Source organism: Paenibacillus sp. SAFN-054 (assembly GCF_051966755.1).
In the GTDB taxonomy this organism is placed as follows: Bacteria; Bacillota; Bacilli; order Paenibacillales; family Paenibacillaceae; genus Paenibacillus_AQ.
Window position 1 is genome coordinate 503,003 of record NZ_JBQCKS010000003.1, and the last position, 57,671, is coordinate 560,673.

The following is a 57,671-nucleotide window of genomic DNA, read 5'->3' on the forward strand; positions in this document are numbered from 1 at the left end:
TTTTTTATGTCAACAATGAATACAACGGTATAAAATAGACTAAAGCTCTTATGTTACTTCTGAGCTCCTGGTTGTTACGCAGGAGAAACGGCTTTCATCTATCTTTGGTTCTATTTTATGCATGGATGCCTGGTAAACCTCTAGGCGCGACACGGCTGCTGCGGGGCTTGCAAGGCAGATTCGGTGTGTGCAAAAATCCCTCTGTTTTCATTTATGGATCCGGTTTTGCTTGTGCATAGGCCATAAGCCCCAGGATCAGCCGTGTTTTGGGCTCATTCGCCAAAAAACGCTTGTATCCATGAAAAGATCGGTGTTATGATGGAAGTTAGGGAATTAGCTATGTAATTTCTTATGACTACAGATATTTGTGGAAAAAAATGGACGCGGAGGGAATCATGATGAGCAAATTTATCGTCCGCGGTGGCAATAAACTGACCGGAAGCGTGAAAGTCAGCGGAGCAAAAAATTCAGTTCTTCCGATCATCGCTGCCTCTCTTCTTGGGGAAGAAGGAGTAAGTGTCATTTACGACGCACCTCCTCTTGACGATGTAATTACAATCAGCAAAGTATTGGAATCGATAGGTGCAGGCATTACATATGAAAATGATGTAATGAGGGTTGATGCCCAAGCTATTTCCTCTTGCGAAGCGCCTTACGAATGGGTGCGTAAAATGCGTGCGTCTTTTTTGGTAATGGGTCCGCTGCTCGCAAGAATGGGGCATACACGGATTTCACTGCCTGGAGGTTGCGCCATTGGAACAAGGCCGATTGATCAGCACTTGAAAGGCTTTGAGGCTTTGGGTGCCGAGATCAGTCTTGGACAAGGTTATATTGAGGCGAAAATGAATGGCAGATTGCGCGGGGCTAAAATCTATCTGGATGTGGCCAGCGTAGGTGCTACTGAAAATATTATGATGGCTGCCACTCTTGCAGAAGGCGTGACCGTAATCGAAAATGCGGCGAAAGAGCCGGAAATTGTCGATTTGGCCAACTACCTGAACGGAATGGGCGCAAAAGTTCGCGGTGCGGGCACAGGCGTGATCCGGATCGAGGGCGTGGAGAAAATGCACGGCACAGAACATACGGTCATTCCTGACCGGATTGAAGCAGGTACTTACATGGTGGCTGCAGCGATTACGGGCGGCGATGTGTATGTCGAAGGCGCGATTGTCGATCATTTGGGTCCGGTCATTTCCAAGCTGGAAGAGATGGGCGTTACCATCAAACCGGATGAGAACGGCGTGCGCGTTACGGCAAATCATCCCCTGAAGGCTGTGGACATCAAGACACTTCCTTACCCGGGCTTCCCGACGGATATGCAGTCGCAAATGATGGCGCTGCTTCTCAAATCCGAAGGTACGAGCGTGGTTACCGAGACTGTATTTGAAAACCGCTTTATGCATGTGGATGAATTCCAGCTCATGAATGCGGAGATCAAAGTGGAAGGGCGTACAGCCATCGTGACGGGCGGAGCCAACCTGAAAGGCGCGAAGGTGTGCGCAACTGATTTGCGTGCAGGTGCGGCGCTGATTCTGGCGGGACTGATTTCCGAAGGAACGACGGAAGTAAGCGGAACACATCACATTGACCGCGGTTATGTGAACTTGGCCGAGAAGTTGACAGGTCTTGGCGCCAACATTTGGCGCTTGGAAGAGCCTGTGCTGGATCAGCCGGCTCCGGCGAAGAAAAAGGTGGAGCTGGAAGAAGAGGTTCCTTTGTTCAATGTCCAGCCAACTTGGGTATAAGCGATTCTGTTTCTCATGTAAAAGAACGCGAATAACATTGTACTGGAAATAGGCAAGAACCTGGACTGTAAATGAAAATGTGAATTGATAAGGACCGTATCCCTGGTGGGATGCGGTCCTTTTTGTTGATGTCGGAAAGCAGAATATTCGCAGCCGGGCCAGTCTGAATTGCAAGAACACATCTAAATACGGGCTGTAATAACTGAAAATACGTCGATGGACGTTTTTTCTTTTATAGAACTTATATACCGGGGGTCCTCGCAATGTACCTGACTGGACTTCGGAGCAAAGCCTCACTTTGCTGGGTTGTGATCATATGAATCTTTCGATTCTCTTAAAAAGGGTTCTATCAGTCCTGCGCAGTTCATAACTATACATATCGGGATTAAGAGAGGCGCGAAAGATTGAGATAATGACAGGACAAACCTTTGTCTCATATCGCTGCTTCATGGGAGAGATCAGCAGACCATTATCGACAAAATGGAGGTAGGAACCTATGAAGGACCCACGGACACAAATCAAGGTAGCGGTTGGAGGGCGAGGCGAAGCTTCCGGGCCGGACATGCTTATAGATCAGCCGCGCGCGCAGGCTGGATCCGGGAGCGGCCGGGAGCCACGCCCGGCCGCCGGAGAGGCAGCGCCGGGCACGGGGCACCAGCCCGGCGCAGGCAGGCCCAGGCAGCACCTGCGGGTGCTGCCTGACGCCCTCGCGCAGCCGCCGCAGGCCGCTGCGCCAGAGCTGCCGGAGCCGCGCGAAGCGCTCCGGCCGGGGGAGCCGGGCGCGCCCGCAGGCGCCCGGCAGGACCCTGGGCGGCGGCCATGGGCCACGCCGCCTGCCGCGCGCGGCCGCGGCCCAGCCTGGCGGCCGCACCGCCCGGGCAGCGCCCGCAGGCTGCCTCCCGCACTGTGGGCGGCGGGAGGGCTGCTCGCGCTGGCGCTGCTGATCCCGGCGCTTGTGGTGGCGACGCACCACAAGCCGGATCCTGCACCGGCGCCCATGCCCGCGCCGGTGGCACCTGCGGCTGCTCCGCAGGCGCAAGCGCCACAGCCGCAGGTGTCCGTCTATCTGACGAAGACGGACAAGGTCGAGACGCTGCCGCTCGAGGATTACGTCGTAGGCGTGATCGCCGCCGAGATGCCCGCCGAGTTCGATCTCGATGCGCTGAAGGCACAGGCTGTCGCGGCGCGCACCTTTATCACGCGCAGGCTGGCAGACGGCGATAAGAGCGGCGTGCCGGGGGGCAAGGCCCAAGTGACCGATACGGTCCTGCACCAGGCGTATATATCGAAGGAACAGCTGGAGACACAGTGGAATGGTAAGCCGGAGCAGCTGGCCAAGCTGAAGCGGGCGGTGGAAGAATCCAGGAATACGATCATGACTTTTAACGGCAAACCGATCACGGCCTCTTTCTTCTCCAGCGGCAACGGCTATACGGAGAATTCGGAAGAGTATTGGAGCCAGAGTATCCCTTATTTGCGCAGCGTCGCCAGTCCCTGGGACAAGCAGGCTCCGGGGTACGAGGAGACGGTGAAGATGAGCCGGGAGGATTTTCTGACGAAGCTCGGTCTTACAGGCAAGACCGTTCCGGCCTTAGCCATGGAGGAGGGGCAGCCTTTTATTCACATTCTCTCATCGACCACCGGGCACCGGATCAAGGAAATATCCATTGGAGGCGTCACGTTCACCGGCCGTGAAGTCCGCGAGAAGCTGGGGCTGCGCTCCAGCCAGTTCAGCTGGAAGACCTCCGGAAGCGACGTGCTGATCACGACGTACGGGTACGGGCACGGTGTCGGCATGAGCCAATGGGGAGCGGAAGGAATGGCCAAGGAGGGCTATTCCGCGACCGATATTCTGAAACACTACTATACCGGCGTACAGTTCGCGAAAGCGTCGGATTATATAAAGGTAAGCGACAAGAAGGATTAAGAGAGACGGCTGATTTTACAGGGATGCTATAAAGTGAGGAGAATAACAGAATTCCCCGCCGGAGAATGTACTTATAGAGAAGAAGGGAGGCGGATAAACGAAGCTTCACCCCAAGGCTTCTCCGGGGGGAGCTTGCATCGAAGGCATACGCGGTCCTTGGATTTCAACGATGTCTATCTTCTATATAATGGAGTAAGAGGAACAGCACATCTCCTGCACTCGAGTGGAATGAAGGAGAAAACAGGATGATGCGGTATATAAGTTGAATGAAGAGAAGGTAAAGGCACCTCGCCTGTGTATAAGATGAAATCAAGGAAACGAAGGGTCAGACTCTATTTTGATTCATAGTTGGTTCATACAAGGATAAGAGATCCGGCACAGCTGAGATCGTAAGCATCATCCGGATTCGAAATAGATGATAGGCTCGATGCCCCGCTCATCTTATACACCTTTACGAGCTTCTGAGCTTTTAGAGCTTTTAGAGCTTCTAGAGCTTATGGAGCTTGTATAGCTTGGATAAGGCCTCTATCCTTTTTTAAAAAAATAATATAAGAGATACGTATAAAAGGTTTGGCCCCGGTAACAATGATTACTGAGGTGATAACCATATGAATGAACAAAACAAAAGTAACCAAAACCATGGAGAAACTCCTAAAAAAGCACAGGGAGAGCTGGTAAGCCAGCCGTCTGCATGGAAAAAGCTGTTGTCCAAACGGTGGGTATACCCGGCAGCTTACGTGGCCGCAGCAGCAATTATACTAACCTTAGTTTGGGTCTACCAGGATGCCAGCCAGAACAAACTCGCACAAGACCCTGCTAAAGTTTCAGAGACTGCTGCTACATCGAACACGAAAGAAGCCGGCAAGGAAGCCGGTAAGGACGAAAAAGCCGTTGAAGTCACTGCTGCTGTCGTAGACATGGCATGGCCTGTAGCCGATGCCAAGGAAGTCAAAGTCGTGAAGCCTTTCTTTGAAAAAGATGGAACCGCCGAGAATAACCAGGCGGCCATGGTGCAGTACAACGATACGTTCAGCCCGAATGTCGGCATCGACCTGGGACGCGAAGATGACAAGACGTTTGAAGTTACTGCAGCCCTGGACGGCAAAGTAACCCGCGTTGAAGTGAATCCGCCGCTGACCGGTACGGTAATCGAGATTATGCATGAGAATGACGTGAAGACGGTATACCAAGCCCTTTCCGACGCCAAAGTTAAAGTGGGCGATACCGTGAAGCAGGGCGATAAGATCGGTACGGCTGGCCGCAGCGAAATCGAAAAGGATCTCGGAAACCACGTGCATTTCGAAGTGCATGAAAAAGGCACGCCGGTGAATCCGGAAGATCTGCTTCCAAAACAATAATCAAGCAGCAGGCAAAAGGCAGGGGAGAGCTCCCCTGTCTTTTCTCTTTTTGGTTGCTTGGCAAGAAATCCCTCTAAGCATAGAGCGCGCTTGGATAAGCCGCAAAAAACAGGCCCTGCTTGGCAGGGTTATTTTGCGCGTTTTGAAAATAAATGGGCCTTGCGTAGCTTGTCAGGTCCTGAAAGCGCGAATATATAGGCACGCCCCTCATATAATGTACCAAACTATCCACAGTAGGGAGGCGGGAGCGTGCACGATTACATCAAGGAACGGACGATTAAAATTGGACGTTGTATCGTGGAGACGAAGCACACGGTCCGGACAATAGCCAAAGAATTTGGCGTATCAAAAAGCACAGTGCATAAGGACTTGACCGAACGTTTGCCGGAGATCAATCCTGATTTGGCAGACCAGGTTAAGCACATTCTCGAATATCACAAATCGATCCGTCATCTCCGCGGAGGGGAAGCCACCAAAATCAAGTACAAAAAGACGAAAAAACGCGAAGCCGTGGCCTCCGCCAAATCATAATTTTTGCGCATGGCAAGCCGCTTTAAACATTGAATCCGTCCCCTGAAGTATGATATGTTAAAAGATGGTATAAGGTCGAAAATTGTGATCCCGGCTTCCCTATGTACATACATCTTGCCGCATCTTGTCGAAAAGGGACTTTCAAAAGGCTCAGGGACTCTTTTACCATAAAATATGACTTTGGGGGCTCTTTTCATGATGTTTAGCAAGGATATTGGGATTGATCTGGGCACGGCAAACGTGCTCATACATGTCAAAGGGAAGGGGGTTGTTCTTGACGAACCTTCTGTCGTGACGATCGAAAGCGACACCAAGAGAGTCCTTGCCGTCGGGGAAGATGCCCGCCGCATGGTCGGGCGTACGCCGGGAAATATCGTGGCTATTCGTCCGCTGCGGGATGGCGTCATTGCCGATTTTGCCATTACGGAAGCGATGCTTAAATATTTTATTGACCGCGTGGGAGGCCGGAGCTGGAGCAGCCGTCCGCGCATTCTCATTTGCGCGCCGACCAACATCACGTCGGTCGAGCAGAAGGCCATTCGCGAAGCGGCCGAGCGCAGTGGGGCCAAAGACGTATTTTTGGAAGAGGAACCGAAGGCGGCGGCCATTGGCGCGGGCATGGACATTTTCCAGCCGAGCGGCAACATGGTCGTCGATATCGGCGGCGGAACCACGGATGTAGCAGTGCTTTCCATGGGCGACATCGTGACCGCCTCTTCTATTAAAATGGCGGGGGACAAGTTCGACGAGTCCATCGTCAAATATATCAAGAACAAATATAAACTGCTGATCGGCGAGCGTACCTCCGAGGATATCAAGATCAAAATCGGAACGGTACGTCCTGGAGGACGCCAGGATGAGATGGATATCCGCGGACGCGACATGGTGTCCGGACTTCCGCTTACGGTCACCATTTCTTCGAGCGAGATTCAGGAAGCATTGTGGGAACCTGTCTACTCTATCGTAACAGCTGCCAAGTCGGTGCTGGAGCGGACGCCGCCGGAGCTGTCGGCGGATATTATCGACCGCGGTGTGATTCTGACGGGCGGAGGGGCGATGCTGAACGGACTGGACGAGCTCCTCGCCGAGGAGCTGCGCGTACCGGTGCTGATCGCCGAGGATCCGATGCACTGCGTCGTGAAGGGCACGGGCATTATGCTGGATAATTTGGATAAAGTGGTTAAGAAATCGTTCTGAACCGCCGATATATTAAATATCAATGACGGGCTGACGGCCCATTCATCATAGCATTGGAGTACGAATTTATATTGAAATAGATTGCAGGACCATGAAAGGGGTGCCCCCACTCACATGATCAGAGGATTTTATACGGCAGCTGCCGGCATGCTGACACAGGAGAACCGCCACGATACGGCGGTACAGAATTTAGCCAATATCAATACGCCCGGATATAAGCAGGTGAACAGCGTAGCCCGCTCCTTTCCGGAAATGCTCATTACGATGATGGGCGGGACAAGCGATGCTCCGGTGTCGACCATCGGCAAGCTGAACACGGGCGTGTTTGCCGAGGAAGCCTTGTCCATGTACCAGCAGGGCCTGATCAAAGCGAGCAGCAAGCCGACAGATTTTGCGCTTGTGTCCGATATGGAAGTGACGGATCCGGCAACCAATCAGAATATTGCCTTTGACGGATCGGGCAAATTCATCAGCGATAACGGCGATGTCATTTATAAGCCGGAGGCCTTCTTTACGGTAGCGGATCAGAACGGAGATCCCCGGTATACCAAAGACGGCAATTTCAAGGTCGGAAACGACGGCAGATTGCTGACTTCGGCCGGTTACCAGGTATTGGATGCCAATAATCAACCGATCGTATTGACAGGCCCGGTGGACAGCTTTAAAGTGGACGAGCAGGGGTATGTACTCGATCCCGCTACCGGTGCGCGCGGACAACGAATCGGCGTGTCCGTGGTTGGGCAGCCTTATCAGATGGTCCGTGAAGGCGAGGGCGTGTACCGCCTCGATGACCCGCAGGGTGCTGAAGTTCGGGCCCTTGGTCCAAATGATCGCGTAGAAGTGCGTCAGAACTACATTGAGGCATCGAACGTGAACGCGTCCGAAGTCGTGGTGGACATGAATACGGCGCTCCGCGCTTATGAAGCCAATCAGAAGGTCATTCAAATTTACGATAAAAGCTTGGATAAGGCCGTGAACGAAGTAGGAAGAGTATAGGCCGGCCGGACTTTTCATAACAATAGTATTTATACGTATACATGCCGGGGTTCTGCCAAGCTCCTGAACTGACCCCGGAGCAAAGCCCCACGATGTGGGGCTATTTAAGGGAGGTTTATGATGAATAACTCCATGATCACCGCGCTTGTGTCGATGAACGGCATTCAGCGCAAGCTGGATACCATCGCCGACAACATCGCGAACCTGGATACCGTGGGATACAAGCAGAAGGATCTCTCCTTTGAGGATACGCTGACGTCCGTGATGCAGCAGCCGAAGGATTTCCGGCAGCAGGGACGATTCTCCCCGCTCGGTTATACGACCGGCTATGGCGTCCGGACGGGCGACGTGACCCGCGATATGACAGGGGGGCCGCTCGAACAGACGAATAATCCGCTCGATCTCGCCATTGAAGGCAGCGGGATGTTCGCCGTCGAGGTCGGGGGCAAGCGCGCCTATACCCGTGAAGGGGGCTTTCATTTTGCACCGGACCCGAGTGATCCGGACTCGATGGTCCTGCTGAACAACCAGGGGTATTACGTATTAAATGAGAAGAATCAGCATATCAAAGCCCCGGATGATGCCAAGGTTGCGATTGATCCTCATGGCAAGGTGCTGGTGGATCAGGCAGGTGTCATTACCGAAGCAGGCAAGCTGAAAGTGCTGAAGCCGCTCCGCGAGGATGCGCTCCAGCAGATGGACGGCAACCTGTTCGTCGTGCCGGGCAGCATGACCGAAGCGCAGGTGTTTGAAGTGCCGGCGAATGGTGGACTTCCAGAAGATACCTCGATCCGCTCCGGTTATCTCGAGAAATCCAACGTGGATTACATGGGCCAAATTACGGAAATGATGCAAATGCAGCGTGCCTACCAGCTGGCTGCGAGAGCGATCGCCTCCAGCGACACCTTGATGAACCTGGCCAACAATATGCGGGGTTAAGGTGATTGCAGCGATGAGTGAACCTAATAAGCCTGCCGATAAGCTGACGAGAGTCCAGAACCAGAACCGCCAAGCATCGCCGGATAAGCCGGGGTCAGATCCGGAGAACGGGCAGCCGGCCAGAAGAAAGACGGCGCGCTGGAGAATCGTCATCCGCTGGATGATTCCGCTGTTTCTGGTGCTCGCTTTGATCGGAGGCATGACCGTCGGATATGTCGTATTTGGCAAGCAAAGCCTGTCGGACGTGTTTGAGTGGAAGACATGGCAGCATGTCATTGACCTGGTCTTTGCCCCATGATGGGATGCGCCCATCTTAGATTGACACAAACTCCTCCGCTTCCCGGCGGAGTTTTCTTTTTTTGCTCGGAAAATGTATAATGATGGGGGACTTAAGGGACAACAAAAGGACCCTGTCGGTGCCGCTATCACTGAAGACCGCGGCTGGCCGGCAGAGCCCCTTATCTGAACCTTCACGTCTGCAGTCGGTGAAGGATAACTATAGTTTTTCCGTAAATACGAGTTTTTATGCAAAATAGCAGTAAAATAAGGATCATAATGCGAATGTCGGAAGGAGATTTGAAGATGGTGCTAAATGTCAAAGAAATTCAGGAAATCATCCCGCATCGTCCCCCGTTCTTGCTGGTGGACCGGATCTTGGAGATGGAGGTAGGCAAGCGTGCGGTCGGCATTAAGAACGTGACGATCAACGAGCCGTTTTTCATCGGCCATTTTCCCGAATATCCGGTGATGCCGGGGGTGTTAATCACTGAAGCTCTGGCTCAAGTGGGAGCTGCCGCAATTTTACAGGAAGAGAGCAACAAGGGCAAAATCGGCTTCCTGGCAGGGCTTGACGGCTTCCGGTTCAGAGGACAGGTGGTGCCGGGCGACACGCTTCGTTTGGAAGTGGAGATAACTCGGTTAAAAGGTAGTATAGGCAAGGGACATGCGATTGCCAAGGTCGAGGATAAGATCGTCGCTGAAGGCGAGATTATGTTCGCCCTGTCCGATCCGACCAAAGCCTAAATACGAATACCTAACCGTAAGCGGTGAAAGGGGAAGCTAGGAATGACTCAGTTAAGCAAATTGGCAGAAGAGAATGTACAGCGGTGGCTGTCGGATCCTTCGATCGACGAAGAGACCAAACAGGAGCTTCAGGGACTGCAGGCACAAACGCAGGAGCTGGAGGACCGTTTCTATAAAGATCTGGAATTCGGAACAGGCGGTCTGCGCGGCGTCATCGGCGCCGGAAGCAACCGGATGAACCGTTATACCGTCGGTAAAGCGACGCAGGGCTTTGCACGCTACATATTGGAGCAGCACGGCCAGGCGGAAGGCAAGCCTTCGGTGGTGATTGCTCATGATTCCCGCCATTATTCCCCGGAATTTGCGCTTGAGGCTGCGCTGGTGCTTGCAGGCAACGGCATTACAGCCAAGCTTTTTCCATCCCTTCGCTCCACGCCGCAGCTTTCGTTCAGCGTACGCCATCTCGGCGCGACGGGAGGCATCGTGGTTACGGCCAGCCATAACCCGCCGGAATACAACGGATATAAGGTTTACAACGCCGAAGGCGGCCAGCTCGTGCCGGATCAGGCGGAGAAGGTCATCAGCTATATCCAGGAGATTGATTCTTTTGCGTCGGTGAAGCGTCTTGAACAGGCTGAAGCGGAAGAACAGGGACTTCTGGTATGGCTCGGAGAGGCGGATGACGAGGCTTTTGTAGATACGGTTGCCGGACTCAGCGTCAATCGGAAGCTGATCGCCGAGAAGCTTGGCAAGGACTTCAACATCGTGTATACGCCGCTGCACGGCACAGGCAACGTTCCAGTCCGCCGCGCGCTTGAGAAGGTCGGCTTCACGAATGTTCACGTGGTCGCCGAGCAGGAGCAGCCGGATGCTGAATTCTCCACCGTGAAATCCCCGAATCCCGAAGAACGCGAAGCGTTCACGCTGGCCATGAAGCTGGGCAAAGAGGTGGGGGCGGACATTCTGGTCGGTACCGATCCGGACTGCGACCGTATGGGCGCGGTCGTGCTGAATGATGCAGGCGAGTATGAAGTCCTTTCCGGCAACCAGTCCGGCGCCATCATGATTCATTATTTGCTGAGCCAGCTGAAGGAGCAGGGCAAGCTCCCGTCAAACGGAGCGGTCATCAAGACGATCGTGACGAGCGAAATGGGCGCAGCCATCGCCAGCCATTACGGAGCGGAGGTCTTCAACACGCTGACCGGCTTCAAGTATATCGGCGAGAAAATGACCGAGTTCGAACAAACCGGCAGCCATACGTATCTGTTCGGATACGAAGAGAGCTATGGATATCTCGCAGGCACCTATGCCCGGGATAAGGATGCCGTCCTCGCATCGCTGCTCATCTGTGAAGCGGGTGCTTACTATAAAGCACAAGGCAAGACGCTTTACGACGTGCTGCAGGAACTGTACGAGCAGTTCGGATTTTTCCGCGAGAAATTGGAATCCCGCACGCTGAAGGGCAAAGACGGCCTGGCCCAAATCCAGGCGAAAATGGCCGACTGGCGCGAGCATGCGCCGAAGACGGTTGCCGGAGCATCCGTAACGGAGGTTCTGGATTACTCCAAAGGCCTGAACGGCCTGCCGAAAGAAAACGTGCTGAAATATATGCTGGACGACGGTTCCTGGTTCTGCCTGCGCCCGTCCGGTACGGAACCGAAGATCAAAGTCTACTTCGCTGTGCGCGGGTCTTCGCTGAAGGATGCGGAAGAGCGGATCCAGAAGCTGGCGGATGAAGTCATGGCGCGGGTAGACGCCTAACCAATCAAGATATGGATAGTCCGTGAGGGCCGCTGCCTATGGCCGCGGCTTTGCGGAGTTATAACGAGGAGGTACTTTTGGTGCATCAAAAATGGCAGCATTGGAACACGGCATCGCGCAAATGGCTGTGGATCCTGGTCGTTCTGGGCATACTTGCCGCTCTGCCGGTCGCGTATGACCGGTATCAGACAGAATCATCATCGAACAAGGTGGAGCTGGTATTCAATTACCGAGGGCTGGCCGAGGTAGCTTCCTACCAGGCACATCCCGAGCAGTTCATCTCGGAGCAGCTCGACAAGCTGAAAGCCGCTGGTATCACCAGCATGGCGATGTTTGAGAGCACGCTGGATGATTTCAAGAAAACCCGGCGGCTGATGGTATATAACGCCCAGGATGTTGCGCAAATGACGCAAAGCGTCGTTCCCACGGATGAGAATTTCACGTACATTCTGTTTACCAATGAAGAGAATGCGGGCCGGTTATCGCCTCTCATTGAAGATACCTTCACAAGTCTCGGCATTAACGTGAAGCCATGGGAGTTTCATAACCAGAAGGGCCTGATTGTGGAAACCTCGCCGGAGGATGCTGGACTGAAGCCAATGCAGCCAGACCCGATTGCATTCGAACTCCTGCGCAGCAAGGGCTTCCATATCGTTCCGCGCATGTCGGACAGCCTTCCTTACGATCAGGATGCCATGGAGAAGCTGCTCGCGTATTATGAAGCGAATGATGTGAACCGTATTCTGTTCGAAGGCGATTCGGTCAAAGGCTTTAACGACAATCAGGACAAGCACAGCCTGCAGAGCTTTGCCAGCCTGCTGAACCAGCATGGCATCGGCATTGCCGCGATCGAGAACACGAAGAAGCCGCAGGCAGGCATGGCGAAACTGTCGTATGACATCCATTATAATGTCGTCCGTCTGTATTCCTTGAGTGACAAGGATGCCCAGGCACTGGAAGAGAAGACGATTGCGGACCGGTTTGCCCTGGCTACGAAAGACCGGAATATCCGCATGCTGTATATCAACACCGCACCAAGCAAGAGCGTGACCAAAGCAGCGGTGACGGATTCGATCGACAACATCATCAAGAGTCTGAATGAGCCGGGCGGAGCCATCAAAGCGATGGAAAACAACGGCTTCACCATGGGCCGCGCCGAAGCGTTCCATGTGACGGACTCCTCGGCGCAGCGGTACTTTAAGCTGGTTGCCGTCCTGGGTGCTGTCGCCTTTATTTCACTCATGATTTCTTATTTCCTGCCGGCGCTCACGCTGCCTGCCTTCGTGCTGGGCATGATCGGAAGCGCAGGCTTGTATGTACTGAAGCCGACGCTGTTTGAACAGGCGCTGGCACTGCTAGTGGCAATCAGTGCACCGACGGTCGCCGTTGTGCTGGCGATCCGCAAGGTGAACGCATTGAACGCTGCGGATTCGGATCTTGCACCTGGCAAGCGGTTAGCGCATGCCATCGTGCTGTTCATCAAGACATCGATTATTTCCATGGCAGCCATTCCGTTCGTGATTGCGCTGCTGAACAATATTACGTACAGCCTGGTCATCAGCCAATTCCGTGGCGTAAGCCTGCTGCATGCCGCTCCGATCCTGCTCATCGCGGTCTTCGTCGTGCTGTACCGCGGCGGACGCCCCGTACAGCAAATCGGCAAGCTGTTCAGAACTCCGATCACGCTTGTATGGGTTGTTGCAGCTGTCGTCATCGCAGCAGCCGGATTCTACTATTTGAGCCGTACGGGCAACAGCGGCAAGGTCAGCTCGATCGAGATGGTCATCCGTCCGTTCCTGGAGAACACGTTCCATGTGCGGCCGCGTAACAAGGAGATCATCGCGCATCCGCTCTTCCTGCTCGGCATGTTCTTGTCCATCCGGCACCGGAATGCGATCTTCATCATGATCTTCGCGGTCATTGGCCAGCTGTCCATGGTGGATACCTTCGCCCATATCCACTCGCCGATGAAAATTTCGTTAGCCCGTGACCTGCTCGGTCTGGGAATCGGCTTCGTCCTCGGTCTGATCGCCATTGGTGTATGGCAAATTCTAGAAGGGTGTTGGAAAAAATGGTCACCTCGCCTCAAACAATAGTCATCTCGGGATACTATGGCTTTAAGAACAGCGGCGATGAGGCGGTGCTGCAGTCCATATTGACGGCTCTGGAAGAGAAGGGGCGGCAGGCTGGGGTTCAGCTGAACCCCGTCGTGCTCTCCATCGATCCGGAATGGACCTCCTCCACTTACGGCGTGCAGGCGGTTCACCGCATGAAACTGGGCGAAGTGAGACAAGCTTTGAAGAACAGCAGCGGACTCATCAGCGGCGGCGGCAGCCTGCTGCAGGATGCGACCAGCCCGAAGACGATTCCCTACTATATAGGCGTCATTAAGCTGGCTCAGTGGCTGCACAAGCCGGTATTCATCTATTCGCAGGGCATCGGCCCGGTGAACCGGAAGCTGTTTAATCCGCTGATCAAAAATACGTTTAAAAAATGCGAATTCATTTCGGTGCGCGACGTGCAGTCCTCTGAGCTGCTTCAGAGCATGGGACTTCCGGGCGGCCGCATTCAGGTGGTGCCGGACCCGGTTATGGGATTGATCCCTGAACCGGGAGATGCCGGAGCCGTTCCTTCTTCCACCGAGCCGAAGCTGCCGGTCATCGGCATATCGGTCCGGTACTGGGATGCGGAGCGCAGGGAGCTGAAGGGCATTGCAGAAGGGCTTCGGGCCCTATGCAAGAAGCAGGCGGTGCATCTGAGATTTCTGCCGTTCTACTACCCGAACGATGAGAAGGCATCGCAGGAAATCATCGAGCAGCTGGGAGATGTGGAGGCGGGGGGAAGCAAGGTATCCATCTGCCGGGAGGCGGTCGATCCGCGCCAGATGCTGGCAGAAGTCGGACGCTGCGATCTCGTGATCGGCATGAGGCTTCACAGCCTCATCTATGCGGCCAACCAGGTCGTACCGCTGATCGGCATTTCATATGATCCGAAGATCGATCATTTCCTGAAGCGGCTGGACATCGCTCCGGTCGGAACGAGCAGCGCGGTGGAGCCCGGCAAGCTCGAGGCGGAAATTTCCCGATTATTAGCTGGTGCTAGTACCTGGAAAGAAGCCAACAAACCGCGCATCGACAAGCTGAAGCAGGAAGCCCAGGCACCTGCGCAGCACATTATTGATTTTTTGAAGAGATCAGGTGATTGAACGGTGAACCCATTACAACAAGTGCCTACGGTTTCCATCTACGGCCTGCAGGTCAGCAGGCTCGGGATGGAAGACACTGTGAAATATTTGACCCAGCACCTGCAATCTGCCGAGCGCCGGCCTCATCAGGTCATTACGGCCAACCCGATCATGATCATGAAGGCTTTGGAAGAACCGGACTATATGCAGGTCATGAAAAACGCCGAACTGCTCGTGCCGGACGGTACGGGCGTCGTATGGGCAGCTTCGAGAACGGACAAGCCCGTACAGGAACGCGTCGCGGGCTTCGACCTTCTGCATGAGCTCATGCGGGTTGGAGAAGACTACCACTGGAAGGTGTATCTGCTCGGCTCCACGCCGGAAGTGATTCAGGCCACGGCAGAAAGGTTACATTTGCAATATCCGGGCGTAGAAATCTCGGGAGTTCGTGATGGGTTTTTCAAGGCAGATCAGGATGCGGAGGTCATTGCCGACATTCGGGCCAAGGCGCCGGATATTCTGTTCGTAGCCCGCGGAGCGGATACGCAGGAACCGTGGATCGCGCGCTACAAGGAGCAGCTCGGCGTTCCCCTGATGATGGGGGTCGGCGGAAGCTTTGACGTGATTTCGGGCAAGTCCAAGCGGGCACCGAAATTGTTCCAGAAACTTCGTGCAGAGTGGCTTTATCGTCTGTTAAGGGAGCCGACGAGGGCTTCCAGAATGCTTGCGCTGCCGAAATTCGCAGTTAAAGTGATGCGGGATAAAGAAAACATGACAAAACCGTGATAAATGACTCAAATGAGCTGCAAAAACCCGATTTTTTGCTGAAAAACAGGATTGGTTTTATTTTTTTGATGAGAGTATAATTCAATCCGGTAAAGAAAATGGGGGTTGAACAAAACATGTTAATGATAGCCATCATCGGATGTATTGTGTCATTAGCTTTGGCACTGCTGTTAACGCCGCTGGTGAAAAAATTTGCGATTAAAATTGGCGCAGTCGATGTCCCGAACGCCCGAAAAGTGCATACGAGAATCATGCCTCGGCTTGGCGGATTGGCGATATACCTGGCATTTATGCTGTCCATGTTTGCCATCCTTCCATTCGTCGCAGATCATTTTTCCATTCGGGATACGAATTTTATCAAGGCCTTTCTGATCGGCGGCTCGCTGATCGTTATCACCGGCGCCCTGGATGACCGTTTCGAACTGTCCGCCAAGGTAAAGCTGCTTGGACAGATCATTGCTGCATCCGTCGTCGTATTCGGATTTGACATCAAAGTTGATTTTGTGAATATACCTTTTAATGATACGTATTCGTCGCTTGAGAACTGGATCGCGATTCCGCTCACGATTCTCTGGATTGTCGGCGTCACGAACGCCATCAACCTGATTGACGGGCTTGACGGTCTCGCCGCTGGCGTATCCGGCATTGCGATCGGCACGATCCTCGTGATGTCGCTCCTGATGGGCAACCTTACGGTAGCGCTGATCTGCCTGCTGCTCCTCGGAGCGATCGTCGGATTTCTGTTCTTTAACTTTCATCCGGCGCAGATCTTCATGGGCGACACCGGCTCGCTATTCTTGGGCTTCTGCCTGGCGATGCTGTCCATGCTCGGATTTAAGCAGATTGCGATTGTATCCTTTATCACTCCGCTGATTATTATCGGCGTTCCGCTGTCGGACACGTTCTTTGCGATCGTTCGCCGCTGGATCCAGAAAAAACCGATCTTCGCTCCGGACAAAGGTCACCTGCACCACTGCCTGCGGGAAATTGGCTTCAGCCACCGCCAGTCTGTCCTCATCGTGTACGGCATCGCCGCTTTCTTCGGCGTCCTGGCTGTCATTCAGTCTTCCGCCGCGATGTATGAAGCGAATTGGGTCACCTTCGTCGTCATCTGCGTGATGATGTTCTTCCTGCAGATCGGCGCGGAAGTGATCGGCCTTGTCGGCAAGACGAAGCGTCCGATTCTGGATTTGGTAGCAAGGCTTAGAATGAAGGTTGGCGAGGAAAGAGGATCGAAGCTTTAGATAGAAGATTCAGTAACCAGAACTTATATGAATTTCATAATTTATATATATTTCAAACCCATCCAATTTTTGGACGGGTTTTTTTATCGTTTTTTCTAAAAAAATGGGTGCATGGGGCCGATAAAAGGGATATGTGATGAAGTTCAGATGTGAATAGGAGGTAAAGAATTGAAATTCACTGGAAAACGTAAGGGGGAAGCATTGGTGTCTAACCGACTTAGAACCATATTGAGCATAATGTTGACAGCGGTATTGATTGTGTCGTTCTTTCCACCGGGGATTGTTAAAGCAGCCGATTCTTCCGGTCAATATTTTCAATTTAAAAAGTTTAGTACGGATCAATCCTCGCCAACCATGGTGAATACAGGAACGGTTGAACTGGAAGGCAGCTTCAACGGTGTATCTGCGGATAGCATCTCCTTTCAGGTCGATTCCATCATTGGAGACAAAGTCATTCCGGGGATGAACGGTGCGGATGTGAAGCCGATCGTGGAAAATGAAAAGGATTTTCGCTTTCCAGGCGTGAAGCTCGCGCAAGGTTTGAACCGCATTACCGTTTATGGTTTAACGGCAAACGGCAGCAAAGCTAGCGGAGAGGCATATGTCAGTTTCTCCAACGTTCCGGCGATCTATAATATCAAACTCCCGGACGGCACGTCATTAACAGAAGAATCACAGACCATTGTGCATACACAGTCGATTACGCTGATGCTGGAAGCGCCTAATGCGACCGAAGTCATGGTGAATAACACCAAAATGTATAACGGTGGAAGTTCGACTTTTGTATTGAATGATATCAGGCTGAATCCGGGTCTGAATAAGCTTACCTTCGTAGCTACTACAGACATGGGCACACATACGTACAGCGTTAGCCGCGAAGTCGTATATGCCTCAACAGAAATCGGAACGCCATATAATACGAAAATCGGTTCCACCAAGATCGACAACAATTCAATCGTAAGTGGTGCGACAGTAACTGGAAAGCTTAGCGGTTCGATTATCTACGGCCTTCCAGAAGATCCGGCAATCCCAACACCGACCGACTTCTTTATTACGATTAAGAACACGGAGACTGGTGCAGAGCTTACCCCTGCGCCGATCGCGGCTACGGTACAAGGCAAAGACAATACGGGCTCGGCAATGGTTTTTAACTATACAACGAATACGGACGTTACCTTGCAGGACAACGGCAAATACGCGATTATTTTCTCGGGAATCAGCTACAACTCGATGGGTGTTATGCCTGTCAATTTCACGTACAGGAATGCTAGCACCTCGTATATTACAGGGGTTGATCAGCTTTATAGTGTATCCACTCTGAATGCTAACATGGTAACGTACTCTTCTAGTGCAGAATTTACAGGGAATAACAATTTATTCGAGCTTCCGCTTTGGATTAAAGTTAATACAAATGCAGTTTCTGCTGCTTCAAAAGTGAAGATTTCAACGTTGCAAAAAGGAGCAGCGGTGGGTTCGCCTACGTTTACAGCTAAACCGTACGTGGATCAATCCGGCTACAGAGTTTATCAAATTACCGGTTTGCCTGCGGGAGAGCAGGTTCTCAAAATCGAACTGGTCGGTGCCAGTGGCAACGTAGAGGACTCCAAGCAGTTTGCGATTAATTATATTTCTGCACCGTTTGTGGAATTAACCAATATTTATAATAACCAGGTATTCACAAGCAATGACAGTTTCAAAGAGATCTCCGGCCGCTTGGTGAATTTCCTTAGCAGTGATATCAATTCATTAAAAATATCAATTAACGGGAACAGCGCTAGTCTCGAATCTGTTATTCAAGATATGAAATTTGTATACACCGTTCCTGCCGAAATGAAGCTGGTCAGCGGACCTAACAAAATCAGCATCACAGGTACGGCGAACGGCATTCCAGTGTCCACCAATCTGACCGTCTATCTGTTCCCGGACAAGCTGCCTCAGATCTCCGGATTCATTCCTCTCCCCGTAGGACAATCTACGGACAAAGAAGAGGTTTTCAAGCCAAACGGGAATTTGCAGTATACGACCTATCAAACATTTGCAGACATTCAGTTTGTAGCAACTAACGCCGATGAGATCGTGATTTCGGTAGATGGCAAACAGCTGGTGCTTTCGAACAAGAATACAGATAATACATGGACCAGCAAAGACTCTGCTGGCGGCACCTATACAGGGCTGACAGCTGTGCCGACCTCTGATTTGGGGAATGCGTTCCAGTTTACGCTTAGTAAAATTGCCTTGCCGAAAACAGGCGTAAAATCAATCGTTGTTCAAGCGAGATTGGGCGCAGCCTCGATCTCTCAAACGCTGCAAATCACGCGTGAACTGATGCCTTATGTAATTTTGTCACCAAAACTGCCCAATGAGAGCGTCATTAAGCAGAACTTCCTGGAAGTAAGTATTCAAGCGGATGGCGCGGATCAGGTGTTAATCGGAAAAACACCGATGGTGAAAGGCGATCAGGATATCTTCCGCCAGGAAGTGAACAACCTGAAAAAGGGTAAGAACACCATTAAATTTACGGTCGTACAAGGAACTCAAAAACTGAACGGTCAGTTTGACGTTACCTATTCGGATCAGGTGCTGCAGGGTGCCCAGTACAAGACAACCTTGACCTCTTCGGGAAAACTGACAGCCTTCCAGGGCAATGTGCAGATTACCTTCCCGAAAGGAACGATGCTGCGCGATGCAAGTCCGGACCCGGGCTCCACGAATACGCAGACCATCAACCTGTTCGACGGCCAGAACATCTTGCTGGGGATTGCCGATCCGCAGGATGGACGTACCGTGAAGCTGTATAATCCGGTAGGTGAAAAAGTGGACGGCGTGTATCAGGATGGCAAGCTGATGAATATACAAGCGAATAGTCTTGCAGCGGCTCTGTTGATGCCAAAATCCCATTTCGGTTATGCATCCAATCTGTATTGGATCGATCCGGGCTACTTCAAGCAGCCGCTGAGTCAGAATGATTTCGAGACGATCACAGCAAGTCATCCATATAAGAAGAATAATGAATTCTTCGGGAACCATATGGGGAAATGGCTGGAGCCGACTCAACAAGGCACGATTACCTTGAGTTACGATCCCAAAATGGTGAATGCAGCAACCGAGGGAATCTCGGTATGGAAGAACAACGGTGGCACATGGGTCAACATGGGCGGTAAAGTAAACACGAGTAAGAAAACGATCACCGCTACGTTTGACGGTTTCGGTTATTATACCGTTATGAGTCTTCGTTACAGTTATGACGATATCGTGGCCCATCCTAATGCCCGTCCTGACCTGGAGCTAATGCTGGCCAGAGGTATCATGAATCCGAAGGATAATAATCAGTTTAGCGTCTATGAGAACTTGACACGTGGCGAATTTGCCACAATGATCGTGAAGATGCTTGATATTCCTCTGGATTATGATCCAAACAACCTGACCTTCGCTGACGTGGTGAAATACGGGGATTACAGATGGGATTACAGATACATCGAGACTGCTGTTCGAAAAGGCATTATTCGGGGTACAGCTCCAAGAGTATTCTCGCCTAACGGATCGCTGACCCGCGAAGAAGCGGCGAACATGATCGCGAGAGCGATGAATCTAAAGCTGGGGGATCAACAGAAGGATCTGGCTGCACTGCAGAAGTCCTTTACGGATGCGAATACGATCTCTTCGCCATATTCCATTACGTCCATTCAGGCCGTAACGAAAGCAGGGATTATTACCGGCATTCCAAACAAACTGCTTCAAGGACAAAAGAAATTAACGTACCGTTTTGACCCGCAAGCATATCTGACTCGGGCAGATGCTGCCGTCATTTCCAAACGGATTATGACGAAAATGAAGAAGCTCTAAATTGCAGGGAATACAGTGGACGAATCTCTATCTTCCTGAGCTATTCAGGCGGGTAGAGATTCGTTTTATATGCGTGCATATACTGCATGAACTCTATTTCCAATTACAACTCTTTGTAATTTGTAAGAGTTTAGGATACAATGTCGTAGAACGACAATTTATATTTAAAGGGTGAAGGCTATCTTATGAAACCGATCTATTCCAAGGCTCAGCTCGAATACCTGAGAGCAAAAACCAAATTTGAAAATAAGGCCAGCACGTTGGAGAAAAAGATTGAGATGACTCGCAAGACCAGAGAGATTACTCAAGAAGTTATGGAAGGCCTTGTAATGGAAACGGGCTTTCATGATGCCTATAACGAATTGATGCAATCCGAGAATGAACTGATTGAATGGTCCCATTCCACCATTAAGCATGAGAAGACCTACCGCGAGAACAAGCAGCCGATCGAGCAGATGTATCAGAATATCAATACAAACCCGGAGATGCGCGCGCAGATCATCGAGCTTGCGATGAAGATCCGTTAATATTTTGTTACCTTTCTAATCACTTCTATTATAAAGAACGCCATTCGGCGTTCTTTTTTTGTGCAAGCTGTTTAACTTGCGATAGTCGCGGGTATTTGATTACCAGATATTTCTTGTACAAACCTACGTGTTTCGCTATAATTTTCTCGAGAGGTAACAATTTTGAAATTTTTTTTAAAACGGTGCAACTTTTTAAAACCTCACGCGTCTAAGATGTAGAGTCAATTACGGTGGGTAAATCCAAGTATGACCTGTAGATGAAATATGTCTATATTTTAGAAAAATGTTCTTTACGGCATCTTGACCCCATTGTATAATACTTAGGTAGGATTAGGAATCTACTCTTTTTTTGTCGTATTGCATGTTTACCAGTTTCTGTGATTTCGTCACAGACATCATTTATATGAAAATTTGCTCCAACTCGGGAAAGGGGGTGCACGACGATATGAGTAACAAGAGCTACCCAATTAAAGAAAACTCTAATGTGATGAAAGTTCAAGGAGGAGAACAAAAGGTTATGAAGAAAATTTTAACAGTAGCACTGTCTACAGCAATGGCATTCTCCATGTTTGCATCTGTAGCATTCGGTGATTCCGCAACAGCAGTAACTCCACAAGAGAAGTTTGACGCTCTGGCAGCTAAAGGTATCTTCAACGGCTACCCAGACAAGCAAGCTCACCTTGAGAAAGACATGACTCGCGCTGAGTTCGCGAAAGTCATCACTAAACTTCTTGGACTGAAAGAAGTAACTGGCACATTGTCTTACAAAGACAAAGGCTACGACGCTAAGAACTGGGCTGTACCTTACATCGAAGCAGTAACAGCTGCTGGCATCATGGAAGGTCAAGACACAGTTAAGAAAATCTTCAACTACAACGGTAAAGTAACTGTTCAAGAAATGGCTACTGTACTGACTCGTGCGTTGAAACTTGAAGTTCCTGCAACTGCTGACAACAGCGCGTCTGCATGGGCTAAAGGTTATGTGCAAGCAGCAATCGACAAAGGTCTGATCGCGAAAGACCTGAACTTCCAAGCTAACGCTTCCCGTTCGCAACTGGTAGAGGCTGCTTATGCAATCGACCAAATGCAAAACGTGACTGTAGCTTCTTACAAAGTTGTTGATCCTAGCAACGTTGAGTTCACTTTGAACACTGGCGAAGTGGTTAAAGTGAAACTTGAAAAAGCTCTGGAAGCTAACAAAGAAACAGAAGTTAAATTCAAAAACGCTGCTGGCCAAGAAATCACTGCAAAAGTGACTTATGTGGTAACTACAGCAACTAAAGTCGAAAAAGTATCCGCGTCCAATTTGAAAGAAGTTTTGGTTGCGTTTGACGGAGATGTGAATAAAGCATCTGCTGAAAATGTTGCGACTTACACTTTGAAAGATGACGCTGGTAATTCTGTTGCAATTAAATCTGCTGCTCTTCAAGAAGGTGGAAAGTCTGTCATTCTTACATTGACGAATAGCCTTTCCAACCAAGAGGATTACAAGCTGTCTGTGAATTCTTTGAAGGGTTCTGACACCACTAAACTGGTTACCCAAAAAGACATTGAGTTTAAACCAGTTGACTCTGCTCTTCCAACGGTAGAAAGCGTAGAAGGCCTGGGTAACAAAGCTATTAAGATTACCTTCTCTGAGCCTGTCGTAAGTACTAGCTCCGTTGCTGCTACGTTTAAACTGGATGGCACTGCAATTTCCGGTGTGATCTCTGGATCCGGTAGCCGTGAATTGATTGTTGAAGTATTTAACACATTGAGTGTTGGTAAACACACTCTGACAATTAATGATAAAGTTCAAGATTATGTTCCTTATAAATTAATTGAAACTTCTAAAGAGTTTGACGTTGTTGAAGACAAAACAGCTCCTACAATCGCAGAAGTTAAGGATGTTACTCTTGAAGGTGCTACAGTAGTGTTCAGTGAAGATGTAAAAGACACTGAAGCTGTAAAAGGTGGTAACTACTACTGGATGAGCGGATCCACTAAACATTACGCAAATAACCCAGTAGAAAAGATCAACTCCAAAACATTTAAACTTACCTTTAGTGGAAATGATAAACTTCCGGCTGTTGCAACGGATCTGTATGTACAAAATGTAGTTGATTACAGCGGAAATGGAATTGCAGCTGATACTAAAGTATCCATTAATCCTGTAGTTGATCAAACTCGTCCTGAAGTTGTAAGTGCAATTTTCGATGACAGCTCGTACGACAGAGTGAAATTTACTTTCACTAAACCAGTAGATCTTTCTACTTTCAAAACATCGAACGTGGTTTTGAAAAATAAAGATGGTAAAGTAGTAACTGATTATGGTGTTTCTGTTCTTGGTGGAGCAACTGGGGTAACTAAAGAGTTTACTCTTGTATTCTCTAGTGCCCTTGATTCTGGAAATTATACCCTAGAACTTTCTGGACTCCAAGATACTACTACACTTAAAAACACAATGCTTCCATACACTGTTTCTCTTGAAGCTAAGGATGCTGCAGCACCAAGTGTAGCTGATGTGTCTGGTAACCGCAATGTGTACTATGTAACTTATAATAAAGCGATGGATACTACAACAACAGCATCTATCCTTAACCCAGATAACTACTTTGTGAAGTACTTCAAGCAAAACAATCCAACTGCAATCACTGGTAAATTGCCAGCAGGTACTAACATTAGTCCTGTAAATGATAATAAAGGTGTAATTATCACTTTGCCATCTAATGTAACTAGTGTGAGTGAAATTACAATTCAAGGCGTTAAGAGTGAAGCTGGTGTCTACCTGAGTGGTTATTCTGTAACGTTTGGCCCTGCAGGAAATCCGATCAATGCAGATTTCAAAGTAGTGCGCGCTAATGCAACAGCAAAAGACACTGTATTGGTTAAGTTTAACCAACCAGTATCCTCTGTAGATAAGGATTTGTTCACAACATCTGGTGGCAAAACAGTAACGAATGCTGTAGTTGATTCCAGTGATAACACTGTGGTTAAGTTGACTTTGAGTAGCAAGCTTCCTGCAAACGCTGGAGAAACATTGAACTTCTCGAGTAATGCTGCGAAGAACCTTGTGAACGCTCCGTTGACTGGAACAAGTGCTACAATTCTAGATACCGTTGCTCCTTCTGTAGCAAAAACAAACAATGGTAAAATTGATTTGGGTACTGACATTTCCTTTAACCCTGCTGCACTTGAACTGACAATTAATCTTGACGAAGATGTAAAAGCTAAAAACACTGCGAACTTTAAAGATAATTTCAAAGTTTACAAAGCTGATGGAACTTCGATTGGCTATGGCAGCGCAGGTGAGACTTACGAAGTTAAAAATGTAAGTAGCCTTACTAGTGCAGGAACTGATGAAATCGTTCTGGATTTCTCCCGTGTTTCTTATGTTGGAGGAATTAACGTAGTGTTTAATAACGATAATGGGAATTTTGTTGACGCATCAGCAAAAGGAACAGACGGAGCAGACAAAACTGATCTGAAAGTTGAAGGTTTTGACACTACTGATTCCTCTACTGTAACTGGTAGTCTGTCTGTTTCGAGAGTTGCAACAACTGCCCCTGCAGTTGGTAACATTACTGTTAACAACAACTATAATAGCGACGATACTGTAGCTGTTACAGGTTTGACTCCTGGTGATGTAGTTAAGGTTTACACTTCTGCCGCTAAAACGACTCTTCTCGGTTCTGCTACTGTAGCTGCAGGTCAAACCAATGCAACTGTAACTGTTAATCAGTTGGGTGCTTCTGCAGGAAATGTTTATGTAACTGTAACTAGTACTGGTAAAGGTGAGTCTGTAGCAACTGTAAAACCTTATGCTGCTGAAGTAGTTCAATCTACAGCGCCTGCAGCTTCGAGTATTACGGTTACTAATAACCCTGTTGGAACACCGGATACTGTAGAAGTTACTGGACTTGTTGCTGGTGACGTGGTAAAAGTTTATGCTACATCCTCTGCAACTACTGCTCTGGGTCAAGCAACTGTAGCGAGTGGAGATACTTCTGCTACAGTGTCTATTGCACAACTAGGAACAGCGGATGGTGATGTGTGGGTGAGTGTAACTAAAGTTGATCAAGCTGAATCTACACGCACTGTAAAAGCATACTCTGCTGAATAAAAAAACAGGAATCACTAAGGGGCCTACCATTTATTTGGTTGGCCCCTTTCTAATTTATGGATAGCAGTTCAAAAGATGATCCTAGCTAGGAGGTTATAATGAGTAAAAAGTACAGAGTTCCTTTAGCAATTGCTTTCATTGGCTCAGGCATAGCCCTCGGCTCCATCTTCAACATCACCGCCCAAGGCGCAGGTGCAACAAACCAAGCTGGAACAGTCGACGATCCCGTCGTAACCAAGAGTTACGTTGACCAACAAATACAAAAAGCGCTCGGTGGTGGCGTAAGCACAACTCCAACAACGCCTACGGCCCCTACAACACCAACCACACCACCAGCTACTACACAGCCATCCGATGGCAAAGAAACAACAACAGTAGAGAACACGGTATCTGTCGTTACCCTGAAGCCAGGAGAGAAGCTGATCGCCAAAGCTGGAGCAGAATTCATCATCCGCAGCGGTAAAGGCGTGATCTATAGCGCGGACGCTAATGGTGTTGCCGATCTGACGGACGGTAAAGATATTGCTAATGGACAACCTGCCGGAAACAATCATCTGTTGTCTTTTCCAAGAGACGGCCGTGGCATTATGGTCCAGGAAGGCAATACATATAGTTTGATTGTCATGGTGCGCGGCGGGTATACGATTCAATAAAATCTTCATTATAATGGCTAAGGCTTCTTAAGCTTATTTTTGCCATAAGTAACAATCATTTATACGTCTAGTGCCAAACAAAATACAAATACTACTCTTGCAGGACCAATACGCAGGAGGTGTTTGGATTATGGCCAGAAACAGCAATCGTAAAGTCGTACCGGAATCCCGCAACATGCTCAATCAAATGAAATATGAAATTGCTGCTGAATTCGGTCTTGGAGCGGCATATGGCTCTGGTCACGGGAGTGCTGATACCGAGTTTGCCGGTGAATTAGGCGAAGTCGGAGGCGGGTTTGGCGGCGGCAGCTCGTATGGAGGTCATCTGACTTCCCGTGAGAACGGATCCGTGGGCGGAGAAATGACCAAACGGCTGATCCGTCAGGCGCAGCAAAGCTTGCTGTAACGGGAATCATCGATCTACTTGAATTGACATGGGTTGACAAATACGTTAATATGTCCATTGAGGATTGTCATGCAGCCTTTTCCTATTCAGGGAAAGGTTCATTTTTTGTATAGGGCAACCTTACGCCGTTGTTTATTATCCTTATAGGAGGTTGATACTATGTCTGTAAAAGGACGTCATCTGTTTACATCAGAGTCCGTTACGGAAGGACATCCGGATAAGATTTGTGACCAAATCTCCGATGCGGTGCTTGACGCTTTTCTGGAAAATGATCCAAATGCACGCGTGGCCTGCGAAGTTTCAGTTGCAACTGGACTTGTGCTTGTCATCGGTGAAATCAGTACGAAATCCGAGTATGTTGATATCCCATCTATTGTTAGAAATACGGTAAAGGAAATTGGGTATACTCGTGCCAAGTATGGCTTTGACTATAATACATGTGCAGTGTTAACATCCCTGAACGAGCAGTCCGCTGACATCGCGCAGGGTGTAAACGCTGCGCTGGAAAACCGCGACCCTGCCCAAATGGACAAGGAAACGGAAAATATCGGTGCAGGCGACCAGGGCTTGATGTTTGGTTTTGCAACCAACGACACTCCTGAACTGATGCCGCTTCCGATCGCACTGTCTCACCGCATTGCACGCCGCTTGTCTGAGGTTCGTAAGGACGGTACGCTCGAGTACCTTCGTCCGGACGGCAAAACCCAGGTAACCATCGAGTACATGGATGACAAGCCGGTACGCGTGGACACGATCGTCGTATCGACGCAGCATTCCGAAGATATTACGCTGGAGCAAATCCAGGCGGACATCAAAGAGAAAGTAATTCTCCCTGTCGTTCCTGAGGAACTGCTGGACGAGAATACGAAATATTACATCAATCCTACCGGACGTTTTGTCATCGGCGGACCGCAAGGCGACGCTGGTTTGACAGGTCGTAAGATCATCGTGGACACTTACGGTGGTTACGCTCGCCATGGCGGTGGTGCATTCTCCGGTAAGGATCCAACGAAGGTAGACCGCTCCGCAGCTTATGCGGCTCGTTACGTGGCGAAGAACCTCGTGGCAGCCGGTCTGGCTGACAAATGCGAGATCCAGTTGGCTTATGCGATCGGTGTCGCTACACCGGTATCGATCAACGTGGATACGTACGGCACAGGCAAAGTCGCCGACGATACGCTCGTTGAGCTGATCCGCAGCAACTTTGACCTCCGTCCTGCAGGCATCATTCGCATGCTGGATCTGCGTCGTCCGATTTACAAGCAAACCGCAGCTTATGGTCACTTCGGCCGTACCGATGTGGATTTGCCTTGGGAGCGCGTAGACAAAGCCGAAGAGCTGAAAGCTCAAGCCGGCCTGTAAGACAACCTATACTTAAAAATGAACCTCAGTTTGGCATAGGCCAGGCTGAGGTTTTTTGTGCGTCAATCCGTCCCTCAAGCCCCCGTTCGGCTAAACTTCCCTCGTCTTCTGACCGAAATAGAAGTATAAGGTTGTGTTTGATGTGGGGCTCATGAAACATGTCAGGAGAACGAAAGCCCGGAAAGGAAGGATGAATCGAATGAGAAAAAGGCTATCGATGATGTTGGCCTTCATCTTGACGATCGGAGTCATAGGAGGAAACTTGGGGGCTGCCAGAGCATCTGCCGCGGAAGCAATACCCAACCCGGATCCTGTTATCTCTGTTTCGGCAAATGAGTGCAGTATAAATGAAGTAAGCCGAACACCGGTGTTCACGCTAACCTTCAGTCAGCCTATGAAGCTGGTGGATGAAAGCGGCAATGCGGCGATTAAGCTTATTGATGAAACCAGTCAAAGCTCGGACAATATCGTGATCCCGATGACAGCAGGTAACCCGGGGCAAAAGGTGTATCAGATTCCGGTGGATTACAAGAAGCCACTGGAATACAACCATAGCTATATTGTGAGGGTAGACCAGGGTGCCTTTGAGGTTGAAGCAGACCCTTCTGTTCAAAACTCCTTAAAGGAGCTGTCTTTTAAGACAATCAAGCAAGGCGTTCAATCCTATGAACCAGCTGCTCATTCGACTTCCATCAATCCGAATCTGAAACAGCTTGAAATTACGTTTAACGAAAAAATGAAGACTGGCACGGGTGAAGTGAAGGTTGTCCTTCAATCGAATACCAATACCGTTATTGAAATAATTCCTGCAGGCAGCATCACCATCAATAACTGTCAGGCCACGATACCGCTGACGAAGCCGCTTGCCATGGGGACCTCGTATGCGGTCATCATTGACGGAGCAGTGTTCGTAACGGAAACGGGAGCCAGCTTTAAAGGAATTCAAGCGGCGGAATGGAACTTTACGACATATGGCAGCACAGCGATTCAAACTACATATCCTGCGAATAATGGCATCTTGTCAGGGAGCCAAGTGATCCTATATTATAACCAACCTGTCCGTGCCGGTTCAGGCACGATTGATCTGTACAGATCGAACGGGACCAACATAACGAGACTTGATGCAGCTAGCAGTTTGGTCAAAGGCAGTGGTACCGCGCAAATAACCGTTGATTTTAGCGCTTATCTGCAGGCTAATACGGATTATTATGTGCTTGTCAACTCGAATGCTTTTAAAGACCAGTGGGGTAACCCTGTCCAAGGTATTACGTCGAACAATGGTCTTCGTTTTTCAACGGCCATGGATAGTTCTTCATTGTTGACTATAAGCAATTTGTATCCTTCTAACCAGCAAACGGGAGTGGCGATCGATAGCGATCTGTACATTAGCTTTAACCGTGCGGTAGAGCGGGGCAATGGAGAGGTATCAGTTCGCAAATCCGGCAGCAGCTATAACGTGCCTGTAACCGTGACGCCAAGCGGCAGAGAGGTACGGATTCGGCTGGATTCCGGATACACGTACGATTATGATTCCACCTATTATGTGACGATCGGGCGGAACGCCTTTTATGACGCGCAGAACTATAATATCCAGTATGCGGGACTATCAGGAAGCTGGTCGTTCCAGACACCAGTCACGGACAAACAGCCGCCTGTAATCCAGAGCAGTGATATGTACAACAATACAACGATCCGGTTAGCTTACAATAAACAGCTTTACTCTGATTATTGGCTACAGACGAGCAGTTTCAGCGTAACCGTCAATGAAGAGGCTCGGCGGATCTCGAATGTATATACATCGGGTGACAGCGTCTATGTCGTTTTGGATACGGGAGTGGCCGTGGGTCAAAACGTGAAAATCAGCTATACCGCTGGTACGCGGCCGATTCAAGACCTATACCGGAATTCAGCTGCAAGCTTCTCACAGCGCGAGGTGCTGAACGGGATCGACACTGCATTGCCCAAGCCCAGCAGCGGGACGGCATCTTACAGTAATATCACGCTTTACTACAATCAGCCGTTAAAAGGCGTGTCCTCCAGCGCCTATGAGCAGTTCACGGTCAAGGGGGATGGCACGACGTATGGCATCAAGTCGATCAGTCAAAGCGGACAAACGATTTATTTGACGCTGAGCAGTCCGATATCGGATGGCCAAGTGGTAAAGCTGAGCTATAAACCTGGCAAAGAACCCATTCAGGACAGCAGGGGGCAAAACATCAGTGCCTTTACGGATTTTATCCTCCGCAACCTCCAGGACTCAAAGGCGCCCATATTCCAGTCGGCCACAGGAACAGGCAGCAAAGTGACGCTGACCTACAATGAACTGCTGAGCACGAGCAATATTCCGATGAAAAGTCAGTTCTCGGTTCTGGTGAACGGCGTTCCTAACTATGTGAATACCGTGGAAGTGAAGGATACTCAGGTCAACCTGACGTTGGCTTCACCTCTTAACAATATTGGGAATTCCAAAGTAACGGTATCTTATGTCCCGGGCACCACCCGTCTGACGGATCTAAACGGCAACGCCGCAGGGTACGTCAATCTGGAGCCTGTGAAAATTACGGAAAGCAACGTGAACAGTGAAATCAAGTCAATTACGATTCAAGGGGACACCCTGCAAATTACGTACAACAAAACGCTCATGGCTCAGTCTTATCTCTCAACAGAGCAGTTTCAGGTGTACGTGGACAGCGTTCAGCGAGGTGTGCTGCAGGCATTCATAGGCGGCGATATGGTGACGTTGAAGCTGACCAGCGCTGTTACCAGCGGCCAGAAGGTAGATGTATCCTATCTGCCAGGTGTATATGGTATTAGCGATACGTATGGAACGAAAATGACGTACTTCAGCCGGCTATCCGCAAGCGAAGGGGCGGCAGGAAGCAAGGACCTGAACCTTCCCGAATATTTGTCCCTGACGGATTTGAAGGATTTTGGCATTTCGACGTTTATGCTGAACGAGAAGGCAGTTTCCTCTTCTCTAAGTATTAATTCCCGGAATAACCAGACGATGAAGCAACTGTTCATTGATTCGGACAAGCTGAGAGATGCGTTCGGTTATATCGTAAACTCTAAACAGTCCACGCATATGCTGCTGATCAATGCACCTGCAGACAATAGTTCCGTGACCGCCAGCATTTCGCTTAGCACACTGGAGAATGTCTATGCCAAGGACAAGCAGGCGTCCATTGCGGTGAAAGCCGGAGAGGCTATGATCGTGCTCCCTCTCAGCCAGATCAACATCGCGGAGATATCCAGAACGCTGCAGACCGGATCGGGCAATATTAAGTTGAATTTGGCCGTGGACAAGCTGTCGGCGGAATCCTTCGCTCTACTGAACGACAAGCTGAACGCTGCGGCTATTCAAAAGCTTACGGACCCGTATGATTTTTATGTCTCGGCGGTGGACAGCAACGCTGTTTCGCGAACAACGGAGCTAAAGGTGAACAACCAATACCTGATTCTCAACCACTCGACGATGACCGCGGATCGAATGGGAATGTACCGCTGGGATGTCGGCGCCGATAAAATGACGTTCGTCCCGGGTACGGTTGATAGCAATGGTGACATTCAGGTGATCCGGGGGAAAGCGAAAGGCAACCACCTGGTCATTGGCGGCATGGCGTATAAATACTATAACGATACGAACAACCACTGGGCTAAGGTTCCCATTATTAACTTGGCTAGCAGGTTCATTGTGGATGGAAGAACAACCAATACCTTCGCACCGAACAAAAACATCACTCGTGCGGAATTTGCGGAGTACGTGGCAAGAGGGCTCGGTCTCCCCGGAGACGTGCAGACCTCACAGCGCTTTTACGATGTTACGAATATCAAGGAAAATGCCTTTATCGGTGCAGCCGTGAAGGCCGGGATCATTGCCGGGAACACCGACGGTTCGTTTAAGCCGGACAGCCCGATTACTAGGGAGCAAATGGCGATCATTATGGCACGGGCCATGAACTACACCGGATTCAAGACGGATTTGAACTATTCGGCGGCAACCTACCTGAAGAAATTCAAGGATTATAAGCAGATTCAATCGCCGGATTCGGCTGCGCGGCTGCTGAAGGAAGGCATCATCCAGGGCGTCACCCCGACCACCTTCCAACCGAAAGGCTATGCGACCCGCGCGCAGGCGGCGGTCATGCTGGAACGTCTGCTGAAAAAAGTGGGATACCTGTAATTCTGAATCTAGCGTTTCTATTGAATAACTTTTACTATGAAGCCTTCTCTCATCCAACCGATGAGGGAGGGCTTTTTTTCGCCAAATCTATGAAAATCGCTGAAAATGCAGGTTTTGCCGTAACTTTTCAGGCTTAAAACAGTCTATTACATGTATGGAGGTTACAGGATAGTAATCTCTTCGTCTGTTTTTTATGCTAAAAGGACGGGTTATGCAGTGCAAGTCAGGAACATTTTGGAAGAGTGGAACGTCAGTAGTTTTGTAGAATGGTACACATGGCAGAAATAGCAGAATTGGTAGACCTGGGGACAGAAGTTGTTTTAAAAAGATGGGAGAGTCGCTTTTCATGAAATGGAATAACAGGCAGAATGAGAATAAAAGCAAAATGAATGCAGGCAAGAAATGGATGGTCGTATCCTTGGCAGGCCTGCTCTTTGTTGCGCCGGTCGTCGGCAGCGGCATTCCGCTGAACGGGCATTCGATCTCGTCGGTGGCGAGCGCTGCGTCGTCTAAGGTCACGAAGCTGGGGGAAAATCCGGTCACGTCCGGAGCGATTTTGACGAAATACAGATTTACGACGACGCGTTCCGGTAAGCAGGTCAACGCGCTGGCAGATGTCATCCGGATTGATCTGCAGAATCCGTACGTCAAGATGGACGTGATGAACGGCAAGGACGGACAGTTCACGACCAAGCAGAGCACGGGCGGCATGGCGAAGGAAACCGGCGCCGTAGCTGCGGTGAACGGGGATTATTTTAATACGGGCGCAGAGGGAGCTCCGATCGGCGGACAGGTCACCAATGGCGAGCTGCTGTCGACGCCTTCGGATATTAAAGGCATGTATTCTTTTGCGGTGACAACGTCCGGCAAGCCGATCATTGACGATTTTGCGTTTGAAGGCTCCGTTACGGCCGAGGACGGCTCCTCCTTCCCGCTGGCAGGCATGAATAAAACGTCTTACAGCCCGGCGAGCACAGGCGCTACATACAGCCACGTGGACGCTATGTTCATTTACACGAGTGCCTGGAAATCCACTGTACGTCCGAAAAACAGCGCCACAACACCGGTTGAAGTGCTGGTGCAGAATGGCGTGATTACGCAGATTTCGGGCCAGGGCGGCTTTGCCGATATGGCAGTGCCGGCGGACGGTTACATTTTGCGGACCCATGGCAAGGCGGCCAAATTCGTGACGGAGCACCTGGCAGTAGGCCAGAAGCTGAACACCAGCTACATGCTGAAATCCAAGACGATGGGGCAATCCGTAGATCCGGCCGACCTGCAGATGATGATCGGCGGCCACACGATTCTGGTGAATAACGGACAGGCCTCGGCATTTTCGCGCGATGTGTCCAGCATTGGAGGCTACCGGGCCAGAACGGCACTGGGTTACTCCAAGGACCAGCGTTATGCTTATATTATTGCGGTAGAGAAGAATGACAACAGTGCCGGCATGTCGCTCGGCGAACTGCAGTCGTTTATGGTGAATATCGGGGTCTGGAAGGGCCTGAACCTCGACGGGGGCGGTTCCACGACCATGGTCAGCCGTCCGCTCGCTGAAGATACCGCTGTGCTGACGTTCAACACCGAGTACGGTACAGAGCAGCGCAGCGTTGTTAACGCCGTAGGCGTGTATACGAGCGCTCCTAAAGGCGAGCTGAAAGGTCTGAAGATCAGCGGCAGCACCGCGATCCTGATCGGCCAGCAGGCTTCATTCAAGCTGAAGGGCTATGATAACTACTATAATCCGGTCGATACATCGAACCTGACGCCGACCTGGAAATCCAGCAACGGCAACATCAAGGTTGCAGGACAGACGGTCACGGGCGTAACGCCGGGTACGTCCAAAATTACGGCTGTCAGCGGAGGCGCCAGCACCAGCATGGACGTCAAGGTGCTCGGCGGCGACGATTTGAACGCGCTGAGCGTGGCTTCGGCAACCGCACCGCTTCAGGCGGGAAGCACGGTATCCGTACCGGTCAAAGCGACGACGAAGGACGGCCATTCGATCGACGTGCCGGACAGCGCGCTGAAATGGGAATTCATCGGCTTCAAGGGCAGCGTGCAGAACGGCAAGCTGACGGTCAGCTCCGTGAACGCGGATGCCAAGGTCGGCTACGCCATTGCCCGTTACAACGGCTTCAGCACGGCAGTCGTGCTGTCCGCTGCGGGTGAGGACCTATGGGAGAACTTCGAGAACGTAAGCTATACGATCCAATTTACGAGCAACAACCCGCAGGTGAGCGGTACGGCTGCCGTCGCGCAGGGCAGCGGGGACCATGCCAATTCCAAAGTGCTTCAGCTGACATACGACATGACGGCTGGAACCGGCAAAATGTATGCTTACGCCGAACTGAACGGCTCTACAGGCAAAGCAATTTCGGCTCCGGCGACCTCGATGTCGATTGACGTGATGGGCGACCACAGTTTAAACTGGGCGCGTGCGGAGCTGAAAGACAAGAACGGCAATACCGTTTACGTCGACCTCGCCAAAAATATCGATTGGGACGGCTGGAAGACGCTGAATATCGATCTGAGCGACAAAGGCATCGCCTTCCCGGCGCAGCTTAAGCGGGTATATGTGGTGAACGTGGAAGAGGGTCAGGACGAACGGGCGAAGACCGGCACGGTGGCTTTTGATAATATCAAATTCACGATGCCTAGCTTGTCCAGCGAAGCGGGTCTGCCGACAGGCAAAGTCATCATGGCGATCGGCCAAAAATCCTTAATGACCAATGGACAGAAGAAAACGATGGAAACCGCTCCGGTCATGAAAAACAACAGTACGTACATTCCGATCAAATATGTACTTGATACCTTTGGCGGTCAGGCCAAGTGGGATCCAGCCAATCAGCGCATCACGGTTATCCGCGGCGGAAAAGTCCTGGATTTGAAAGTAGGAAATAAGGACTTTATACTGAATGGCAAGCGTAAAGGTGCAGAAGTTGCGCCTTATATCAGTCAAGGTCGTACTTTAGTCCCACTTCGGCTCGTATCCGAGCAATTAGGATTAAATGTAAAATGGGAACAAAACACGAAGACCGTCACTATCGAATCATGATATGGTATGATATGTATAGAAATGAACTAGTAAACATGGATATCAGCTCATTCTGTATAGAACAGTAGTGGTAAGAAATGGAGTAGAAATGGATTTTCAAGCCGATGCGATAGACCGCGTCATTAAGAACGCCATCCAGGTGGTGGAGAACAGCAAATATCAGATGTTTGAGATTCTTGAGGCTGCCCGTGACGAACTCGCCTCTTTGAATCAGGAACTGCAGTATGTGATGAAGGAAACGATCGAAACGCTGCAAAAGGTGGATCAGCTCGAGCTGAACTACCGGCGTTCACGCGTCCGGCTGACGGAAGTCAGCCGGGACTTCGTCCGTTACAAGGAGGATGACATCAGGCAGGCCTATGAAAAGGCGACGCAGCTTCAGCTTGATGTCATGATTTATCGTGAGAAGGAAATGTATCTCAAGGCCAGACGCGATGAATTGCAAAAGAGAGTGCGAAATGTCGAGAACTCTGTTGAACGTGCTGAATCCATCGGATCACAAATGGGTGTGGTAATGGAGTACTTGTCAGGCGAACTGGGACAGGTGACACGGATTATCGAAACGGCGAAGAATCGGCAGCTAATCGGTCTGAAAATCATACTGGCTCAGGAAGAGGAACGGAAACGTATTGCCCGCGAAATCCATGACGGCCCTGCGCAGCTGCTTGCCAACCTCGTTCTCCGCACGGAAATTGTGGAAAGAATGATGATGAAGCAGGAATTTAAGATGGTGCAGGACGAAATACTAGATTTGAAGGGACAAGTGCGCTCCAGCCTTGAGGAAATGCGGAAGGTGATATTCAATCTTCGCCCGATGGCACTCGACGATTTGGGACTGATTCCCACGATGCGGAAATACGTGCATGATTTCGAGGAGAAAACGAAAATCCGCACGATTTTTGAAACGCGGGGCAAGGAACATCGTCTCTCTTCAGCGATGGAGGCTGCCATATACCGTTTGGTGCAGGAAGCCCTCAGCAACGCAGCCAAGCATGCCTACCCGACCTATGTGTTAGTGGAAATTACATACCAGGCGCAAATGGTGAAAATCGTGGTTCAGGACAATGGATTAGGCTTTAAGGTGGAGCTTCTGGAACAGAAGTCAAAGGATCATTTCGGGCTGATCGGCATGCGCGAAAGAGTGGAACTGCTCGAAGGAAGAATGGAACTGGAATCCGCGGAGAACCAGGGTACGAAGATCGTAATCCATATCCCAACGAACGTGGAGAAGGGAAAGGAGTAACAGGATGGAAAACAGGGATTCTGGCAAAACAAACATTAAAGTCCTCTTGGCTGACGATCATCAATTGTTTCGCGAGGGTCTGAAGCGCATTTTGAATATGGAGGATGACATCGAAGTCATCGGCGAATGCGGGGACGGCATTCAAGTATTGGAATTTTGCAATGAAATCAAGCCTGACATTGTGCTCATGGACATCAATATGCCTGTGGAGAACGGCGTAGAGGCCACCGAGAAGCTGCGCGAGCTCTTCCCGGATGTGAAGGTCATTATTCTATCCATTCATGATGATGAAAGCTACGTGTTCGAAACGCTGCGCAAAGGCGCGAACGGTTACCTGCTGAAGGATATGGAGGCCGAGTCGCTCATTAACGCGATCCGCTCCGTGCAGGAGGGCTATGCCTTTATTCATCCGAAAGTAACAGGCAAACTGATTCAGCAGCTGCGCCGCATGACATTCCTCAACGAGACGGGTGCCATGACGGAGAGCGGCGTGCGTGAAGCCGGCGTCAAATTCGTTGCAGGCGAGAACAATCCGTTGACCCGCCGCGAAGCCGAAGTGCTGCGTCTGATGGCCGAAGGCAAGAGCAACAAAATGATCGGCGAGTTTCTCTTTATCAGTGAGAAGACGGTCAAGAACCATGTCAGCAGCATTCTGCAAAAGATGGAGGTTGACGATCGCACGCAAGCGGTTATCAACTCGATTAAATACGGATGGGTAACCCTTTAATTGCATGTAAATGGAATTAAAGGATTCACCTGTCATTGCTTGTGAAAATTACCACGGGATAGGCGGGGGCCGCGACATTCGAAAAGGGTGCGGGCTAATGATGCGCTTACATTCACCGACCTGATCTTACCGGCATATAGTGTTGGTATACAGGGAGGTGAGTCTGCATGTTGACCCCGCTATTATGGATTCTGACGGTGTATGCATTGGCTGTTGCGGCGGTACATGTCTATCATGCCTGGCAAAAGCGCAAGCATACGCGCCGGATTCACTATATTCTGGTGACATCCAACCACGAGCGTCAGATCGAATGGTATATCCGGGCTTTGGGCTTGTATGCTCTGGTTACGGGCACAAGACTTCGGCTAACGGTGCTGGACGCCAATTCGGATGATGACACGCTAGGCATTGTAGAGCGCCTGGAAGGACTTGCGGGTATTGAGCTGTCGGTGTCTACGGACTTTTCGGTGTTGAATGGCGCTATGAATCCGGATATCAAAACGATTGATCTGCGAAATCCGCAGGAAGCGGGGCATATTCCTTATGTATAAAAGGAAGCCCGCGGCTGAGCGCGGCATATCGAGCATGAACATGTGAAGCACACTTTGTACGGGGAACCGTGGAGGTGTGCTTTTTTGCTGTCCGGAAATAGCAGCAGGCGTTTTGATTGGCCTGTGGATGAAATCTACGGAAAAGGAGTTCCTTGCAAGTAAAATAACGGGTTACCCACAGGCCGAAACGGCCTAAAAGCGAAAAAATGGTCGGATCAAGGACAAAATTCACAAACGCCTGTGAATCATGGGGATGAATCTGTGAATTTGTGGATGGATTTTTGAAGTGATAAGAATGTATAAACATCCGAGGCAAACCAACCTTAGCTGACAAGAAAAACATCTCCTAAGCGCGGTCTGTCTACTGTGAAAGTACGTTGATATATAAATTGAACTATAGATATACCATAGCATAGCGAGAGAGGGCGAGTGATTCTGAAGAAGCGGGGCGTTCACCTTTGTCTCCGAAATGCCACATCAAATATACATTCCAAGCATTTTGGAGACCACAGCGATCGTAAGAACACTCGACTTCAAAGCGTCCTGGGAATGTAACTCTTTTAAGGTTCATTTTATATATACGTTTTTCTTATAGGGGGTAAGGAGGGAGCGTTATGAGAATTGCGGTGTATGCCTTGTATTGGAACGGGACTTGGGAAATCAAGCGGTCGTTGGATATGAAGGTGGATGTATTGTGGTGGCAGCAGCGGGTGGAGCGGGAGCGCCAACCTGGAAGAATGGTGCTTCTGTCCGGAGCTATGGCATTCAGCCTTGCGGTGAAGCTGGAGCAGACTTTCGTGGAGCAGCCGGGTATGAAGGGCTGGGATTTGGCGAATTGGAACCGATTCGTTCATGAACAATGGAGGGAGGCGGGACTAGGAGCAGATGGGACGGGCTTTGGGAAGTCCGGCGGGAAGATACAACAACCTGCTGGAAGGGCCCGGAATGTGGACAATAGGATATTATGGCATCCTGTCCGTGCTCATGAACCGTTTATTTGGGACATGGAAAAGGAGCCTCCGGAAGCTGTGCAGCGGCTGCTCGAGCTTCCGGAGGCAGTCGGGATGGATTCCGTGTTTGATCGGGAGAGTGGAGTGAAGCAACGGGGCATACAATATGCTGCGGCAAGCTCAGCGGAGGGATCAAGGAGGCAAACCGGACTGCATACGAAAGATGCAGTGGAAGAGGCAGGAACGGGCGCAGCGCTGTTAGCGAGAAGATGGATAGAGAAATGGGATGGACAAGCAGCGCTGCTGAGCGATCTGGTGCAGGGCCGCTCACTTCTCGCGGCCGAAGTGGATGCGCTGCTGGAGGAGACGGCGCCGGGCCTCGCTGGCTCCTGGCACAGCGCAGCGCAGCTCGCCAGCCTGCAGGGCCGGCTGGCGCTGGACGCGGGCGTGGCGGCGGATGCCCGCCCGCTTCGGGGACGCGGCCCGCTGCGCTTGGGCCGCGAAAGGCCGCCCCGCTGCCGGCGCTGCGGCAGCGAAGCGAACCGCCGCACGGCATGCGCCGCGTGCGGCCGCGCGGACTGCGCCTACTGCGAGGCGTGCCTCGCGCTCGGGCGCAGCCGCGCCTGTTCGCTGCTGCTCCGCGCAGCAGCGGGAGGTTCCCCGGCCGTGCGCGCAGCGGCCGGGCAGTCCACCGCCGCGGTGCGCGGGCGGTGGGGGCTTAGCGCGGCGCAGGGCGATGCCGCCTGCGCTGCGCTGGGGTTCCTGGCGGAGCCGCCCCGCAGGGGCTCCGCCGGCAAGAGCGGCCGCGCATGGTGGCCGCTGCTTGAGCCGCGCGCCGGGCGGGCGCAGCCCGGCGCCAGTGAGTCGCCCTTGTCCACAGGCAAGGGCGAATATAACGCTGCATCCCTTGTACACGGGGATGCTGCGCCGTCCCGCTTCCTGCTCTGGGCGGTGACGGGCGCGGGCAAAACGGAGATGATCTTCCCGCTGCTCGGCTCGATCCTCGAGAGGGGAGGCCGCGTGCTGGTAGCCACACCCCGCAGGGATGTGGTATTGGAACTGGCTCCGCGGCTCGCCAAAGCCTTCAGCGGGACGCGGATCGTCACGCTCTATGGAGGCAGCACGGAAAGGTGGCAAGCGGGTGAGCTGACACTCGCCACGACGCATCAGCTCATGCGCTTCTATCAAGCATTTGATCTGGTGATCATCGATGAACTGGATGCCTTTCCGTACCATAATGACCCGATGCTGGCGTTTGCCGCACGGAACGCCTGCAAGCCGGATGGGAAGTTCGTGTATCTGTCGGCTACGCCGCCGCGGCTCCTGCAGCGGGAAGCGTCCCGCGGTACGCTTCCTCATGCGAAGGTACCCGTCCGCTTTCACGGACATCCGCTACCTGTGCCGAAGCGGATCACGCTGAAGAGCATCGAGCAGTGCTTGCGCCAGCCGGTGCTGCTCAAGCGTCTGACGGAAGCCCTCCGCCAATCGCTGGAGCGGGACGCCCAGGTATTCCTGTTCGTATCCCGGATTCGCCATATCGATCCGCTCGTCACCATTCTGCGCCGTCTTTTGAAGGGCTATTGCGTAGAGGGGACTTCATCCGAAGATCCGCTCCGCGCTGCGAAGGTCACCGGCTTCCGCCAGCGGGAAATCCGGCTGCTGGTGACCACGACGATCCTCGAGCGGGGCGTCACGGTTCCGCGCAGCGACGTGTTTATCGCGGATGCGGACAGCGGGCTTTTTGACGAGGCCTCCCTTGTCCAGATGGCTGGCCGCGCCGGCCGCTCTTCCGAAGATCCAGCCGGCCGGGTTATTTTTGCCTCCCCGCAGTGGACGTTATCCCAAAAGAGGGCAGTGAAGCAGATAACCGGCATGAACCGAATCGCCAAAAAGAATGGGTATTTGAAGAATTTATAACTTACTGGATTGCCCTTGAAGTTATTTTATCGATATTTCACCCTTTAGGGAGGTGTTACCTTGACCAGATTTTCTTCTGTCATTACGGATTTCATTCGTGATTTACTCGCACCTCCGGGAAATATCTGCCTCACCTGTGGCGGGAAGAGCAGACTGACGAAAGAATGGCCGGGAATCTGCCAGCGCTGCGCCGACTCGATTCCTTGGATCGTGAAACCGCGCTGTGTATGCTGCGGAAGAGCCTTCGGCTGTCCGGACTGCTTGCGGCAGGAGGCGCGGCAGCGCTCTTTTATATGGAATCGCAGTGCCGTTCAGTATAACAAGGCGATGAGGGAGTGGCTGGCCCAGTATAAGTACAGGGGAAATGAAAGATATGCGAAGCTGCTGATCCGGATGTTGAGTCAGGCACTCATTCGCCTGATTCAAGAGGTGAGTATCACTTATTTTAAAGCTGAAATGACAGAGAGCAAGATGCTTTGGAAGCCGGATATGATTACATACGTGCCGGTCAGCGGCAGCCGCTTGAGCGAGCGCGGATTTAACCAGGCGCAGGTGTTGGCGGAGGGGCTGGGAGCGATTCATCGGCTCCCTGTTACGCCGCTTCTCATGCGAAGCCTGCATACCGAGAAGCAGAGTTTTAAAACTAGACAGGAACGCATTGACTCCATGAAGCATGCTTTTGCATGGAATCCAGGGGAAGGGTTATTTTCCTTGAATGCTGATCACTCAAGTAAGCTCGTATTGTCGGATCATCGTATGTCTGGAGGGCTTCGGATTCTGCTGGTGGATGATATTTATACGACGGGCAGCACGATCAACGCCTGCGCAGAAGTGCTGCTGCATTCCTTTCAGCAAAGGCTAGGCATGCGCGCAGAGGTCTATAGTCTCACGTGGGCTCGCTCATAGTCTTTGCGTATTGCGCAAACATGATATAATGGCATTTAAAACCTTCAAACATGAATTCAGGGATGGACGAAGCAAGGGCGAATAAGGTAATCTAACATATATACTAAAGGGTTATTTTTGAACAATGAACAGGAGGCGTCAATAGTGAATCTAGCAAATTGTCCTCGCTGCGGCAGATTGTTTGCGGCTAACTTTAGAGACATGTGCCCAAACTGCATCAAGGATATTGAACATGAGTACGAACTCTGTGTTCAGTATTTGCGTGAGGAGAAGGGGGCAACGATTCAGGAGCTTTCTGAAGCTACCGAGGTCTCGATCAAGCAGATTACCCGGTTTATCCGCGAAGGCCGTATTTCCGTCATGAACGCTCCCAATTTAATGTATCCCTGTGAGGTATGCGGTACGCTGATTCGCGAGGGCCATATGTGTGATTCTTGCCGAGTTCGCCTGACGAAAGAGTTATCCAATGCCGTGCAGGAGGATTCGAACAAGGATCAGGGAACTAGAAGACCGGGAGAAGGAACCTATCGCGCCGTCGATAAATTTCATAAATAACAGACTACTGGACTAAAAACATACAATTCTATTAATAATGTTTCAATAATGACCGATAAACTTAGTAAAGATTATCGGTTTTTTCGTTTTAAGAGTAGAGAGGATAAGCTTTCACCCACGCTGAACAAAGCCGTCTTCGCAAGCGCTAATTTTGGCGAATGCGAAGTCAATCTTCTATGAAAGTACACCGACAGACGTTTTTCTGATCAGGCTGCGTATAAGACCGCCTTAACTAGGAATAAGCAGGTGAAGGCAGAAGCGTCTTTTAAATTAATGGAAGAAGGTGTAGCAATGAAAATCAATGATACCGGACGAATTAATGGAGTGAATCCTTATAAGCGGAATATGGAAACCCAGCGGCAGGAAGCGAATAAGCAGGCTCGCCGCAAGGACGAGGTTTCGATTTCCACGGAGGCGATGGAGATGCTGGAGGCCAAGGAGCGCAGCACCGATCCGGAAAGAGTCAAGAGAATTGCAGATTTGAAACAGCAGGTATCCACCGGTACGTATCATGTGGATACAGGAAAAATTGCCGAGAAGCTCATGCCTTATTTTAAACAGTTTCCGGGGAATTAGGTGAATAAGCATGTCAGTTCAACCATTAATCCATCTGCTGGAGCAGCTGGATCAAGTGCACAGGAATATGCTGGAGCTAGCGCAGCTGAAGAAGAAAGCCATCGTAGATAACAATGTAGATTCGCTCATTCAATTGATGAATCAGGAAACCAAGGGTATGAAGCATATCGAACAGCTGGAGCAGCAGCGGATGAGCGCCGCGTATCAGTTTTTGCAGGAGAGCGGCATTAAATCCCAGCTGAATTTGAATCTGACGGAATTGTCGCGGCTTGTATTCGACATCGAGGACAAGAAGCGGCTGCTGGAAATCCAGAAGCAGTTGTCGGACACGCTGACCCAGCTGAAGCAGGCGAACGACCTGAATCAGAAGCTGATTGAGCAGTCTCTTTCATTTATAGATTTTTCGCTAGACATTATGGTAGGCAGACCGAATCAGGATGTAACCTACCAGCACCCGTCCGAACGGGGCAGCCAGATGGGCCGGCCGGGTCTTTTTGATTCAAGGGCTTGAGCGATCAGGCCATGCTGGCCAGCGGGAGTGCGCCATGCAGAACACTGAGGGGGATAACCAATGACATCAACTTTCCATTCTATAGAAACAGCCAAGCGGAGCCTGTTCACTCAGACGGCCGCTTTGAATACGACAGGCCATAACATTGCCAATGCCAACACGGAAGGTTATTCCCGGCAAACGGTGAAAATGCAGGCCTCCCTGCCGATCGAAGCGTATGGCATGATTCGTTCGACCGCACCGGGCCAGCTCGGTACGGGTGTGGAATACCAATCCGTCGAACGCATCCGGGAAGGCTTCCTGGACATACAATACCGCAGTGAATTCAATGCTAACGGCAGCTGGAGCATCAAGTCGGATACACTCGACAAGCTGCAGGGCATTTTCAACGAGCCATCGGAGACAGGGATCAGCAAGGTGCTGAATAACTTCTGGAATTCATGGTCGAACCTTAGTAAGGATCCGGAAAGCGCCTCCGCGCGTAAAGTGGTGAAGGAGAATGCCGCTGCTCTGACGGATGCTATGAATTATATGAGCGGACAGCTGGATAAATTGAGCCAGGATTTGACCGCCAACGTTGGCGTGAAAGCCAGCGAGATCCAGAACTATCTGACCTCAATTGCCAACCTTAATCAGTCCATTACCCGCATTGAGGGGCTGGGGGATAAAGCGAATGATCTGAGGGACCAAAGAGATCTACTGACGGACAAGCTCTCCCAGATTATTAACATCAATGTGGTCGATACCAATCAAGGATATACGATTATGATGGGCGGAACTTCTCTCGTCGAAGGCTCACAAGTGATGGCCGATGTGGACGGCAATGATGCAACGGATCGGGGGAATTTCCTGGAGGATGCCTTTGCTTCCGGCAATCTGACGGGCGGCCAAGTGTACGGTATGATCGCTTCGCGTGAAAGCTACGTCAAAGACTACCAGAAACAACTGAATGACCTGGCGAACACCCTCGCGAACGGCGATATTCAAATCACGCTCCCCAAAGGCACGGTAATACCGGATGGCGTTACGGTGAATGGCGTTACCGGCCGTACGGTTACTGAAGATACGGTGGTGACGGTCAAAGGCCTGAACGGTCTTCATCAGCTGGGCTATACGCTGGATGGAACGACGAAGGGCGGATTGCCGTTCTTCGAATCTTCCAAGGACGGAGAGCCCATTACGGCCGGTAACATTCGTTTGAACTCCAAAATCGCCGAGGACCCGAATCTGATTGCATCCTCGATGCGTACGGAAGGAACGGGTGCGGATGAGAAGGTCATCAAAGGAAATAACACGATGGCGCTTTTGATGGCGAATATGAAGCTTACGGGATTCTTGTCTGTGGATGGGAAGCGGAATACGACCATCGATGGCTACTATAACTCGCTTGTGGGTCAACTGGGGGTACAGGCTCAGGAAGCCGCAAGACAAACTCAAAATTCCGACGTGCTCGTGCAGCAGGTTGAGGCGCAGCGTCAGTCGGTCAGTGGCGTTTCTCTGGATGAGGAGATGTCCAATCTGATCAAGTATCAGCATGCTTACGGCGCTTCGGCCCGTTTTATGACGACCTTCGATCAGCTTCTTGATAAATTGATCAACTCTACAGGTGTAGTCGGAAGATAAGGATATTAAAGGAGGCATAGATCATGCTTAGAGTTACCTCCAACATGATGAGTTCGCAGTTAATGTTGAATTTAAATCGGAATGCACTGCAAATGAATAACACGCAGAACCAGTTAGCCACGGGACGAAAGCTAAATAAACCTTCGGATGACCCGGTGGGCATCACGTATTCTCTTCGCTACCGCGGAGAGCTGGCTTCGAATGAGCAATATACGAAAAACGTGGACAGCGCCTTGTCGTGGCTTGACTATAATGATACCGTGCTGGGTCAAACGGGAGATGTCATACAAAAGCTGCGTGAACTGACCGTGCAGGCATCCACCGGCAGCAATCCGCAATCCGCCCTCGACAGCATCAGGCAGGAGATTGGACAGCTGAAGGAACAGCTCATTGACATTGCCAACAGCACGCTGAACGGCAAATATATTTTCAATGGCGAGTCATTCGATAAAAAGCCTTACGATTTTCTGAAGAATGCAGATGGAACATCGAACACATCAGGAATGGTAAACGGTCAGCTTGTGGGGCCGAGCATCGACACCTTGGTAACGGACAAAGGACTCATTAATTATAGCGTGGGTGACAGCATTCAGCTGCCGATTAACCTTACGGGGAACGCCGTCTTCGGTAACGGAAACGATGCAGATAACATTTTCAAAATCATTGATAATCTGACGGAAGGCTTAAGCAATGGCAACTTTAAGGGCTTATCCTCTCAGCTTAGCCTAATCGACAGCCGTATGGAAACCATTCTAACTACCCGGGCGGAGCTTGGTGCCAAGACGAACCGGATCGAACTGATGCAGGGCAGACTGTCCGATCTCAATATCAATTTGACGGATTTGCAATCGAAGACGGAAGATGCAGATTATACAGACCTGATTATGCAATCTAAAATTCAAGAGAACATCTATAACGCTTCGTTGTCTGCTGGTTCCAAGATCATTCAGCCTACCCTGGTTGATTTTCTGAGGTAGAATAGGAGGCGTCGGAATGCAGCCTATTCTACAAATTCGCCAAACGCCGGCTTTAATAGGAATCGATTCCGATTTAGGGCAGTATTCGATCCGGCAGCCCAAAGCAGACGTGAAGATGATCACAACGCCGTCAGAGCTGGAGATTCACCAATATCAGCCTGAGCTGAATGTCGATCAGACGAGAGCCCGGTCAGCTTTTACTGGGGGTAATTTTATCGACATGAATGCCCGTATTTATTCTGGCATACAGGAGCTTTACCTGCAGGGAATCGCAAGGCGGGTGGAAGAAGGTAACCGGGCGGCGGCCATCCACATTCAAGGGAATACGATCGCGAGCATATACGGAGAGGATTGGCAGCCGGTTCCTTTTCCGGAATTTCGGACGCCGGCATCCATGGACAATGTAGATGTAAGGATCGATACCCGTCCGCCGGATATCCGGTTTCGCGAAGCATCGATAGATATACAGGTAGAAGTGCGAAGACCGGAGATTGAATACAACCGCGGCAAGCTGGATATTTATATGAGGCAATACGCCTCTGTACAGTATATTCCGCCGGAGCTTGATGTGAAGCATTAATACGTACCAAGACTATAGATGCGTCTTGCAGACCGACATCTATAGTCTTATTTATTTCAATTACTTATATAGGGAGTGAATATCCGTGATCATATCAACATCCTCTTGGGGGGAACTGGAAGTGAACGAGAGCCAAGTCTATCATTTTCCCAAAGGAATTCCGGGTTTCGAGGAAGAAACGGAGTTTGCAGTCATCTCTCTGGAACAGGGCAGGTTTCATTACCTGCAATCGACAAAGGAGGCGGAGCTGGCCTTCTTATTGGCGGACCCGTTCGAATATTACCCGCAGTACGAATTCGAGCTGTCTACTGCCGACACAGAGGAATTGGAGATCGATCAGCATGTGGATGTACGCTGCGTGATTTCCTTGAAAGAAAAGCTGGAGGATTCGACCATTAACCTGCTCGCTCCTGTCATATTCAATCCGGACAAGCGTTTAGGTAAACAGATTGTCCTGCATTATTCCCCATATCAGACTCGGCATCCGCTCTGGACCGAGGATGGCGCCGAGTCTTCAGCAAAGGCGGGTGAATAATCATGCTGGTCCTTTCCCGTAAAAAAGGCGAATCCATCGTGATCCAGGATCATATCGAGCTGACTATCTTAAGTGTTGAGGGAGACACAGTCAAAGTCGGTATTTCCGCTCCACCTCATATTGATATCTTCCGGAAGGAAGTCTATCTTTCGATCCAGGAAAGCAACCGCGAATCCGCGGCGCCTGCTCCCGCCAATCTGGAGGCATTGATCCAACGTTTGCGCGGTCCGCAGAATAAATCTTAAAAAATAAAAAAAATAATAAAAAACACTAAAAAGTGCCGGTAACCCTGTCGATATATAATGTAGACGCTGCTTCGGCAGGGCGGCCGACCTTAATGGGGCAGCGTTTACCACATGGATGTGGAACTAATTATATTTCAGGGAGGAAATACCCAATGATTATCAATCACAATATCGCGGCTTTGAACACTCATCGCCAACTGTCTATCAACACTACGAACACAAACAAAAATATCGAGAAACTGTCTTCCGGTCTTCGCATCAACCGTGCTGGTGATGACGCTGCCGGCCTGGCAATCTCCGAAAAAATGCGCGGCCAAATCCGTGGTTTGGATATGGCTTCCAAAAACGCACAAGATGGTATCTCTTTGATCCAAACAGCTGAGGGTGCATTGAACGAAACTCACAGCATCCTGCAGCGTATGCGTGAATTGGCAGTTCAATCCGGAAGTGACACGAACACGAACTCTGACCGTTCCGAGCTTCAGGAAGAAATGAACCAGCTGGTTCAAGAGATTGATAGAATCTCCACTACTACAGAGTTCAATACTCAAAAATTGTTGAATGGTTCTTTCAAAGGAACGTTCCAAATCGGTGCTAACGAAGGCCAAACAATTGATCTGTCTGTATCTGCTATGGGCTCTGCTGCTCTTGGTTTGACAGCTAGCGCAACTGTTGAGTCTGATGTTGCTGTGACAGGCCTTGCAGACGGAACATACAAAGTAGACGGCTCTAACATTAAAGACGCATCCGGTGCAATTGTTGGTACAGTTGACGGAACAAATGCCAACGTTGTTAACGATGCTGCTGGAAATGCAGCTATCACCTTTACAAATGAACCTGCCGCTGGATCAACCATCGTGATCAAGGGCGGTAAAGCTGAGTTGAGACAAGGCTTGGCTGACGATGCTGCGAAGCTTGCTTCCGGCAACTATGAAGTTAAAGGCACGGATTTGCTGAAAGATGGTCAAATCGTAGGTAAATTTGCTGCTGGCAGCATCACTGAGTTGAATGGTAAAGCAGTAACCATCGATAGTGCAGACTTGGGTATCAAAGCTGCACTTGCAGATGGTAGCAAATTTACAATCAATAGTGCTGACATCTCCACGAAGGAAAAAGCACAAGGCACAATTACGACTGTAAATAACGCAATCGAGCAGGTTTCCAAAGAACGTTCCAAACTTGGTGCTGTTCAAAACCGTCTTGAGCATACAATCAACAACCTGAACACATCTTCCGAGAACCTGACAGCAGCTGAATCCCGTGTTCGTGACGTTGATATGGCGAAAGAAATGATGAACCAAACTAAGAACAACATTCTTGCACAAGCTGCACAAGCTATGTTGGCTCAAGCGAACCAACAACCACAAGGCGTTCTGCAATTGCTTCGTTAATATTATTCATTTTCTTCAAAGAGTATCGGGGGCATTCCTCGGTACTCTTTTTCTTTGTCCCACATCTTCTGAACTGTCAAAATCACCGGCCTTGGAAAAACAATAGTAAGTTACATATAACACTTTTTAGCTCAAGCTAATAATTACAGCTAGGAAGCTGCAATATTTAGCCGTATTATTTATGGCCTTTTCTTTTTGGTTCCAACTCTAAACAGAAAATGAAAATGAACCGATATATATAATAAATATAATTGTCGGAGGATTAAGTAGATGAATGTACAATTTTCACTTACGGCAAGTACGTCATCTCAAGTCAGTCAGAATGCAGTTCATAAACAAGCAGCAGAGACTTCCAATGAAATGACTGAATCGAATGGAGTTATCCGGTCCATAGATGATTTACGAAGGCTCGAGAATCAAGGTGGTTCTATTTCCGTCGGTGAGGAACAACTGATTAGAGCTGTTGACCGGGCAGTAAAATCGCTGCAAGGCCCTCAAACTACGTTGGATATAAGCATTCACGATAAGACGCATGAAATCATGGTCAAAGTAATGAATAAGGAGACCGGGGAGGTCATCCGTGAAGTGCCTCCTGAAAGAACATTGGATTTGGTAGCGAAAATGATGGAACTTGCAGGAATATTTGTAGATCAGAAAATTTAAGGGGGGGTCTTAGTGGCACCGATGCGTATAAATGGCTTCTCCGGGATGGATGTTGACAGCATGGTTAAATCCCTGATGACAGCCAGAAGAGAACCGCTTAATAAGCTAAACCAGCAGAAACAAATTCTTGAATGGCAGCGAGACAATTATCGAGAAATGAACAGCAAATTCTTTGGGTTTAATTCCAAATTAAAAACTAGCGGAATGTCCGCAGCCATGAATAGCTACAAATCAGTTGTTTCCGGAAATACGGACGCGGTAAAGGTTGAGGCCACTGCGAATGCTAACGCTGTACCTATGGAGATTAGCGTTAAACAACTTGCAACCCAAGCCGCAATTACCACAAAGGGAACGGGTTATGGAGCGAAATTGACCACAACTTTACAGGAGGCTGCACGATTAGCAGATCCAGCTGCGGTTATTCCAGCTAAATATGAGCTGCATATTAATGGTGTCGATTATGAGTTCGACAAATCCATGTCAATCGCTGAGGTTGTTTCAACGATAAATAAAAATCCAGATGCAAAAGCGATTGCTAAGTTTGATGAAGTCACGGGTCAATTCAATATCTATTCCAAGGAGTATGGTTCTGAGGCCAAACTTGAGATAAATGATGATGCCACTCAGACCAGCACACTTTTTCAAGCTTTTAACGGAATGACCGATCCAGGTAAGAGTTCATTCATAGGATCCAATGCATTAGTCAATTTTAACGGGGCCCAAGAAAACGGAAACCCTATATACAATGAATTCAGCAGCAACAACTTTACGATTAATGGAGTGCAGGTCACGCTCCTGGCTGAATCAGGTTCCAACGGCCCATCCAAAATTACCACTCAAAATGATCCGACGAAAGCTCTGGAAACAATCAAAGCTTTTATTAACGATTATAATGATTTGATTAGTACACTCAATACAAAGGTTAATGAAACCCGCTACCGGGATTTCGTCCCTCTTTCTGATGACCAAAAAAGCGAAATGAAAGAAAATGACATTAAGAACTGGGAAGAAAAAGCCAAGAGCGGAATGCTTAGAAATGATGGCATGCTTAAGACAGCCGTGAGCGAAATGCGAATGTTAACTTCCGAGTTTGCCGGTCAATTGAATGCAAGTGGAATAACGATGGGTGAATATTACGAGGGTGGTAAACTATACTTGGATGAGACCAAGTTGAAAGAAGCGCTCGAAAAAGATCCGCAATCAATCGTGGATATGTTTCAGGGCCCCGTCTCTGCACCTTCAAACGGTCTCTTTGATAAACTCCAAGTCGTTATGGATAAGGCTATGACTAACCTCTCGGATAAAGCGGGTACAAGCAAATTTGATGGCAGCTTAACGAGTCCATTCAAGACCGAGAGCTCGATGGGAAAGCAACTTAAAGATTATAACCAGCGTATCGAGGATTTGCAGAAGCGACTTCAAGATATTGAAACCCGGTATTATAAGCAATTTTCCGCCATGGAAACAGCTATGAACAGGCTACAATCCCAGTCGTCCAGTCTCTTTGGAAACTCGTCACAATAATAATTCCATGAATAAAGGGTGAAGGCTTAATGATTACATCTCCTTATGAAAAATATCGTCAGTCATCCGTCCAAACATCAACACCGGGACAACTGCTCCTCATGCTGTTTGATGGCGCGATCCGGTTCGTTCGAGCTGGAATGAACGGTCTGCAAAAACAGGACTTACAGCAGGCAAACACGAATCTGGGCAAAGCGCAAAGTATCGTTAACGAACTTCTTTCCTCACTGGACAGATCTTACGAGGTATCTGCAGGTTTGGCACCCCTTTATGAATATATTAATTATCTTCTCATCCAGTCGAACATCAAGAAGAACGTACAGCCTGCTGAAGAGGCACTTGGTTATCTGACGGATCTTCGGGAAACCTTCGCTCAAGCGGCTAAGCTAGCCGTCGGAGGCCAAAGCCAGGAGATTATGAATGGATAGTATCATTACCCGACTGGAAGAACTGACGGAGTCCGTCGCAGCCCAGCTTCAATTTATCTCCTCCGACGATCTGTCAGCTTTTGTAGAGGAACGCCAGCACCTGATCGATGAAATCAATCTTTTAAAGCAGCAATCTCCTTATACTCAGGCTCAAGAGGAACGGCTTCGGAAGGTGATTCAGTTCGATGCCGTGATTTTGAATAAAATGTCGTCTTTGAAAGTCGAAGCAGCGGAGTGGCTTCAGAATCGCGGACAGGCCAAAATGCAGCGGAATGCCTACGAAGCTGCTTACACACCGGATAGCTTCTTAATGGATAAAAGAAACTGAATATATACTCCACTTCAAGGCTATGAGTCTATTTCATAGTCTTCTTTTGTTTTAAATCGTTAACAATAGCGATAATTAAAACTAAGAAGTCTGCATAAATAACTGGTCTTCTGTCTGTTTCACCACCATTGTTTTCGTTTAAGTATACTTGTTAGTTAAAAGTTCACTTGCGTTCAAAATCCTAATTCAGCAATTTTAATGTTAAATTATTGAATTAAACCACTTACCTTTCCAATTGACAATGGATAAGCCCGGGTGGTATATTCAGGAATGTAGACGTAAGTCACACTTTATTTGATGACGAAGGGAATGTTTGTGCATGCAAGGAAAAGTTAAATGGTTCAACGCAGAAAAAGGATACGGTTTCATCGAGACTTCTGAGGGTGGCGACGTATTCGTACACTTCTCCGCGATCCAATCCGAAGGCTTCAAGACTTTGGAAGAAGGTCAAGACGTAGAATTCGACATCGTTGAAGGCGCACGTGGACCACAAGCAGCTAACGTAATCAAATTGTAATCATCCGGCATTAAGCCGACCTACATAAACGGTTTGATGGTTAAACAATGAATAACGTAGCTAGAACCCCGGAGGAATCCGGGGTTTTTTTTGTGCCTTTCATCATCCACTTATCCTTCCGAACAATGCACCAACCCTAAAATTCCCCATATGTCTTTCCCCTGTTTCATTTCCCCCACAACGGTTAAAAATTCATACCTCCCCTTCAGCGGGAAGCGAAATAAGTAAAGGCTTTCACTCTTGATACAGTACACAGAAATGCCTTTTTACTTAGGGTTAACAATTGTGATATAATGGAACTGCAAAGGAGGAGTGCCCTATGAATTTTAGTATTCGAGGTCAACAAATCGATGTGACTGATGCTTTGAAAGACTATGTTGACAAGAAACTCAGCAGACTTGAAAAGTATTTTGATGCACCCCCTACCTCAGAAGGATATGTAACACTTGGTGTCGTCCGAGGTTTGCACACCGTGGAGGTGACGATTCCGCTCCCAGGCGTTATGCTTCGGGCAGAGGACCGCAGCGATGATATGTACGCATCGATTGATGCCGTTGTGGACAAGTTGGAACGCCAGATCCGCAAACACAAAACGAAATTGAACCGCAAGTTCCGTCAGGAAGGCAGCCTGAAGACACTCTTCACGGATGAAGCCGCCGCAGGCCTGGTCACGGCTGAGCAGACGGAGGAAGAACATGATGATCTCGAAGTGGTCCGCACCAAACGCTTCACGTTCAAACCGATGGATGTGGAAGAGGCCATTTTGCAGATGAACATGGTAGGACATAATTTCTTTGTATTCTCTAACATTGATACTCAGGAAGTGAGCGTTGTTTACAAACGGAATGACGGCAAGTACGGCTTGATCGAGCAAACAGAAACCGATTCGTATTAAGCAGGCTTCACTCTGAAGGTACAATTTTCATGATTATGTAAAAATTAATGGCTAAATGATCAAAAAAAGAGCTCATATCCTGCAACGGATAGGGCTCTTCTTACGTATATAGAATATAGGGCCAAAAACCGCGTGCGCATTGTCACTCGCACTGTTGCGGCTTCACTTACAAACTGTTACAATTTATGCAAACGCCATTTTCAAGGATTTAATATGTACATTGTTACAAGTTAACTTCAACTATAATGATTTGTCCGGAAAAGGTTCGCCTGGTCCGGCGCATTGTCATTCAACAGATCTCCCACATTTCTGTATGAATCGGTTCTTCGCGAATCCTATCATCCAGCACGTGTCTGTGAGGTTGGATCGCACAGGGACCGTTTTCATTTTGAACATAACCCTTGATTTCTTGAAGTTAAATTAACCATTTGTTTTGCGTGAAAGGGGTTAACCATGCTAGGACTTGTTAAAAAAATATTTGGCGACGTGAATGATCGCGATATCAAGCGTCTGATGAAGACGGTCGATCAAATTAACAAAATAGAACCGGAGTTCACCAAGCTCACCGATGAGCAGTTGAAAGCCAAGACGGATGAATTCCGTGCGCGCATCGAAAAAGGCGAAACTCTCGACGATCTGCTTCCTGAAGCATTTGCGACCGTCCGTGAGGCGTCCAAGCGTGTTCTTGGTAAAAGACACTATGACGTGCAGCTGATCGGCGGTATGGCGCTTCACGAGGGCCGTATTGCAGAGATGAAGACCGGTGAAGGTAAAACCCTCGTCGGTACGCTTCCGGTATACCTGAACGCTCTCCTGGGCCAAGGTGTGCATGTGGTCACGGTCAACGATTACCTTGCACAGCGCGACAGCCAGGAAATGGGCCAAATTTATGAATTCCTGGGCATGACGGTCGGGGTCAACCTGAACGGCATGGACCATGCGGATAAACAAGCAGCTTATGCCTGCGACATTACGTACGGTACGAACAACGAGTTCGGTTTTGACTACCTCCGTGACAACATGGTGCTGTATAAAGAACAGATGGTTCAGCGTCCGCTGTACTTCTGTACGATTGATGAAGTGGACTCCATCCTGGTCGATGAAGCCCGTACGCCGCTGATCATTTCCGGACAAGCCCAGAAGTCGACGCAGCTCTACTACGTGGCAGACCGTTTCGTGAAGACGCTGCAGGCGGAAGAGGATTACACGGTCGATATCAAAGTCAAATCCGTTGCGCTCACCGAAAAGGGCGTGGCCAAAGCGGAACGCGCTTTTGGGATCGAGAACCTGTATGACCATGCGCATGTAACGCTGAACCACCATATCGTTCAGGCTCTGAAGGCTAATGTCATTATGCGCCGGGACGTGGATTACGTCGTTACCGAGGACGAAGTCGTCATCGTTGACGAATTTACGGGCCGCCTGATGGCCGGACGCCGTTACAGCGATGGCTTGCACCAAGCGATTGAGGCGAAGGAAGGCATCGAGGTTCAGAACGAGAGCATGACGCTCGCAACAATTACGTTCCAGAACTACTTCCGGATGTACCGCAAGCTTGCGGGCATGACCGGTACGGCCAAGACCGAGGAAGAAGAATTCAAGAAAATCTACGGACTGGAAGTGCTCCAGGTTCCGACGAATAAACCGAACCAGCGCGTGGATATGCCGGACGTGGTTTACAAGAGCGAGAACGGCAAGTTCAAGGCGGTTGTCGAAGAAATCGTGGAACGCCACAAGAAGAACCAGCCGGTTCTGGTTGGTACAGTATCCATCGAGAACTCCGAGCTGATCTCGGAAATGCTGAAGCGCAAAGGCGTTAAGCACCAGGTACTGAACGCCAAGTACCATGCCGAAGAAGCCGAAATCATCTCCCGTGCCGGTCAGCCGGGCACCGTAACGATCGCCACCAACATGGCGGGCCGCGGTACGGATATTTTGCTGGGCGACGGCGTGTCTGATCTCGGCGGATTGCATATCATCGGTACAGAGCGCCATGAATCGCGCCGGATCGATAACCAGCTTCGCGGTCGTGCGGGACGCCAAGGCGACCCGGGCTCCACGCAGTTCTACCTGTCCCTGGGCGATGAGCTGATGAAACGTTTCGGTGCGGACAACGTGCTGAACATGATGGACCGTCTTGGGTTTGAGGAAGATCAGCCGATCGAGAGCAAAATGATTACCCGCGCGATCGAATCCGCGCAAAAACGCGTTGAAGGCAACAACTTTGATCTACGTAAAGTCGTTCTCCAATATGACGACGTCATGAACCAGCAGCGCGAGATTATCTACAAGCAGCGCCGCGAAATTCTGGAATCCGAGAACATCAAGGATATCGTCATGGAAATGATCAAGCCGGTCATCGACCGCGTGGTCGAAGTGCACTGCTCCGACGAAATTCCGGAGAACTGGGAAGTTCAAGAGGTTGCCGATTACGTCAACAGCAAGCTGCTGGACGAAGGCGCTGTGACACGCGACGATCTCTGGGGCAAAGAAGTTCCGGACATGCAAGAGTACATCTTCGATAAAGTCAAAGCAAAATACGATGAGCGCGAAGAAAAAATCGGCTCCGAGCTCGTGCGCGAGTTCGAGAAGGTTATCGTGCTTCGCTCCGTCGACAGCAAGTGGATGGACCACATTGACGCGATGGATCAGCTTCGTCAAGGTATCCACCTTCGTGCATACGGCGGTACCGATCCGCTTCGTGAATACCAGTTCGAGGGCTTTGAAATGTTCAACGCGATGACGGCCAGCATTCAAGAAGAAGTGGCTACCTACGTGATGAAGGCACATATCGAAGCGAACCAGGAACGCCAAGCGGTGATTGAGGAAAGTAAGGTCACCACGAACGGTGAGCCTACCGAGAAGAAGCCGGTTCACGTCGGCGATCAAATCGGACGCAACGATCCTTGTCCTTGCGGTAGCGGCAAAAAATATAAGCACTGCCACGGTCAGGAATAGCCCTCGCTGAATAGATTGAACCAAAGCGAAGATATAATAAGCCTTGGTCCGTTTGATAAGGAATCCAATGCATAATACAGCATCCGATTGCAATCGGGCAGCTGTAAGAATATAAGCCGTTACCCGTAAGGGGCGGAAGTGAGACTCCCTTGAATTCAAGGCTCTCGGCAGCGAAATGGGCTTCATCCGCCGAGTTCCCTGATTTAAGGGAGTCTATGTCGATAAAGAGGTGAGGGAAAGTTCATGATCGATCCATCCATCAAGCATGATTTGCGAGAAATCGCAACGAAACTAACCAATCTTAGGGGGTCTCTTTGACTTAGATCTCAAGCAGGAAATGATTTCTAACTTTGAAGAGAAAATGTCCGCACCGGACTTTTGGGATGATAACGAGAAGGCGCAGGGCGTGATTGCGGAAATGAACGCGGTGAAGTCTTCCGTGGACAAATACGAGAAACTGCAGCAGGAATATGATGATGCCTCCATGATGGCGGAGTTGGCTGATGAAGAAGGCGACGAGTCGCTTTTTGGTGAAATAGCCGAATCCGTCACAGGACTGAAGAAGAAGCTGGAGGATTTCGAACTCGACCTGCTCCTGAATCAGCCTTACGATAAATTGAACGCCATTCTGGAACTTCATCCGGGCGCTGGCGGCACGGAGTCTCAGGACTGGGGTCAGATGCTGCTTCGGATGTATACCCGCTGGGCCGAGAAACGGGGCTTCAAGGTCGAAGTCCTGGATTACCTGCCTGGGGATGAAGCGGGCATTAAGAGCGTGACGCTTTTGATTAAAGGCTTTAACGCGTACGGTTACCTGAAAGCCGAGAAAGGTGTGCACCGGCTGGTACGGATCTCGCCTTTTGACTCATCAGGGCGGAGACATACTTCATTCGTCTCTTGCGACGTCGTACCGGAGATTACGGAAGATGCCGAGGTGGAAATTCGGACGGAAGATTTGAAGATCGACACCTACCGGGCCAGCGGCGCAGGCGGACAGCACATCAATACGACGGATTCCGCCGTGCGGATTACCCACTTGCCAACCGGCATCGTGGTTACCTGTCAGAACGAACGCTCACAGATCAAAAACCGCGAGCAAGCCATGACGATGCTGCGTTCCAAGCTGTATGAGCGTAAAATTGAAGAGCAGCAAAAAGAACTGGATGAAATCCGAGGGGAACAGTCGGATATTGCATGGGGCAGCCAGATTCGCTCCTACGTGTTCCATCCCTATAGTATGGTAAAGGACCACCGTACCTCAGTGGAAACCGGCAATGTCGGTGCTGTGATGGACGGGGACCTGGATCCTTTCATCGATGGCTATTTGCGCAGCCAAATTAAAGTGGATACCGAATAAAACCCATGAAATTCCTACACGCTATATAGATTGAACGAAAGTTCATTCTGCATCGCGCTGTGGGAATTTTTGGCGTCCGGCACATTTGGGGATACATGAGCATCCAGCCAGAAGCGACAAAACAACATCATGCATATCAAGGAGAGAATAAGAAGTATGTCACAAGCTGCAACGTCAAGCCGCCGCAAGGCCCCTATGATTCCCCCGACAGGGCCACTCCGCCATGTGGTGGATACCGCTCTTATCGTTATAGGTTCCTTAATCATTGCTTTAGGTTTTAATCTGTTCTTTCTGCCTCATGGCATCGCCTCCGGCGGTGTCTCGGGGATTTCGGTGCTGGCTGAGGCCTGGTTTAAGCTGGAGCCAGCGTTTACGCAGTGGGCGCTGAACATCCCGCTCTTTTTCCTGGGCGTGTTCCTGCTCGGTAAAAATTACGGTATACGCTCTTTGCTTGGCAGTGTGATTCTGCCGCTGTTCGTCTATCTCACCAAGGATTGGCCGCTGCCTACGGACAACCCGCTGCTTGCTTCTATTTATGGAGGAATTGCGGTAGGACTTGGCATCGGCATCGTATATCGCGGCAGAGGGTCGACCGGCGGTCTTACGACACTTGCCCAGGTAATCCAGAAGTACAGCGGACTCAGCTTCTCGCTCTGTGTCGTCCTGCTGGACGGAAGCGTCATTCTGCTGGCTGCCACCACCTTATCCTTGGAAAAAGCGCTGTACGCGCTGGTTGGGCTCTACGTCACCGCAAAAGTCATCGACACGGTCGAACTCGGCTTTAACCAATCCAAAGTGGCGTACATCATTTCCAATCATACGGAAGCAATCTCAGCAGCCGTACTGCATGACCTGGATCGGGGACTTACCAAATTGAATGCCGAAGGCG

Annotated in this window: 45 protein-coding genes (1 of these 45 cut by a window edge); all 45 read left to right on the forward strand. The window is 50.0% G+C overall.

The genetic code is table 11. The features are described from left to right. Window positions 1-398: 398 nt before the first annotated feature. Window positions 399-1,745 carry a UDP-N-acetylglucosamine 1-carboxyvinyltransferase gene (gene murA, locus ACTHPM_RS18135; protein WP_440396353.1) on the forward strand — a complete coding sequence of 449 codons (1,347 nt, stop codon included), beginning with the start codon at window positions 399-401 and terminating at the stop codon, window positions 1,743-1,745. A 496-nt stretch (window positions 1,746-2,241) separates the two neighbouring features. Next, window positions 2,242-3,672: a stage II sporulation protein D gene (gene spoIID, locus ACTHPM_RS18140; protein ID WP_440396352.1), complete on the forward strand. Its 1,431-nt coding sequence runs from the start codon at window positions 2,242-2,244 to the stop codon at window positions 3,670-3,672. 608 nt (window positions 3,673-4,280) lie between these two features. Beyond that, the gene (locus ACTHPM_RS18145; protein ID WP_440396351.1) at window positions 4,281-5,030 is read left to right on the forward strand and encodes a peptidoglycan DD-metalloendopeptidase family protein; all 750 of its coding nucleotides are present in this window, start codon (window positions 4,281-4,283) and stop codon (window positions 5,028-5,030) included. Window positions 5,031-5,279: 249 nt separating this feature from the next. Next, a complete protein-coding gene (gene spoIIID, locus ACTHPM_RS18150) occupies window positions 5,280-5,561 on the forward strand; it encodes a sporulation transcriptional regulator SpoIIID (RefSeq protein ID WP_036715046.1) in 282 nt (93 codons plus the stop codon). 198 nt (window positions 5,562-5,759) lie between these two features. Continuing rightward, entirely contained in the window at window positions 5,760-6,758 is a 999-nt protein-coding gene (locus tag ACTHPM_RS18155; protein WP_440396807.1) for a rod shape-determining protein, read from the forward strand. A gap of 114 nt (window positions 6,759-6,872) precedes the next feature. Then, window positions 6,873-7,754, forward strand: coding sequence for a flagellar hook-basal body protein (locus ACTHPM_RS18160; protein WP_440396350.1), 882 nt, complete (start codon window positions 6,873-6,875; stop codon window positions 7,752-7,754). A gap of 120 nt (window positions 7,755-7,874) precedes the next feature. Next, window positions 7,875-8,693 (forward strand): flagellar hook-basal body protein, encoded by an 819-nt coding sequence (locus ACTHPM_RS18165; RefSeq protein WP_440396349.1) that lies wholly within the window; start codon window positions 7,875-7,877, stop codon window positions 8,691-8,693. 13 nt (window positions 8,694-8,706) lie between these two features. Further along, entirely contained in the window at window positions 8,707-8,991 is a 285-nt protein-coding gene (locus ACTHPM_RS18170; protein WP_440396348.1) for a DNA-directed RNA polymerase subunit beta, read from the forward strand. A 284-nt stretch (window positions 8,992-9,275) separates the two neighbouring features. Further along, window positions 9,276-9,716, forward strand: a complete 441-nt coding sequence (gene fabZ, locus ACTHPM_RS18175) for a 3-hydroxyacyl-ACP dehydratase FabZ (RefSeq protein ID WP_440396347.1) — start codon at window positions 9,276-9,278, stop codon at window positions 9,714-9,716. A 42-nt stretch (window positions 9,717-9,758) separates the two neighbouring features. Then, window positions 9,759-11,477, forward strand: a complete 1,719-nt coding sequence (locus ACTHPM_RS18180) for a phospho-sugar mutase (protein ID WP_440396346.1) — start codon at window positions 9,759-9,761, stop codon at window positions 11,475-11,477. Between the two features lie 80 nt (window positions 11,478-11,557). Continuing rightward, window positions 11,558-13,573 (forward strand): DUF5693 family protein, encoded by a 2,016-nt coding sequence (locus ACTHPM_RS18185; RefSeq protein ID WP_440396345.1) that lies wholly within the window; start codon window positions 11,558-11,560, stop codon window positions 13,571-13,573. Next, on the forward strand, window positions 13,549-14,682 hold the full coding sequence (gene csaB, locus ACTHPM_RS18190; protein ID WP_440396806.1) for a polysaccharide pyruvyl transferase CsaB: 1,134 nt from the start codon (window positions 13,549-13,551) through the stop codon (window positions 14,680-14,682). The genes ACTHPM_RS18185 and csaB overlap by 25 nt, the downstream gene beginning before the upstream one ends. Window positions 14,683-14,685: 3 nt before the next feature. Next, on the forward strand, window positions 14,686-15,447 hold the full coding sequence (locus ACTHPM_RS18195; protein ID WP_440396344.1) for a WecB/TagA/CpsF family glycosyltransferase: 762 nt from the start codon (window positions 14,686-14,688) through the stop codon (window positions 15,445-15,447). Window positions 15,448-15,563: 116 nt separating this feature from the next. Then, a complete protein-coding gene (locus tag ACTHPM_RS18200; protein ID WP_440396343.1) occupies window positions 15,564-16,691 on the forward strand; it encodes an MraY family glycosyltransferase in 1,128 nt (375 codons plus the stop codon). 237 nt (window positions 16,692-16,928) lie between these two features. After that, window positions 16,929-20,534: an S-layer homology domain-containing protein gene (locus ACTHPM_RS18205; RefSeq protein ID WP_440396805.1), complete on the forward strand. Its 3,606-nt coding sequence runs from the start codon at window positions 16,929-16,931 to the stop codon at window positions 20,532-20,534. 185 nt (window positions 20,535-20,719) lie between these two features. After that, window positions 20,720-21,061: a hypothetical protein gene (locus ACTHPM_RS18210; RefSeq protein ID WP_440396342.1), complete on the forward strand. Its 342-nt coding sequence runs from the start codon at window positions 20,720-20,722 to the stop codon at window positions 21,059-21,061. Between the two features lie 445 nt (window positions 21,062-21,506). Further along, window positions 21,507-25,163: a hypothetical protein gene (locus ACTHPM_RS18215; protein WP_440396341.1), complete on the forward strand. Its 3,657-nt coding sequence runs from the start codon at window positions 21,507-21,509 to the stop codon at window positions 25,161-25,163. 98 nt (window positions 25,164-25,261) lie between these two features. Beyond that, window positions 25,262-25,816 carry a hypothetical protein gene (locus ACTHPM_RS18220; RefSeq protein ID WP_440396340.1) on the forward strand — a complete coding sequence of 185 codons (555 nt, stop codon included), beginning with the start codon at window positions 25,262-25,264 and terminating at the stop codon, window positions 25,814-25,816. 130 nt (window positions 25,817-25,946) lie between these two features. Continuing rightward, window positions 25,947-26,222, forward strand: coding sequence for a small, acid-soluble spore protein, alpha/beta type (locus tag ACTHPM_RS18225; protein ID WP_440396339.1), 276 nt, complete (start codon window positions 25,947-25,949; stop codon window positions 26,220-26,222). Between the two features lie 159 nt (window positions 26,223-26,381). Next, complete coding sequence (gene metK / locus ACTHPM_RS18230; protein WP_440396338.1) at window positions 26,382-27,584, forward strand: methionine adenosyltransferase; 1,203 nt, start codon at window positions 26,382-26,384, stop codon at window positions 27,582-27,584. 199 nt (window positions 27,585-27,783) lie between these two features. Further along, the gene (locus ACTHPM_RS18235; protein ID WP_440396337.1) at window positions 27,784-31,767 is read left to right on the forward strand and encodes a SwmB domain-containing protein; all 3,984 of its coding nucleotides are present in this window, start codon (window positions 27,784-27,786) and stop codon (window positions 31,765-31,767) included. A gap of 346 nt (window positions 31,768-32,113) precedes the next feature. Then, on the forward strand, window positions 32,114-34,825 hold the full coding sequence (locus ACTHPM_RS18240) for a stalk domain-containing protein (RefSeq protein ID WP_440396336.1): 2,712 nt from the start codon (window positions 32,114-32,116) through the stop codon (window positions 34,823-34,825). An 88-nt stretch (window positions 34,826-34,913) separates the two neighbouring features. Continuing rightward, window positions 34,914-36,068, forward strand: a complete 1,155-nt coding sequence (locus tag ACTHPM_RS18245; protein WP_440396335.1) for a sensor histidine kinase — start codon at window positions 34,914-34,916, stop codon at window positions 36,066-36,068. Window positions 36,069-36,072: 4 nt separating this feature from the next. Continuing rightward, window positions 36,073-36,795: a response regulator transcription factor gene (locus ACTHPM_RS18250; RefSeq protein WP_326090939.1), complete on the forward strand. Its 723-nt coding sequence runs from the start codon at window positions 36,073-36,075 to the stop codon at window positions 36,793-36,795. 167 nt (window positions 36,796-36,962) lie between these two features. Then, a complete protein-coding gene (locus tag ACTHPM_RS18255; protein ID WP_440396334.1) occupies window positions 36,963-37,346 on the forward strand; it encodes a hypothetical protein in 384 nt (127 codons plus the stop codon). Window positions 37,347-37,960: 614 nt separating this feature from the next. After that, complete coding sequence (locus ACTHPM_RS18260; RefSeq protein WP_440396333.1) at window positions 37,961-40,213, forward strand: DEAD/DEAH box helicase; 2,253 nt, start codon at window positions 37,961-37,963, stop codon at window positions 40,211-40,213. A 60-nt stretch (window positions 40,214-40,273) separates the two neighbouring features. Beyond that, window positions 40,274-41,119: a ComF family protein gene (locus ACTHPM_RS18265; protein ID WP_440396332.1), complete on the forward strand. Its 846-nt coding sequence runs from the start codon at window positions 40,274-40,276 to the stop codon at window positions 41,117-41,119. 144 nt (window positions 41,120-41,263) lie between these two features. Beyond that, on the forward strand, window positions 41,264-41,674 hold the full coding sequence (locus ACTHPM_RS18270; RefSeq protein ID WP_440396331.1) for a TIGR03826 family flagellar region protein: 411 nt from the start codon (window positions 41,264-41,266) through the stop codon (window positions 41,672-41,674). Between the two features lie 291 nt (window positions 41,675-41,965). Continuing rightward, entirely contained in the window at window positions 41,966-42,250 is a 285-nt protein-coding gene (gene flgM, locus ACTHPM_RS18275) for a flagellar biosynthesis anti-sigma factor FlgM (RefSeq protein ID WP_440396330.1), read from the forward strand. Between the two features lie 10 nt (window positions 42,251-42,260). Then, window positions 42,261-42,761, forward strand: a complete 501-nt coding sequence (locus ACTHPM_RS18280) for a flagellar protein FlgN (RefSeq protein ID WP_440396329.1) — start codon at window positions 42,261-42,263, stop codon at window positions 42,759-42,761. Between the two features lie 60 nt (window positions 42,762-42,821). Continuing rightward, a complete protein-coding gene (gene flgK / locus ACTHPM_RS18285; protein ID WP_440396328.1) occupies window positions 42,822-44,384 on the forward strand; it encodes a flagellar hook-associated protein FlgK in 1,563 nt (520 codons plus the stop codon). 23 nt (window positions 44,385-44,407) lie between these two features. Further along, on the forward strand, window positions 44,408-45,361 hold the full coding sequence (gene flgL, locus ACTHPM_RS18290; RefSeq protein WP_440396327.1) for a flagellar hook-associated protein FlgL: 954 nt from the start codon (window positions 44,408-44,410) through the stop codon (window positions 45,359-45,361). 16 nt (window positions 45,362-45,377) lie between these two features. After that, the gene (locus ACTHPM_RS18295; protein ID WP_440396326.1) at window positions 45,378-45,941 is read left to right on the forward strand and encodes a DUF6470 family protein; all 564 of its coding nucleotides are present in this window, start codon (window positions 45,378-45,380) and stop codon (window positions 45,939-45,941) included. A gap of 85 nt (window positions 45,942-46,026) precedes the next feature. Beyond that, complete coding sequence (fliW, locus tag ACTHPM_RS18300; protein WP_440396325.1) at window positions 46,027-46,476, forward strand: flagellar assembly protein FliW; 450 nt, start codon at window positions 46,027-46,029, stop codon at window positions 46,474-46,476. A 2-nt stretch (window positions 46,477-46,478) separates the two neighbouring features. Beyond that, entirely contained in the window at window positions 46,479-46,721 is a 243-nt protein-coding gene (gene csrA / locus ACTHPM_RS18305) for a carbon storage regulator CsrA (protein WP_440396324.1), read from the forward strand. 152 nt (window positions 46,722-46,873) lie between these two features. Further along, a complete protein-coding gene (locus tag ACTHPM_RS18310; protein ID WP_440396323.1) occupies window positions 46,874-48,112 on the forward strand; it encodes a flagellin N-terminal helical domain-containing protein in 1,239 nt (412 codons plus the stop codon). Between the two features lie 270 nt (window positions 48,113-48,382). After that, entirely contained in the window at window positions 48,383-48,775 is a 393-nt protein-coding gene (locus ACTHPM_RS18315; RefSeq protein WP_440396322.1) for a flagellar protein FlaG, read from the forward strand. Window positions 48,776-48,796: 21 nt separating this feature from the next. Beyond that, window positions 48,797-50,299 (forward strand): flagellar filament capping protein FliD, encoded by a 1,503-nt coding sequence (gene fliD, locus ACTHPM_RS18320; protein ID WP_440396804.1) that lies wholly within the window; start codon window positions 48,797-48,799, stop codon window positions 50,297-50,299. A gap of 29 nt (window positions 50,300-50,328) precedes the next feature. Then, window positions 50,329-50,727 (forward strand): flagellar export chaperone FliS, encoded by a 399-nt coding sequence (gene fliS, locus ACTHPM_RS18325; protein ID WP_440396321.1) that lies wholly within the window; start codon window positions 50,329-50,331, stop codon window positions 50,725-50,727. After that, window positions 50,720-51,055 (forward strand): hypothetical protein, encoded by a 336-nt coding sequence (locus ACTHPM_RS18330; protein WP_440396320.1) that lies wholly within the window; start codon window positions 50,720-50,722, stop codon window positions 51,053-51,055. The genes fliS and ACTHPM_RS18330 overlap by 8 nt, the downstream gene beginning before the upstream one ends. 319 nt (window positions 51,056-51,374) lie before the next feature. Beyond that, on the forward strand, window positions 51,375-51,572 hold the full coding sequence (locus ACTHPM_RS18335; RefSeq protein ID WP_094094426.1) for a cold shock domain-containing protein: 198 nt from the start codon (window positions 51,375-51,377) through the stop codon (window positions 51,570-51,572). 319 nt (window positions 51,573-51,891) lie between these two features. Continuing rightward, complete coding sequence (hpf, locus tag ACTHPM_RS18340; RefSeq protein WP_440396319.1) at window positions 51,892-52,467, forward strand: ribosome hibernation-promoting factor, HPF/YfiA family; 576 nt, start codon at window positions 51,892-51,894, stop codon at window positions 52,465-52,467. A gap of 453 nt (window positions 52,468-52,920) precedes the next feature. Next, window positions 52,921-55,425: a preprotein translocase subunit SecA gene (gene secA, locus ACTHPM_RS18345; RefSeq protein ID WP_440396318.1), complete on the forward strand. Its 2,505-nt coding sequence runs from the start codon at window positions 52,921-52,923 to the stop codon at window positions 55,423-55,425. Between the two features lie 243 nt (window positions 55,426-55,668). Next, window positions 55,669-56,782, forward strand: a protein-coding gene (gene prfB, locus ACTHPM_RS18350; RefSeq protein WP_440396317.1) for a peptide chain release factor 2 whose coding sequence is annotated in 2 segments (ribosomal slippage) — window positions 55,669-55,740 and window positions 55,742-56,782 — 1,113 coding nt in all. Because the reading frame shifts where the segments join, the coding sequence is not laid out codon by codon here. Window positions 56,783-56,938: 156 nt separating this feature from the next. Continuing rightward, window positions 56,939-57,671: the 5' portion of a YitT family protein gene (locus ACTHPM_RS18355; RefSeq protein WP_440396316.1), read on the forward strand. It continues 161 nt past the right edge of the window; 733 of the gene's 894 nt are visible here — the first part of the coding sequence; the start codon lies at window positions 56,939-56,941; its stop codon lies off the right edge, out of view.

Excerpts from the sequence above, each read along its gene's own strand:
- murA (WP_440396353.1), top strand. The coding sequence starts at position 399 with ATGAGCAAATTTATCGTCCGCGGTGGCAATAAACTGACCGGAAGCGTG.
- spoIID (WP_440396352.1), top strand. The coding sequence starts at position 2,242 with ATGAAGGACCCACGGACACAAATCAAGGTAGCGGTTGGAGGGCGAGGC.
- ACTHPM_RS18145 (WP_440396351.1), top strand. The coding sequence starts at position 4,281 with ATGAATGAACAAAACAAAAGTAACCAAAACCATGGAGAAACTCCTAAA.
- ACTHPM_RS18155 (WP_440396807.1), top strand. The coding sequence starts at position 5,760 with ATGTTTAGCAAGGATATTGGGATTGATCTGGGCACGGCAAACGTGCTC.
- ACTHPM_RS18160 (WP_440396350.1), top strand. The coding sequence starts at position 6,873 with ATGATCAGAGGATTTTATACGGCAGCTGCCGGCATGCTGACACAGGAG.
- ACTHPM_RS18165 (WP_440396349.1), top strand. The coding sequence starts at position 7,875 with ATGAATAACTCCATGATCACCGCGCTTGTGTCGATGAACGGCATTCAG.
- ACTHPM_RS18170 (WP_440396348.1), top strand. The coding sequence starts at position 8,707 with ATGAGTGAACCTAATAAGCCTGCCGATAAGCTGACGAGAGTCCAGAAC.
- fabZ (WP_440396347.1), top strand. The coding sequence starts at position 9,276 with ATGGTGCTAAATGTCAAAGAAATTCAGGAAATCATCCCGCATCGTCCC.
- ACTHPM_RS18180 (WP_440396346.1), top strand. The coding sequence starts at position 9,759 with ATGACTCAGTTAAGCAAATTGGCAGAAGAGAATGTACAGCGGTGGCTG.
- csaB (WP_440396806.1), top strand. The coding sequence starts at position 13,549 with ATGGTCACCTCGCCTCAAACAATAGTCATCTCGGGATACTATGGCTTT.
- ACTHPM_RS18200 (WP_440396343.1), top strand. The coding sequence starts at position 15,564 with ATGTTAATGATAGCCATCATCGGATGTATTGTGTCATTAGCTTTGGCA.
- ACTHPM_RS18205 (WP_440396805.1), top strand. The coding sequence starts at position 16,929 with ATGTTGACAGCGGTATTGATTGTGTCGTTCTTTCCACCGGGGATTGTT.
- ACTHPM_RS18210 (WP_440396342.1), top strand. The coding sequence starts at position 20,720 with ATGAAACCGATCTATTCCAAGGCTCAGCTCGAATACCTGAGAGCAAAA.
- ACTHPM_RS18215 (WP_440396341.1), top strand. The coding sequence starts at position 21,507 with ATGAGTAACAAGAGCTACCCAATTAAAGAAAACTCTAATGTGATGAAA.
- ACTHPM_RS18220 (WP_440396340.1), top strand. The coding sequence starts at position 25,262 with ATGAGTAAAAAGTACAGAGTTCCTTTAGCAATTGCTTTCATTGGCTCA.
- ACTHPM_RS18225 (WP_440396339.1), top strand. The coding sequence starts at position 25,947 with ATGGCCAGAAACAGCAATCGTAAAGTCGTACCGGAATCCCGCAACATG.
- metK (WP_440396338.1), top strand. The coding sequence starts at position 26,382 with ATGTCTGTAAAAGGACGTCATCTGTTTACATCAGAGTCCGTTACGGAA.
- ACTHPM_RS18235 (WP_440396337.1), top strand. The coding sequence starts at position 27,784 with ATGAGAAAAAGGCTATCGATGATGTTGGCCTTCATCTTGACGATCGGA.
- ACTHPM_RS18240 (WP_440396336.1), top strand. The coding sequence starts at position 32,114 with ATGAAATGGAATAACAGGCAGAATGAGAATAAAAGCAAAATGAATGCA.
- ACTHPM_RS18245 (WP_440396335.1), top strand. The coding sequence starts at position 34,914 with ATGGATTTTCAAGCCGATGCGATAGACCGCGTCATTAAGAACGCCATC.
- ACTHPM_RS18250 (WP_326090939.1), top strand. The coding sequence starts at position 36,073 with ATGGAAAACAGGGATTCTGGCAAAACAAACATTAAAGTCCTCTTGGCT.
- ACTHPM_RS18255 (WP_440396334.1), top strand. The coding sequence starts at position 36,963 with ATGTTGACCCCGCTATTATGGATTCTGACGGTGTATGCATTGGCTGTT.
- ACTHPM_RS18260 (WP_440396333.1), top strand. The coding sequence starts at position 37,961 with ATGAGAATTGCGGTGTATGCCTTGTATTGGAACGGGACTTGGGAAATC.
- flgM (WP_440396330.1), top strand. The coding sequence starts at position 41,966 with ATGAAAATCAATGATACCGGACGAATTAATGGAGTGAATCCTTATAAG.
- ACTHPM_RS18280 (WP_440396329.1), top strand. The coding sequence starts at position 42,261 with ATGTCAGTTCAACCATTAATCCATCTGCTGGAGCAGCTGGATCAAGTG.
- flgK (WP_440396328.1), top strand. The coding sequence starts at position 42,822 with ATGACATCAACTTTCCATTCTATAGAAACAGCCAAGCGGAGCCTGTTC.
- flgL (WP_440396327.1), top strand. The coding sequence starts at position 44,408 with ATGCTTAGAGTTACCTCCAACATGATGAGTTCGCAGTTAATGTTGAAT.
- ACTHPM_RS18295 (WP_440396326.1), top strand. The coding sequence starts at position 45,378 with ATGCAGCCTATTCTACAAATTCGCCAAACGCCGGCTTTAATAGGAATC.
- csrA (WP_440396324.1), top strand. The coding sequence starts at position 46,479 with ATGCTGGTCCTTTCCCGTAAAAAAGGCGAATCCATCGTGATCCAGGAT.
- ACTHPM_RS18310 (WP_440396323.1), top strand. The coding sequence starts at position 46,874 with ATGATTATCAATCACAATATCGCGGCTTTGAACACTCATCGCCAACTG.
- ACTHPM_RS18315 (WP_440396322.1), top strand. The coding sequence starts at position 48,383 with ATGAATGTACAATTTTCACTTACGGCAAGTACGTCATCTCAAGTCAGT.
- fliD (WP_440396804.1), top strand. The coding sequence starts at position 48,797 with ATGCGTATAAATGGCTTCTCCGGGATGGATGTTGACAGCATGGTTAAA.
- fliS (WP_440396321.1), top strand. The coding sequence starts at position 50,329 with ATGATTACATCTCCTTATGAAAAATATCGTCAGTCATCCGTCCAAACA.
- ACTHPM_RS18330 (WP_440396320.1), top strand. The coding sequence starts at position 50,720 with ATGGATAGTATCATTACCCGACTGGAAGAACTGACGGAGTCCGTCGCA.
- ACTHPM_RS18335 (WP_094094426.1), top strand. The coding sequence starts at position 51,375 with ATGCAAGGAAAAGTTAAATGGTTCAACGCAGAAAAAGGATACGGTTTC.
- hpf (WP_440396319.1), top strand. The coding sequence starts at position 51,892 with ATGAATTTTAGTATTCGAGGTCAACAAATCGATGTGACTGATGCTTTG.
- secA (WP_440396318.1), top strand. The coding sequence starts at position 52,921 with ATGCTAGGACTTGTTAAAAAAATATTTGGCGACGTGAATGATCGCGAT.